Below are 57374 nucleotides of genomic sequence, written 5' to 3'. Positions count from 1 at the left end.
CGCAGGCTCCGTGGCCCGAAGCCTGGACAGCCGAACTGACGGCACGCGGCCCGCACCCTGCGAAGGTTCTGGCCGGCGTGGACCTGGATAAGCTTGCCGGCTGACCCGCAGACCCCCGCGTCCCAGGTGTCCCAGGCGTCCCAGGCTACGCCCTAAACCTGCTTCGGCGGCTGCTCCTCAGTAACAACGTCCGGCGTGATGGCGTCCGGCACAAATGGCTCGGCGAACCAGAGCCGGGTTTCGCCGTACTTCTTCTCGGCAAACCGTTCCAGGCCGGCGGGCCAGAACGGCTCCGGTGAACGCGAGGACCGCTCCACCACCACCACGGCCGCCGGAACCAGATGATCGGCGAGTTTGCCCAGCACCGCCGACAGGGCAGGGTCATCCAGCGGATACGGCGGGTCCAGGAACACCAGGTCCCAGCTGGCTGTCTCCGCCGCGCGCTCCAGGAAGGACTCCACCTTGGACCGGTGGACAGTCACCGCCTTGCGGCCCAGCACGCCGTTGATCAGGTCCGCGTTGCGTTGGCACACGGAACTGGCCTTGGCATCGAATTCCACGAGGTCAACGGCCTCAGCACCCCTGCTGCCGCTCTCCACGCCCAACGATCCGGACCCTGCGTACAGGTCCAGGACCCGGGCACCGGCAATGATCCCAAAGGCGTCGAGCCTGGAGAACAGTGCTTCCTTAACGCGGTCGGTGGTGGGCCTGGTCAGGGAACCGGGGACGCTGACCAGGGGGGTCCCGCCTGCGGCGCCCGCGATGATGCGGCTCATGGCCGCCTCCTATCCGCGCTCAAGGAACGCCTCCTTCTCGGGGTTCAAGTACTCGTCAATGGCCTCCGCCAGCCGCGGATGCCGGGCCAGGGCCGGATCCGAGCCCACAATTTCCTGGGCGTCCTGCCGCGCCTGCGCAATGATGTCCTCGTGTTCCAGCACGCGCAGCAGTTTCAGGGTGGAGCGGCCGCCGGACTGTGACGCGCCCAGGATGTCGCCCTCGCGGCGCAGCTTCAAGTCCTCCTGCGACAGCTCGAAACCGTCGGTGGTTGCCGCCACGGCATCGAGCCGGCGCCGGCTCGGGTGCCCGCGTTCGAGGTTGGTGACCAGCAGGCACGTTCCGGGAAGCCCGCCACGGCCCACCCGGCCGCGCAGCTGGTGCAGCTGGGAAATGCCGAAGCGGTCGGCGTCGAGGATCACCATCATGGTGGCGTTATGGACGTCGACGCCGACTTCGATAACGGTGGTGGAGACCAGGAGCTTGGTCCGGTTGGCGGTGAAGTCGGCCATCGCGGCGGTCTTCACTGCGGTGTCCAAACGGCCGTGCATTGGCCCAAGGGGCACACCGGCCAGGGCCGGCTCCTGCTGGAGATGTTCGACGACGGCGGTCACTGACGCGAGCTCCCGCGCACCGCCGTCGCCCGCCAGGTCAGCCGCGGAAGGCTCCGCTTCCCCCGGGCTGAAGTCGCCGTCGTCGTCTGTTCCGACCCTGGGGCACACCACGTACACCTGGTGCCCCGCGTCGATCTCCTCACGGGAACGGGACCAGATGCGGTCTGCCCAGCCGGGGTTCTCGGCGAGGCCCACCACATGCGTGGAAATCGGCGCCCGGCCGGCCGGGAGCTCGTCCAGTACGGACGTTTCGAGGTCGCCGAAGACCGTCATGGCCACAGTGCGTGGAATGGGCGTGGCCGTCATAACCAGCAGGTGCGGCGGTTTGTTGGCCTTTGACCTGAGGACGTCCCGCTGCTCCACACCGAACCGGTGCTGTTCGTCCACCACGATCAGGCCAAGGTCGTAGAACGCGACGTTGTCGCTGAGCAGCGCGTGCGTGCCGATCACAATCCCGGCGGCGCCGGATGCGGCGTCCAGCATGGCCCGTTTCCGGGCGCCGGTGGGCATGGAGCCGGTGAGGAGCGTGACCTGCACCGCCCCCTCGGCCAGGCTGCCCAGCAGCCCGTCCGCGGACAGCATCGGGTCGCGGGACAGGGAACCCAGGGTCCGCCGGATGGAATCGAAGTGCTGGGCGGCGAGGACCTCAGTGGGCGCCAGGAGGGCGGCCTGCCCGCCGGCATCCACTACCTGCAGCATGGCCCGCAGCGCGACGATGGTTTTGCCCGAGCCGACCTCACCCTGCAGCAGCCGGTTCATGGGGCTGTCCTGCGCCAGCTCCGTGGCCAGTGTTTTTCCGACGGCGGCCTGGCCGCCGGTGAGCGTAAAGGGCAGCTGCCTGTCGAACGCCGCCAGCAGCCCGTCGGAGGCCGGGCGCCGTGCCGTGGCTTCCTCGGCCGCAAGCTGGGCACGGCGCCGCGCCAAGGCCGCCTGCAGGACCAGGGCCTCCTGGTAGCGCAATCGCTCCTGGGCCTTCATCCAGTCAGCCTGCGATTCCGGCCTATGGATGAGCCGGTAGGCCTCGGCCACGGGAAGGAATTTCTCCCTACGGGCCACCGCCTCCGGCAGCGGATCCGGCAGGGCGTCCAGATCCACGGTTTCCAGGAGCGTGGCGATGACTTTCTGAATCGACCAGCTGGTGAGCTTTGCGGTGGCCGGGTACACCGGGATGGGCATCGCGGCAAGCTTTTCAGGGTCCATGGCCGGCATGTCCGGGTCCTCGTCGAGGAGGTGAAAATCCGGGTTGGTCAGGCCCAGGGACGCTCCGTAGCGCGTCACCTTTCCGGAAAACATCACCCGCCTGCCCGGCAGGAGTTGGGCCTGTGCCCGGTGTCCGCTGAAAAAGGTGATCTTGAGCGTGCCGTGCCCGCTGCCGGGGCCCACCGCCGAAAGGCGTGGACGGCCGTGGGAGGCGGCGTCGTCGGTGATCACGACGTCGGTGATGGAACCACGCCGCGTATGCATCTTGCGCGTGTTGTTGGAGAGCACCCTCGCAAAAAGCGTGACCTCTTCATCCAGCGGCAACTCGCTGATGGGCGTCAGTTCGCCGCGGTTCAGGTAGCGGCGTGGAAAGTAATTCAGGAGGCCGCCGACTGTGGCGATGCCCAGGTGCTTCTCAATAGCCGACGCTGACCGTTTTCCGATCAGGCGTTCCAGGCCCAGGTCCAGTTCAGCGCTCATGCCCACTGGAGTTCACCGGAGCTGGTTCGGGTTCGCGGGCCAGGGCGAGTTCGCTGACCGAAATGTCGCTGGGTTCGCCGAGGGAACGGATCAGGGCGACCGCGGGTGCGGCGTCGGGGACGTGGACGTGGACGCGCCACCGGTAGCTGCCCTCAGCATCGGCCATACTGTCCACCTGGCTCATGATGACGGACTCGCCGACCTCGTCGAGCCGCTGGCGAAGCGTGGCCGCGCTGAGCGGCGAAAGGCTGATGGTGCACATGACCTCAACGCCGTCGTCAGCCGGCATATCGGCGTGGATGTGGGGGTCCTGGACGTCGAAGCCATGCAGCCCGTCGAGGAGTTCGCCCTGCAGTTCTTCGCCCAGGACGGCGGAGCGGAGGCAGTCAAGGATGAGCAGCATGCCAACGCCCCCGGCATCGACCACATGCGCGGCTTCAAGGGCCGCCAACTGGCTCTCGGTGCTGACTACTGCTCTGAGCGCCCCGTTGACGGCAGCGTCGAGGGCTTTGCCCAGGGCCTGGTTGCTGTCGTCGCCGTTGTGGCCGGCGTCCACTGCCGCGGCGGCCCGGGCCGCGGCTTCCATTACCGAAAGCATGGTGCCTGGCACGGGGTCGCTCAACGCGGACCAGGCCCGGATCTGGGCACGGTTCAGCGCGGCGGCCAGGAGGGTTGACGTCAGGCGGGTGTGACCGGCCAGGGGTTCAGCCGCGGCGCAGAGAAAGACTGAGAAGAGGGTTCCGGAATTGCCACGGGCCTGCTCCATGGCGGCCCTTCCGGCACGCGCCAGCACCGCTCCGACATCCGTCTGGCCTGCGTCAGCCGGGACTGCCGCGCCCCGGACCGCAGGGCCGCTGTGCAGGGCACGGGCGGCCGCCCGAACGGTCAGGTAAAGGTTGGTGCCGGTGTCACCGTCCGCCACGGGGAAGATGTTGATGGCATTGATGCGGTCGCTGTGGTTGGCAATGGCGGTTTCAGCCTTGTCCAACCACCGCTTCATCGCTTGCGCGTTGGCGGCAACCTTAGTCTGCAAAGTGATCCCATCCCCCGGTGCCAACGGCGTGGCCCGCAATTGTGACGCCCGGAAGTGTGGCGCTTCCCAAGGCTTGTACTGAGCCTATCGCAGTGAATCCGGCAGGCAGCTGAACGCCGGCCGGGAATGTGGCCAGCAGCCCGTGGTCCTCTCCCCCGCCCAGCACCCAGGCCATGGGGTCAGCTCTGAGAAGGTCCGACGCCGGACGCAGGACTTCCGCGAGAGGCTTCAATGCCGTGGGGTCAAGGTCAAGGACGACGCCGCTGGCGGCGGCGAGGCGGCCGCCGTCGCGCACCAGGCCGTCCGATATATCCAGCATGGCAGTGGCTCCGGCTGACCTGGCCAGCGGCCCCGCGGACAGTGGCGGCCGTGGCCTGCACTGCACTGCCACGAGCGCCCATTGCGCGGGCACCAGGGATTGCACAGCAGCCTCTGCTTCCAGGAGCGCAAGCCCGGCCGCGGCCCTGCCCACCGTACCGGCCAGGGCCACAACGTCGCCGGCACGGGCCCCCGACCGCAGGACCGCGTTGCCGCCAGCCAATGTGCCCAGCACGGCGACCGTCACGGAGATTTCCCTGCCGCGGCCCAAATCGCCCCCCGCCACCGAACAGTCTGTTGCCCCGAGTTCCCGGATTCCCGCAGTCAGGCCGTCGGCCAGGTCCGCCACCCAGCTGACAGGGGTGTTGGACGGCAACGTCAGGCTCACCACCAGCGACGTGGCCACGCCGCCCATGGCGTTGATATCGCTGAGGTTCTGGGCCGCCGCCTTCCAGCCGACGTCGAAGCCCGGGGTGCGGTACCCGCTGGGCCATTGGAGCCGGAAGTCCTGGTCCTGCACCTGGGTATCGATGCTGATTACTGTCCTGCCATCCGGAACGGCGATAATGGCGGCATCGTCTCCCGGGCCAAGCAGGGTTGCCGAACTGTACGTTCCGGCCATTTCCAGCCGCGGAAGGATCCGGGCCAGCAGTTCGGCTTCGGACAGCGCGGCGACAGTCAGCGTTTCTTCAGTCAACGGAATTTCAGGCACGCCCCTACGCTACAGCGCGGCACCGACATTGCTGGTCCGCCCGTTGTTGTGGAGGTCCTCGCGACCGGCCTCCGGTCCTTCCTGCGTCCCGCTCCATGCGGGCGACGCTAGGCTGGATGGATGCACAATCCCCGTTTTCCGTTGCCTGTCCGCGTGTCCGGAATCCTGCTGACCGCTGCCCTCACTGGAGCCGCTTTGTCCGCCTGTGCCCCGACTGTGGATGTCACCGCCGCAGGCGACGCGGCGAACCCGGCCTGCGCTCCGATGATGGTGGCCCTTCCTGACGCCATCGGCGACGCTGCCCTGCGGAAAACCAACAGCCAGGCCACCGCCGCCTGGGGGGACCCGTCTCAGGTGATCCTGCGCTGCGGCGTCAACGTTCCAGGCCCGACGACGGACCGGTGCGTGAGTGTCAACGGCATCGACTGGGTTATCAAGGAGGGCGATCCGGTGTGGACGCTGACTACCTTCGGCCGCGAACCCGCCACGGAAATCCTGATGGATCCGGAGAAGATCAGCTCCGCAACTGTCCTGGCGGATCTTGCCGCCTCAGCCGGAAAGATCCCGGCCAGCCGGAACTGCGTGGGTCAGGAAGACCTGCAGAACCTGCCGTCCAGTCAGTAGGGTCCCGGTGGTGGGCCCACGCCGGTAGGGTTCCCTGGCCGAAGCGGAGCGAGGTTAGGGGACCGGTGGGGACGGGTCAGCGCAGGCCGGTTTTCCGGTTCAGGGCCAGGTAGATCAGCTCATCGATCAGGTCCGCATAGTCCAGGCCCGAAGCTGCCCACATCTGCGGGTACATGCTCTTAGGCGTAAACCCGGGCATGGTGTTGATCTCGTTGATGATCAGTTCGCCGTCGGGCGTGTAGAAGAAGTCCACGCGGCTCAGGCCTTCGGCACCCACAGCGTCGAAGGCAGCTGCCGCGAGTTCCCGGACCCGCACGATGGCTTCCTCGGGAATGTCGGCGGGGCAGCTCAGCGCGGCGGCGTCGTCCTCAACATACTTCGCGTTGAAATCGTAGAATTCGTGCGTTCCGGCGGCGACGGAAATTTCGCCCGGCATGGACGTCCGGGGGGAATCGGTCCCGCGTCCTTCCAGGACCGCGCACTCAATCTCTCGCCCGACGATGCCGGCCTCGATGACCAGTTTGAGGTCGTGGCGCCGGGCATCCTCGACGGCGGCGTCGAGTCCCTCGAGCGAGTCCACTTTGGAGATCCCCATGGACGAACCCGCCCGCGCCGGCTTGACGAACACGGGAAAGCCGAGCTGGTCCACCTGTTTGCGGACGGCCTCCGCGTCCTTGACCCACTGACGGTCCGTGACGGCAATGTAGGGCCCCACGTGCAGCCCGGCGGCCTCGAACACAACTTTCATGTAGTGCTTGTCCATGCCCACAGCCGACGCAAGCACGCCGGCGCCGACGTAGCGGGTGTCGGACAGTTCCAGGAGTCCTTGGATGGTGCCGTCCTCGCCAAAGGGACCGTGAAGCAGCGGAAACACAACGTCCACCGTGCCGAGTTCCAGCGGGACCTGGTTCGGTGAGGTGACGATCAGCTGGTGCTCGCCGCTGACCTCAGCCAGTGTCACCGTTTCCGACGACGGTGCGACCTCCGGCAGAGACGACGCGGACAGCGACCACTGGGCGGTATCCCCCGCGACCAGCACCCACTGCCCCGATTTGGCGATGCCGATGGGGATGACATCGTACTTGTCTTTGTTGATGGCGCCCAGGACGCCAGCGGCGGTCACGCAGCTCACGGCATGTTCACTGGACCGGCCACCAAAGAGGACCGCGACGCGGGGTTTGGCCCGGGGGGCGGAGTCCGCTGCGGTCAGGTTTTCATCAGACATCGTCAGTAATCGCCTTCGGGTTTCAGGTCCCGGGCCAGCAGCAGCGGCCCCAGTTGGTCAACGGACAGTTTGCCGGCCAGGACGGCAACGACGGCGGCGGTGATGGGCATCTCGACGCCCAGTTTCCCCGCTAGCTCGTGCACGGCCTGGCCGGATTTGATGCCTTCGGCTGTTTGGGTCATCTTCAGTGCCAGCTCGTCCAGGGTGAGTCCCTGGCCCAGCAACCGGCCGGCCGTATGGTTTCGCGACAGAGGCGAGGAACACGTCGCCACCAGATCCCCCAGGCCCGCCAGCCCGGCCATGGTCCGTGCCTCGCCACCAAGGGCAAGGGCGAGCCTGGATGTTTCGGCCAAGCCTCGGGTGATCACGGAGGCCTTGGTGTTGTCCCCCATCTGTTTACCTTCACAGATGCCCACGGCCAGCGCTATGACGTTCTTGACGATGCCGCCAATTTCCACGCCGACGACATCCGCCGTGGTGTACGGACGGAAGTACGGTGCGGTGCAGCTCCTCGCGATCCAGCCCGCGGCCGCCGCATCGGAACAGGCCACCACAGAAGCAGTCGGTTCCTCCCGGGCGATCTCCATGGCCAGGTTGGGACCGGAAACCACGGCAATGCGGTCCTTGGGAATCCCCAGTTCGTCGCTGATCACCTCACTCATCCGGGAGTCCGTGCCGAGCTCCAGGCCCTTCATCAGGGACACCACCATGGCGTCAGCGGCGATCAGCGGCTTCCATTCACGGAGCTGGAGTCGCAGTGACTGTGCAGGAACGGCCAGGACCACCAGGTCCGCGCCCGCGAGCACTGCGCTGACGTCTGTGGACGCTGTGATGCTGGGCGGCAGCTCGGTGTCCTTCAGGTACTGGACGTTGCGGTGGGAGCTGTTGATCTGTTCCACCACTTCGCTGCGCCGGCCCCAGATCCGGATGCTCCGCTGTTCCCCCGCTGCCCGAGCCGCATCGGCGAGGATCTTGGCGAACGTGGTACCCCAGGAACCGGCGCCCAGGACGGCGACAGACCGGGCGGAACCCTGACGGCTTCCGTCAGCCATCAGGTGGCATCCGCAGCGTCGTCAGGATTTTCCCGCACAACGAAGCGACCGTGCGTGGCTTGATTGTGCTTGGAAGGGTCCCAGCGTTCAGCGGGCGGCTCCTCCCCGCGGATTTCGGCCAGCAAACCGGTCACGGCATCCATGATCTTCTCGGTGGCCGCGGTCAGCGTTGCTTTGTCCAGTGGCAGGCCTGTGAACTGGCTGAGGTCAACGGGCTTGCCCACCATCACCCGGGACGTCCTGCGCGGGAAAAGATGGAACCGCTTCGCATAACGCGGGAGCACCTCATGAGCGCCCCAGTGAGCGATCGGTACCACGGGAATGCCGCCTTCCAGGGCAAGGCGGGCAGCGCCGGTGTGGCCCTTCATCGGCCACAGCCCGGGATCGCGGGTGAGTGTGCCTTCGGGGTAGATGATGATGGCCCCGCCGTCCGCCACAATCTCCTGGGCGAGCTGCAGCGAGCGGTTCGCCCCCGCCGTCGAGCGTTCCACCGGGATCTGCCGGGTGGCCCGCAGGACCGCGCCCAGGACCGGAACCTTGAACAGGCCGGCCTTCGCCAGGAAGTGCGGGGCGCGCTTCTGGTTGTAGAGAATGTGCCCCACGATCAGCGGATCGATTTCCGTGCAATGGTTGGGCGCGGCAATAAACCCGCCGGCGGGGAGGTTTTCGAGGCCTTCCCACTTCTTGTTCATCATTGCGTTCAGCACCGTGCGCACTATGGCCGCGACCACAACGAAAGTGGCCCGGCTCTTGGCCGTTTCCTTCACGTACCCACCGCTACTTTGTCGAGTTGATGTCGAAGTCGGCGCCGAGGCCGGACAGCTTTTCGGTGAAACGTTCGTAGCCGCGGTTGATGATGTCGATCCCGGTCACGCGCGACGTGCCTGAAGCGGCCAGCGCCGCGATCAGGTGGCTGAAGCCGCCGCGCAGGTCCGGTACGTCGATGTCGGCGCCCTTGAGCTGGGTGGGACCGGAGATGACAGCGGAGTGGAGGAAGTTGCGCTGGCCGAAGCGGCACGGCACGCTGCCCAGGCACTCGCGGTGCACCTGGATGCTGGCTCCCATCCGGATAAGCGCATCGGTGAAGCCGAACCTGTTTTCGTAGACGGTCTCGTGGACGATCGACACGCCTTCGGCCTGGGTCAGGGCCACCACCAGCGGCTGCTGCCAGTCGGTCATAAAGCCGGGGTGCACATCCGTTTCCAGGACCAGCGGGTTGAGCTTGCCGCCGCGGTGGTAGAAGCGGATGCCGTCCTCGCCGATGTCCATGCCGCCGCCCACCTTCCGGTAGGTGTTCAGGAACGTCATCATGTCCCGCTGCGAGGCGCCTTCGACGAAGATGTCACCGCGGGTCACCAGTGCTGCCGAAGCCCACGACGCCGATTCGTTGCGGTCCGAAAGGGCACGGTGGTTGTAGCCGCCCAGGTCCCGGACGCCTTCAATGCGGATGGTCCGGTCGGTCTGGACGCTGATGATGGCGCCCATCTTCTGCAGCACGGCAATGAGGTCGATGATCTCAGGCTCGGTGGCGGCGCCGGAAAGCTCGGTGATCCCTTCGGCGCGGGTGGCGCTGAGCAGCACCTGCTCCGTGGCACCCACCGAGGGGTAGGGCAGATTGATCTTGGCGCCATGCAGGCCCTTGGGAGCCGAGATGTGAATGCCGCCCGGGCGCTTTTCCACCACGGCGCCGAACTGGCGGAGCACGTTCAGGTGGTAGTCGATGGGCCGGTCACCGATCTTGCAGCCGCCAAGGTCCGGAATGAAGGCCTCACCGATCGCATGGATCAGGGGTCCGCAGAGCAGGATGGGGATCCGCGAATCACCGGCGTGGGCATCGATCGCCGTGCTCGGAGCGGTTTTGGCCGCCTTCGGATCCAGGGTGAGGTCACCGCTGACGGGATCCTTGACCACCGTCACTCCGTGCAGCTGCAGGAGCGAGGTGACAACCTCGACGTCCTTGATCTCCGGAACGTTCCGCAACACCGACGGCTCGTTGCCCAATAATGCTGCCACCATGGCCTTGGGAACAAGGTTTTTGGCCCCCCGGACGCTGACGCGGCCTGTAAGCGGGACTCCGCCGCGGATTGTCAGAACACTACTCATATACCGGTTTCCTTACGATTACTCGCCCCAAAATCCTTGCAAAGGCTCCAGCTAAGCATAGGAGGTTGCGTTACCGAACCGAAATACGGGCGCCGAAAGCCTCCGGCGCGGCGCCGTACAGGCGGCTCCGTCCGGGGCGGGAAATTCCCCGCTCCCGCTCAGGAAAGGCGGGCCGGAAGCGTTGTGGGCATAAAGTCCGGACGGGTGGCCTCGAAGGCGGTGATGTCCTCTTCGTGCTGGAGTGTCAGGCCAATGTCGTCCAGGCCCTCCAGGAGGCGCCAGCGCGTGTAATCGTCGATTTCAAAGGGTGCCACGATAGTGCCGCAGATGACAGTCTTGGAGACGAGATCAACAGTGACTTCCGTGCCGGGAGCGTTCTCGAGCTCTTTCCAGATCAGCTCGATGTCGTCCTGGGCGAGCTCGGCGGCCAGCAGACCCTGCTTGCCGGAGTTGCCGCGGAAAATATCAGCGAACCGGGACGACAGGACGGTTTTGAAGCCGTAGTCCTTCAGAGCCCAGACGGCGTGTTCACGGGACGAACCGGTGCCGAAATCCGGGCCCGCCACCAGGACGGAGCCAGCGTTGAACGGCGCCTGGTTCAGGATGAAGGCCGGGTCCTTGCGCCAGGCGGAGAACAGTGCGTCCTCGAAGCCGGTGCGGGTGATCCGCTTGAGGTAGACCGCGGGGATGATCTGGTCCGTGTCAACGTTGCTCTGGCGCAGCGGCACGCCGATGCCGGTGTGGGTAGTGAACTTTTCCATGGCGGCCTCCTAGGCTGCGTCGGTGCGGATGGCGGCGGATTCGGGAGCCGGATCGAGGTCCGACGGCGAACTCAGGGTGCCACGGATGGCCGTGGCCGCTGCCACCACCGGAGATACCAGGTGAGTGCGGCCACCCTTGCCCTGACGGCCTTCGAAGTTTCGGTTGGACGTCGAGGCGCAACGCTCCCCCACCTCCAGCTGGTCCGGGTTCATGCCCAGGCACATCGAGCAGCCGGCGAAGCGCCACTCGGCGCCGAAGTCCTTGAAGACCTTGTCCAGGCCTTCGGCCTCTGCTTCCAGCCGCACGCGGGCCGAACCGGGCACCACCAGCATCCGGATGTTGGGGTCCTTCTGGCGTCCGCGGATGATGTCCGCAGCGGCCCGGAGGTCCTCCATGCGCGAGTTGGTGCAGGAGCCCAGGAAGACCGTGTCCACCCGGATGTCCTTCATCGGCGTACCGGCGGTCAGTCCCATGTACTGCAGGGCGCGTTCGGCGGCAGCCTTGGCGTTTTCGTCGCCGAAGTCCTCCGGGGACGGCACCTTGGCGGAAAGTGAAACACCCTGCCCTGGGTTGGTGCCCCAGGTGACGAACGGCTCCAGCGTGTCGGCGTCCAGGGCCACCTCGACGTCGAACGTGGCGTCGTCGTCGGTTCTCAGCGTGTTCCAGTACTCGACGGCGGCATCCCAGTCGGCGCCCTGTGGCGCGTGCGGGCGGCCATTCATGTAGTCGTAGGTGATCTGGTCCGGGGCCACCAGGCCGGCGCGGGCACCGGCCTCGATGGACATGTTGCAAATGGTCATGCGGGCTTCCATGGACAGCGCGCGGATGGCGGAACCGCGGTATTCCAGGACGTAGCCCTGGCCTCCGCCGGTGCCGATCTTGGCAATCACGGCCAGGATGATGTCCTTGGCGGTAACGCCCGGGCGCAGCGTGCCTTCGACGTTGATGGCCATGGTTTTGAACGGCTTCAGGGACAGCGTCTGGGTGGCCATGACGTGCTCCACTTCGGACGTGCCAATGCCCATGGCCAGGGCACCGAACGCGCCGTGGGTGGAGGTATGGGAGTCGCCGCAGACTACGGTCATGCCAGGCTGCGTGAGGCCAAGCTGCGGGCCAACCACGTGCACGATGCCCTGTTCCGCGTCGCCGAGCGAGTGCAGGCGAACGCCGAACTCCGCGCAGTTGTTGCGCAGCGTCTGGATCTGGGTGCGGCTGGTGAGATCGGCAATGGGCTTGTGGATGTCCAGCGTGGGAGTGTTGTGGTCCTCCGTAGCGATGGTGAGGTCAGGGCGGCGCAGCTTGCGGCCGGCCAGGCGCAGACCCTCGAATGCCTGCGGAGATGTCACCTCATGGACAAGGTGAAGGTCAATGAAGAGGAGGTCGGGCTGGGCATTGGCTCCTTCGCCGTCGCCTTTGCGCACCACATGCGCGTCCCAGACTTTCTCGGCCAGTGTCTTTGCCACGGCCATCTCCCTTCACTGCTGTTTGGCTGTTTGGTTCCACTGAACCAGCAGGGCTGCATTTTGTGCCAGCCCAAAGATTTGCATCTCAGATAATGAGACGTCAATATCATTACATGGACAATTCTAGTGGAGTCGGTGTCATTGATAAAGCGGCCCATGTGCTTGATGCATTGGAGGCCGGACCCACCACGCTGGCACAGCTGGTGGCCGCCACGGGCCTGGCACGGCCCACCGTGCACAGGCTCGCCCTGGCCCTGATCCATCACCGGCTGGTGAGCCGCGACATCCAGGGCCGGTTTGTCCTCGGCAGCCGCCTGGTGGAGCTCGCCTCCGCCGCCGGCGAGGACCGCCTCATCGCTTCCGCAGGCCCGGTCCTGATGCAGCTGCGCGACGCCACCGGCGAAAGCTCCCAGATCTTCCGCCGCCAGGGCGAATGGCGTATTTGTGTCGCCTCCGCGGAACGCCCCATCGGCCTGCGCGACACCATCCCCGTCGGCACCAAGCTTTCCATGAAGGCCGGCTCCGCCGCCCAGGTGCTGCTCGCCTGGGAAGACCACGACCGGCTTCTCGAGGGCCTGCAGGCCGCCCGTTTTACCCCCACCGTGCTGGCAGGCGTACGACGGCGGGGCTGGGGCCAGAGCCTCGGCGAACGCGAGCCAGGGGTCGCCTCCGTCTCGGCCCCCGTCCGGGGACCGTCCGGACGTGTCATCGCCGCCGTCTCGATCTCCGGCCCCATCGAGCGGCTCACCCGCCAGCCGGGCCGCCTCCACGCCGAGGTGGTCTGCAACGCGGCGCGGCTCCTCACCGAGGCCCTGCGCAAGAGCAACGACTGAGGTCCCGCCTCCGTCCAGGCGTGGCCGCCCACAGCTAGGCTGTCGGCATGAACAGCTACGCAGTCTTCCTCCGCGGGATAAATGTCGGCGGGATCAACATCAAGATGGCGGACCTCAAGACTGCGCTTGCATCGCAGGGGTTCGCGGACGTCAAGACCCTGCTGGCCAGCGGCAATGTGGTGCTTGCCAGCGACGAGGGTTCTGCCGTGGTCAAGCGGACGTTTGAGAAGTGCCTGCGTGACGCGTTTGGCTACGACGCCTGGGTGGTGGTGTTGACGGCCCAGCGGGTCTCCGAACTCGTGGCGGCCTGCCCGTACCCGGCGGACGACAGGGCAACCCACACCTATATCACGCTGGCCTCGGACACCGCCATGCTCGATGAACTGGACGCGGCCGGCGCAGCCCTAGACGGGACCGAGCAGAAACGCCTCGGCCCGGAGGCCTTGGCCTGGCTGGCTCCGGCCGGCGGGACGCTGGACAGCCCGTTCAGCAAGATTTCGTCCAAGGCCAGGTTCAAGGCAACAACCACCACCCGGAACCTGCGGACGCTGATCAAGGTCAGGGACGCCGCAACCGCACTGGCCTATCTGCCTTAGTTTCCGCCCGCAACCTTCAGTGCGGCGTTGAAGGACGCGAGCCTGCTGACCTCAATTTCCACCGGCTCCACAACGAAGTCCCGGGCAACCTCGCCCACCGCTGCCCGCAGCCGTTTCCTGGCCCGGGCTGCGCGCGCCCTCGCGGCTCCTGAGCCAATGAATTTTCCAGTCAGCGCCAGGAAGATCCCCAGCACCATACCGCCGCCAATCAACAGCGTCGGCACCGGCCAGCCCTCCACCTTGGGAACCTCCGGCACGGGCAGCTGGAGATAGCCGAGCCCGGCCAGCACACCCAGCCAGCCGAGGCCGCCCAGGACTGTCAGCAGCGCGAGCCACTGGACCACGTTGAACACGCCCCACCACCAGGACTTCCGGGACGCCATCAGGTCCGTGCCTGCGATGGCCTGGTCCAGGGCATCCGGCAACGCCTCCCGCCCTTTCCGGGCGGCACCCCTGATCGCGGCACGCCACGGTCCGGGTGCGCCCGCACTCGCCGCGTCCGCAAACTCACGGACAGCAGCATCCGTCCGGGCGCGTTCCGGGGCGCCCGCGGCCGGGAGCGAGGTCCGGTTAAGCTGGGACGGGGAAGAACTTCGCAGATTGAGCCGGCGGAGCGGATCAGGCCGGAACCGCACCAGCCACCGCGTCACCGGCCACCCCGTGCGGCGCGTCGACTCGATGCGGTAGGACCGCGCAACTGCGTCCACCACCACGGGCACGTTGGCGGCCGTTGCCAGCTCATCGGTGAGCCGGGATTTCGACGCCGGCCTGACACCGGCGGCTTCCCCGGCGCCGGCGGCTTCCCGGAGGTGCCCCGAGGCCCGCGAAACGTCGGCGGCCAGCCGCTGTGAAAGTGCCTGGCGCTGTACCACAACATGTCGGATGGCGCTCCGGACCTTGTCCACGCCGGTGCCCTTCAGGGCGGATGCGCCCAGGACCTGAACCTTGCCCAGCCCGTCGCGGGCAAGGATCCCTTTCAAGGACTCCAGCACAGGCTGCACGTCCCGTTCGGGCAAGCGGTCCACCTGGTTGAGGACCACCAGGGTCACGGCGCCATGCGCGGACAGGGGCGCCAGGAAATCGTTGTGGACCGCCGCATCGGCGTACTTTTGCGGATCCAGGACCCAGACCAGCACATCAACCAGGCCAACCATGCGCTCCACGATCGCGCGGTTCGCGGCCCTGGTGGAGTCGAAGTCCGGCAGGTCCAGCAGGATCAGCCCCGTGCGCTCGTCCGCGAAACCTGCCACGGGCTCCGCATGGTGGCGGTTGCCCACCTCAAGCCAGTCCAGCAACGGCTCGCTGCCGTCCGCTCCCCAGACACCGGCCAAAGGTTCCGACGTTGTGGGCCGGCGGGCGGCCGCCGTCGCGATTTCAGCGCCGCTGACCGCGTTGAAGAGTGACGATTTTCCGCTGCCGGTGGCACCGAAGAACCCAACAACGGTGTGATCAGCCGACAGTGACCGCCGGGAGCTCGCGCGTTCGAGGAGCTGGAACACCTCCTCGAGTGCAGCATCCGGCAAGACGCCTTCGGCGAGTTCGCGGGCATCGTTGAGGGCTTCGAGCCTGCGGTCCAGCTGCGACGCCTCACGGGCTACGCTGTGGCGGCTCATGCCTTGTCCGCCAGCCGGGCCAGGGCAGCGGCGTGGCCCGTCAGGATCCGGCCGGTGTCCGCGCCGCCCTCTGGCAGGCGTCGGAGGAATTTCTGCTGCTCTGCCTGCAGCAGCCGCTGGCAACGGGCATGGAGGTCATCCCGCGCAGTCTTCGCAAGTCGGCGGACCGCGTCTTCGCCGAACACTGCCTCGAGCAGTTTCTGCCCGACGACGGCGGTACCGCCCGCCACGCCGATCTCCAGCCCGGTGAGGCCGGCGGTCATGGAAAACACCACGATCATCAGCGCGGCACCCAGGCCGTTGATCCCGAAGGAAAGCCATCTCGCCTGCGTGCGCTTGCCTTGCCCTTCCGTGCGGATCAGTTCCATCAGGCCGGTCTGCCAGGCCCGGATCTCCGCCGCAGCCACCTCGGCAAAGCCTGGGCTGGTGCCGGACAGATCCTCCGTCCCCAGGAGCCCGCGGCCGGCCGGGTCCGAGCGCCACCGCCGGTCAGTCTCTTCGCCGGCGTTGGCGGCCTCGTCCAGGATGACGGCCTGCAACCCCGTTTCGATGGCGGCCTCAACCCGGACGGCCGGCGTCGGCTCGCCCCGGAAGAACGCTCCCACGCGGTCCCGCAGCCGTCCGATGTTCTGCTCCAGCGCCCGGAAGAATTCCCCTGTTCCGACGAAGTCCTGCCAGCGCGCCAGTACTTCGCCACGGAGGAGGGCGCCGTCCTTTGTTGCGTCCAGGATCCGGGCCCCGGCATCGCGGTAGGCGGCCTCAGCGCCTGCACGGAGCGCGTCCGCGGCACGCTCCTGCCCCTGGACCGCGTGCGCCACCGCACCGACCCGCCCGGACAGCGCCTTCACCGTCCCGTTGAGGGTCCGGCGGGCAATGTCGGACCGCCCCGCGGCGTCGGCTGCAAGTTCCTGCAGCCAGCGCCGCAGCGGCTCCACTGCGCTCGATGGCAGCATGCCAAGATGGTCCAGGTCCGTCTCCGGCACAATGAACAGTCCGGCATCGCCGAGGCCTTCCTGCCGCAGCAGCGCGCGGAGATCTGCACTGACTTCGGCTTCCGCCTCCGCCGGCACACGGTCCAGGACCACGGCCACCATGATGTCCCGCGAGGACGCGTCCAGGAGAAGCTTCCACGGGACCGCGTCCGCGTAGCGGTTGGCGGTGGTCACAAAAACCCAGAGGTCCGCGGCGGCCAGCAATTGACCGGCGAGCCTGCGGTTGTCGTCGGAAATGGAGTCGACGTCGGGGGCGTCAAGCAGTGCGATCCCCTGCGGAACAGCCTGGTCCGCTACCAGTACCAGGGACGAAGTGGCTTCTGCATCGGGTGTTGCGCCGGCCCGGCTGGCCGGAACGGGTTCCCTGGAGACGGTGCCCCGGATCCGGTTGAGGGTGGGCAGCACACGGTGGCCTTCGAACCAGCCGGCATCGGCCGGGTGGTGCAGCAGAATTGGCTGCCGGGTGGTGGGCCTGATGGCCCCGGAGCGTGTGACCGGGTGCCCCACCAGGGCGTTGACCAGCGTTGACTTGCCGGCGCCCGTGGAACCCCCGACGACGGCAAGGAGCGGTGCGTCCAGGCTGCGGTACCGCGGCAGGATGTAGTCGTCCAGCTGGGCGACGGCGTTCCGAGTGTCCTGGCGCGCCTGCTCCACGTCAGCAAGGGCGAGCGGCAACGACACTGCGGACAGATCCCCACGCACGGCCTCAAGCAAGGCCACGGCTGGCTCCGACGCCGCGTCGGGCCGGCCCGGTTGCGTTCTCGGTGCGCGCTTAGGCGACGGAGGCTGCGTGGGACGAAGCCCGTCTGAGGAGGTCACAGGATCATCATGCCAGCTGCGCCGGCTTTTCCACCGGGCCCCGGTTTTGTCCTATAACCCGCAGCGCAGCCTCCACAACGAAAAAACGGTCCCGGGCTGATGCCCGGGACCGTTCGTTGGTGACCCCAGCGGGATTCGAACCCGCGTTACCGCCGTGAGAGGGCAGCGTACTAGGCCGCTATACGATGGGGCCGCGTACTTCCAGGAAGTTTTCACTTCCAACCGGCGCCAGGCCGGTTTGCTAAGTGAGTATTTCATACACTCAGCGCGTGTTTCAAATCGGCGAACCGATCTGAAACCACTGATTTGCCGCGGTTAGCCTGCGACCAAACAGAGCTGGGATACCAGGACTCGAACCTAGAATGACGGTACCAGAAACCGTAGTGTTGCCAATTACACCATATCCCAATGATACTTTCGGGCCGGAGTTTCGGGCTTTAAGCCGTGCTCCGTGCGCCTCAGCACGAGAAATTACTTTACCCGAGACTTTGGGCTGGCACAAATCGGCACCGAAGACCCAAGGGCCTGAACCTCTTGCCAGATCACCCGGAATAAGTTTACTCTCGGTAAGTTACCCGAGAGTAACCACCCACTGCCTTTGCTGCAGGCCCTTCGGAATGTCGTTTTGCGTCCGGACTGCCACCCTGGTCCAGGTGGGTGGCCGGCAGATTTCACACTGCCGGCAAACCGTCGAGAGGACCCACCGTGACACAAAGTCGTGCCGCCGCGCCCACCAAGACCCGAACCCGGGCACAGCAGCTTGCTGTCGCCGTCCTGGCCCTGATGCTGATTGCTTTGCTTGGGTTTTACACCCTGGTCACCGGCAGGATCACCGACGGATCGGCCAAGCTGATGGACGGTGCGGGCCAGGCCTCGGCCGGCGCTGAGCAGCTCAAGGACGGCGCCGGCCAGCTGGCGGCCGGCGCGGGCCTGGCCGACACCGGTGCCGGCAAGCTCTCCTCCGGCGCCGACAAAGTCCTCCTGGGTGTCAGCGAGACGCTGGCCCCGGGCGCTGAAAGACTGCAGTCCGGTGCAGACCAGCTCGCCGCCGGAGCCGTCAAGATCGAAACTGACGTCAACAACAAGCTCGCGCCCGGCGTGTACAAAGCGGACGACGGCGCCCGAAAGCTCGCCGCCGGAGCCACCCAGCTCGCCGCGGCGCTGACGCCTACGGCCGCCGGAAATGCCGAGAACAATCTGGCGGACGGCGCGACTGCGCTGGATGCAGGTGCGGCCCGCCTGGCCTCGGGAACCGGCGAACTGGCCGCCGGAACGGCCGAGCTGAAAGGCTACCGGGGAGCAAACAACTCCCCCGAGGCAGGTACCGGAACGGCAGCCTTGGCGCAGGCCCTTGAGCTGCTGGAGGCGGCAGCCTCGGACCCGCTTCAGGGTCTGGTGCCGCTGGCCGTAGTCAAGGACAAGATCGCCAAGATCACCGCTGGAGCCCATAGGCTCGACGCCGGGGCGCAGCAACTGCAGGCTGGCGCGGGGAAGCTCAATGACGGAGCGGCACAGTTGCACACTGGAACAGGGCGCCTCACCGCCGGCTTCGCCACCCTGGGTGAAAAGCTCAACAGTCGCGATCCCAACAACCCTGGTGTTGTGCTCGGTACCGAACTGCTGGCCGCCGGAACTGCCCAGATCCGCACCGGCATGGACGGCGTGCCCGGCAATGCCGACCGCCCGGGCCTGATCAACGCCGTCGCCACTATTACTGAGGGCACCTCACGGCTGGCGGACGGCACGTTGGCGTTGAATGCCGGGATCAAGGGCGATCCGGCCGATCCCTCAAACCCCGGCCTGCTCCACGGCTCCCAGGCACTGGCTGCGGGCGCTTCGGAGCTTGCCACAGGCAACACCAAGCTGGCCACGGGATCGACAGAGCTGGCCACGGGTGCCGAGAAACTTGCTGATGGCAATGCCCGGATTGCGGATGGCACGGACACCCTGTACAGCAGCGCAGCGGCCGTCTCGCCCACCAGTATGGTGGGGAAGTCCGATACCGCCGTTGCCCTCTGCCTGGTTGCTGTGCTTGTGCTCGGATCCGTGGGCATCTACCTGGTGCTGTGGAACAGGCGAAGGCTGCAGTCTGCGGAGTAAGCGGCCGGTCAGCCCAGCAACTGCTCCAGTGAGGTGATCTTGTGACCGGTGAAATCCGGCGCGGGCTCCCCCACCCTGTCGAGCCAGACGCCTATCAGGCCCGCCGCCGTCGAACCTTCAGCGTCCAGCATCCTGTTGTCACCCACGTAGAGCGTCTCCTCCGGGGCAGTCCCCAGCAGGCGGACTCCTTCGAGGTAGATGGCCGGCTCGGGCTTGGCAACGCCTACCGTGTCCGTACCAACCAGGCGGCGGACGCGTTCCAGTCCAGCGCCGTCGAGCTTGGCCCGCTGGTAGTCGTGCACGTTGTTACTGACGGCACCGTAGGGGATGCCGGCAGCATCCAGCAGGTCCAGGAGCGGCAGAACGTCCTCAAAGGCACGTACATACGTGGGCTGCAGCCGGCCGTAGGCCGAGAGCCACCCGTGCGCTTCTTCACCGTCGGCAAGATCCACACCGAAGTGCCCCAGGGCGGCGCGTCCCCGCAGGAGGCGCTGGTCGTTGAAGGTCAGCTCCCCCGCCAGGTACCGGTCGTAGTAGTGCGTGGTCTCGTGCGTGAAGATCCTGCCGAAACGCTCCCACCCGGTCTGGTCCAGACCGGGCAGAAGGTGCTCGCTGACCTCACGCAGGGCGGTGGTCATGGCGTATTCGAGGTCCACCAGGGTGTCGTCGATGTCGAAGAGGACGCCCCGGATGGACCCGAAACGTGTGCTCAGGACTCCGTCAGCCGTCGTGCCGGTGGTAGACATCAGCCGCGGAAGGTACGGAGCCGGCTCAGGGACGAGCCCTTGCCCAGGATCACCATGGATTCGAAGAGCGGCGGCGAGATCCGGCGCCCGGAGATGGCCGTGCGGACAGGACCGAAGGCCAGCCGCGGCTTCAGCCCGAGGTCCTCCACGAGTGCCTGCTTCAGGGCCGTCTGAATCTCCTCCGGGTTCCAGTCCTGAATGGGCTCAAGGGCAGCAAGGGCGGCGTCGAGGACTTCGGTCAGGTTGGCGGGCAGGCCCTTAAGGGCATCGTCCGCGACGTCGATGGCGTCGTCGGCCTTGAACAGGAAGGCGAGCATCTCCGGGGCTTCCCCGAGCAGGGTGATCCGCTCCTGGACGAGGGGTGCAGCCTCGGTGAGGATCTCTTCCTCCCGGTCCGTGAGGATTTCCCCGACCAGGCCCGCGGCCCGGAGGTACGGCACCAGGCGCGCACGGAAGTCAGCCGCTTCGAGCAGCCGGACGTGCGTGCCGTTGATGGCCTCGGCCTTCTTCAGGTCAAAGCGGGCCGGGTTGGCGAGCACATCGTGGATGTCGAAGTGCTCCACGAGCTGCTTGACGGTGAAGATGTCCTCGTCGGCGCTCAGGGACCAGCCCAGGAGGGACAGGTAGTTCAGCAGGCCCTCGGGAATGAAGCCGCGTTCGCGGTGCAGGAACAGGCTGGATTCGGGGTCGCGCTTGGAGAGCTTCTTGTTGCCCTGGCCCATGACGTAGGGAAGGTGGCCGAACTCGGGCATGTACTCGGCCACGCCAATGGCGTAGAGGGCACGGTACAGGGCGATCTGGCGGGGCGTGGAGCTCAGCAGGTCTTCGCCGCGCAGCACGTGGGTGATTCCCATCAGGGCATCGTCCACCGGGTTCACCAGCGTGTACAACGGCGCGCCGTTGGCACGGACCACCGCGAAGTCCGGCACGGAGCCTGCCTTGAACGTGATCTCGCCGCGGACGAGGTCCTTGAACGTGAGGTCCTCGTCCGGCATCCGGAGGCGCAGCACGGCCTGGCGGCCCTCTGCCTTGTACTGGGCCAGCTGTTCCTCGGTGATGTGCCGGTCAAACCCGTCATAACCCAGCTTGGGGTCCCGGGAGGCCGCACGGTGGCGGGCTTCGATTTCAGCCGGGGTGGAGTAGGACTCGTAAATGTGGCCGCCGGCCTTCAGCCGCGCGATGACGTCCTGGTAGATGTCGCTGCGCTGCGACTGGCGGTACGGCTCGTGCGGGCCGCCCACTTCGACACCCTCGTCCCAGGTGATGCCCAGCCACTTCAGCGCGTCCAGCAGCTGGTGGTAGCTTTCCTCGCTGTCCCGCTCCGAGTCCGTGTCCTCGATGCGGAAGACCAGGGTGCCCTTGGTGTGCCGGGCATAGGCCCAGTTGAACAGCGCCGTGCGGATCAGGCCCACGTGCGGGGTGCCCGTGGGTGACGGGCAGAACCGCACCCGGACCGGGGTTTCGGCAGTGACGGACGGGATGGCGGCAGGGTTCAGCGCGGAGGCAGTAGTCATAGTGGTTCCAACTTTACCCGTCAGCGGCGGACCACCGGGTTGGACAGGCGACCGATGCCCTCGATCTCCACGTCATAGCGGTCCCCCGCGGTGACCAGGTCGACGCCGGCCGGGGTGCCGGTCATGATGACATCCCCGGGGAGCAGGGTGAAGGCCTGGGACACGATGGAGACGATTTCCCGAACGCCGCGGATCATCTGGCTGGTGCTGCCGTCCTGGCGCAGTTCGCCGTTGAGCCAGCCCTTGATGGCCAGGTCTTCGGTGTCCAGCTCGGTCTCAATCCAGGGTCCGAGGGGTGCCGAGGTGTCGAAGCCCTTGGCCCGGGCCCACTGCAGGTCCGTTTTCTGGACATCGCGGGCGGTGAGGTCGTTGCCGCAGGTGTAGCCGAAGATGACTTCGTCGACGCGGTCTTCCGGGACGTCCTTACAGATCCGGCCGATGACCACACACAGTTCGGCCTCGAACGAAACCTCGTCTGAGAATTCCGGCAGCACGATGGGGTCGCCGGGGCCGATGACAGAGGTGTTCGGCTTCAGGAACAGCAGCGGCTGCTGCGGGACCTCATTGCCCAGCTCGGCGGCGTGCTCGGCGAAGTTTCGGCCCACGCCGATCACCTTGCTGCGGGGAATGATCGGCGCCAGGAGCCGGACATCTTCAAGCTTGTGCTTAACGTGCGTGCGCTCCACGCCGTGGAAGAAGGGGTCACCGTTAATGACAGTGATTTCCTCACTGCCGGGCTCGCCTTCAACAACGCCGTAGAGGGGATCAGAATCGACTACAAACCTGGCAATACGCATGGTTGTTAGCCTACCGTCTTGAGCGGCGGCAGCTGCCCTGGGTCACGCCGTCCTGTCAGCCGCCGGGGACCCCCGCAGGTAGTCAAGCTGCGCGGCCACCGACATTTCGGCTGCCCGCCGGACGGAAGGTTCGACGTCGGCGTACACGTCGTCTGCCACGTCAACCACCGTCGCGTCCCCGCCATGCCGGACAAGTGCCGCGCGGATCTGCGCCAGCCGCTCGTGCCGGTGCTCGCGGTAGGCACGGGCAATGGCCGCTAGGGAGGGAAGTACCGGCCCGTGGGCCGGCAGGACGGTGGCCGGGCCAAGGGCTTCGAGCCGGTCCAGGGACCGCAGGTAATCCCCCAGCCTGCCGTCCGGGTAGTCCAGCATGGTGGTCCCGCGGCCCAGGATAGTGTCGCCGGTCAGCACTGAGCCGTGCGGGCCGTCGTCGGGAAGGTGGAAGCAGGCGGAATCCGAGGTGTGGCCCGGCGTGGCCAGGACCCGGACCGCCACTCCCGCTGCCTGGATGGTTTCGCCGTCCTGCAGTGGCTCGCCGCCGCCGTGGCAGTGGCGGGGATCGGCGGCGCGGACCGGGGCGCCGGTGAGCTCATGGAGCCGCTGGGAGCCTGCCGTGTGGTCGGCGTGCCGGTGCGTCACGAGAATGAGTTCCACGGGGCCCACATCCGCGAGGCGGCGAAGGTGGCCCTCGTCCGCCGGACCCGGATCCACCACCACGGATGTACTGGCGCCGGGGGCGGAGACGACGTACGAATTGGTGCCGTCCAGGCTCATCGGCCCGGGGTTGGGTGCCAGGAAGAAAGCCGTCAGTGGGCTGGCAGCGACTGGAATGCCGCTCGAGGTGGAGTTCACTGCACCATCTTCGCATCAGGACGGCACGGAATAACCGCACCCCCGGGGCGAGTTATGGCTGGTGAACCCACCGCCCAGAGAGAGCAGACAGGCACACCCATGAGCACTTCATCCACCATCTCGTTGTCCGACCTGTTGTCCGGCGCCGACGCCGCAGGACACGACCACGCGCTGACGGAGAAGAACAGCGGCCTGCAGCACATCCATAACCACGCGACCGGCGCCATCGTCTGGTTTCCCACGTGGCAGAAGTTCCGTGAGACCAACGACTGGCGCGAGGCGGTGGACGGTGTCGCCGAGGATTTCCGGTCACATATCGAAGACGTCGACGAATGGGCGGCCACGTTCCTGGCTGAAGATCTGGCCCTACTCCTGGAGCGCGCTGCTGCCTCCGGCGACGCGAACGTTTTTGTCCAGGACAATCTCACGCACCACCTGACGCGGACCTGGGCTATTGCCGACGCCGTCGCCGAGGCAACAGGGAAGGACCTGCCCACCGGAGGCACCAAACAGACCATCTTTGCTGACTATCCCTATGACGTTTACGCCCAGGACGGCGGTGCCTTCGCCACCGCACTCTGGAACGACATCATCGATGCCCGCCGCAACCGTGCCCTGGCCGACGAAGCGGCACGCAAGGCCCTGAAGCCGGTCTCGCGCAAGGCCCTGAAGAACGCTGCCCGGAAGGCCGCCCGCCGCTGAGGCCGCGGCTCCCTACAAACGGAAAACCAAGTTAACGGACGACGGCGGTTGCCCGGCATTGTGTTGAACTTCCCACAGTGCCGGCCAGCCGCCGTCGTTATTTCCTATGTGCGTTGCCTGCCTAGGCCGTGCTTAGGCCAGACGCGTCAGCCAGCCGTGGGTATCCGGCACGGTTCCGGTCTGGATGCCCAGGAGCTGTTCGCGGATGGCCATGGTGGTCTCCCCCGCCTTCGCGTCCTCGGAGCCGATGAATTCGGTGGCGTCCTTGAGGACACCGATCGGGGTGATCACCGCTGCGGTGCCGCAGGCGAAGACCTCGGCGATCTCACCGGAGGCCACGCCGTCGCGCCATTCATCAAGGGTGATCTTGCGCTCCGTCACCTCACGGCCCATGTCCTTGGCAACCTGGATAACGGACATCCTGGTGATTCCTTCCAGGATGGTTCCGGTGAGTGCAGGAGTCACGAGGGATCCGTCCTTCATCACAAAGAACACGTTCATGCCGCCGAGCTCTTCGACGGCGTTGTCGTTGAACTGGTCCAGGAAGAGGACCTGCTTGCAGCCGTTGGCCTCAGCCTCCTGCTGGGCGATGAGGGAGGCTGCGTAGTTGCCGCCGCATTTGGCGTCGCCTGTGCCACCGCGTCCGGCGCGGGCATACTCCCGCGAGATCCAGATGGACACGGGCTTGAGTTCGCCGCCGAAGTAGTTGCCGGCGGGCGATGCGATCACCCGGAAGGACACTTCCCGCGCTGCCCGGACACCCAGGAACGCCTCGGTGGCGATCATGAACGGGCGCAGGTACAGGGCCTCGCCGTCACCGGCGGGAACCCATTCCTTGTCCGCCTGCACCAGTTCCCGGATGGCGCCCAGGAAGTACTCCTGGGGCAGTTCCGGAAGCGCAAGGCGTCGTGCCGACTTGTTCAGGCGGGCCGCATTCGCCTCCGGACGGAAGGTCCAGATTGAGCCGTCAGCGTGGCGGTATGCCTTGAGGCCTTCGAAGATCTCCTGACCGTAGTGCAGCACCGCGGCAGACGGGTCCAGGGAGATGGGTCCGTAAGCCTCAACGCGGGCGTTGTGCCAGCCACCCTCGCCTTGCTCGTCCACGCTGTAGTCGACGACGGCGGTGTGGTCGGTGAAGTAGTTGCCAAATCCCGGGTTGGCCAGGATGGCTGCACGCTCTTCAGCTGACTTCGGGGTTGCCGAGAGCTGCTGGTTAAATTCGACGCCATGGGCGGTCTGAGTCATGGTTCCTCCACGATCGGCTGCCTTCTGAATGTGGTTCAGCACTGAACCGCAGGGCAGCATTTGGTGATTCGAAACTAGCTTACGCCGGTTAACCGAGTCTCAAGAGCAGGCCTAGAGCGCTGCGGCGATGGCGTCCCCGACGGCGCTCGTACTGCGGGCGCCGCCGTCGCGGGTTTCGACGTCGGCGATCACCGCAGCTTCGATCCTGCGGGCCGCGGCGGTGTAGCCGAGGTGGTCCAGCAGGAGCACCGCCGACAGGATGGCCGCGGTGGGATCTGCCTTCTGCTGTCCGGCGATGTCCGGGGCCGAACCGTGGACCGGTTCAAACATGGAGGGGGCGGTGCGGTCCATGTTGATGTTGCCCGACGCCGCCAGCCCGATGCCGCCGGTGATGGCTGCAGCGAGGTCAGTGAGGATGTCGCCGAAGAGGTTATCAGTGACAATGACATCGAACCGTGAGGGGTCGGTGACCATAAAGATGGTGGCCGCATCAACGTGCAGGTAATCGTGGGTGACCTCGGGGAATTCCTGGGCCACCGCCTCGACGGTGCGCTTCCACAGGTGGCCGGCGTAGACCAGGACGTTGTGCTTGTGCACCAGGGTCACATGCTTGCGTTCCCGGGCGCTGGCGCGGCGGAAGGCATCGCGGACAACGCGCTCCACGCCATACGCCGTGTTCAGTGAGACCTCGGTGGCCACCTCGTGGGGTGTGCCGGTGCGAAGCGAGCCGCCGTTGCCCACATATGGACCCTCGGTTCCCTCACGGACGACGATAAAATCGATGGTGCCGGGATTGGCCAGCGGGCTCCCGACTGTTCCGTACAACCGCGACGGCCGCAGGTTGACGTAGTGGTCCAGGCTGAAGCGGAGCTTGAGCAGCATCTCCCGCTCAATGATGCCGGACGGAATCCGGGTGTCGCCGGGGGCGGCACCGACAGCACCGAAGAGGATCGCGTCCCGTGTACGCAGGTCGGCGAGGACCTCATCCGGAAGGGTCTCGCCGGTGGCCAGCCAGTGCTCGGCACCGAGCTGGTAGTGGGTCTGCTCGAGGACAACGCCTTCAGCGGCGACAGCCTTTTCGAGGACTTTCAGTGCCTCGGCAATGACCTCCGGGCCAATGCCGTCACCGGGAATGACAGCGAGATTGATCGTGGATGCGCTCATGCTCCAAGAATATTAAGATGATCCGCATGCCGGACAATCTGTCTCATTTGCTGAGACGAAGGGTTGGGTCCTCCGGTGAGGCCACCACCACCACGTTGGTGCCCCAAGCATCACCTGTATAGCAGGAAATCAGGACCAGCCTGTTGGGTGCCACCTGCCAGATGGGGCTGTCTTTAAGGCCGGACTTGACGTAGGTCGTCACCGAGTCCACCAGGTAGGCCACTTCGCCCGTGGCCGTCGCCACGGTCAGCCTGTCACCTGCCGCCGCCTTGGTACTCAGCCGGTTGAACGGCGCATCCCGGTCCGTCCAGCTGTGCCCGGCGATATACGTGGTGTTGACCGAGCCCGCGCCGGGGGCGCCGTAAGGCGACAGCCAGTAGCCGTCCATGGTGGGGGGCGGCACGATGGTCTGGGTGGCCTGGTCCTCGCCGGTGGGCTCGAGCGGATGGACCACCACATCAATGTCTGCGGCCGGGTACACCAGCCGCTGCGGCGGCGACGCTGCCGGACCCGCCGGGACCGGAGCGCCGGTGTCCGTGGAGGCTGTGGGGGTGGACGGTGCTGGGGCCTGGGTGGTCGGCTGCACAGCAACCCCGGTCATGGTCGGTCCCGGCCCGGCCAGGAATGGCAGAAATGCGAACGCCAGATAGGCCAGCACGCCGCACAGCACCACAAAGACAATGCTTTTGGTGGTGAAGAGCCTTCGATCGCTGTCCATGGTTACCCCGCTTGTGAGTCGGATTTGCCTGGTTTGCCGGCAGGCGCCGTGCCCTTGCGGCCACGGCGCCTGCCGGTGATTCAAACAGTGCCCCTGCGGGCGCCAGTAGCCGGCGTCACTCCTCCCGGGGCCGGGATACGGTACCGCTGGCTGCCAGGGTCCTGCGGGCAGCCACTCCCGCTGCAGCGAGCATCATCACAACGATGCCAGCGGCCCAGGGGGCGATGGAAACGTCAGTCGAACCTGCCACTGCAGTCTGGACATTGAAGCCAGGGTTGTTGGCGGCTACGGCACCTTGACCCGCCGGCGCACCCACAACAGCACCTCTGGGAGTTTCGCCCGGCGTCACCGGAGTAACAGCAGGCGGGACCACCGGAGGAACAACAGGCGGCACTACTGGCGGCGCCGTTGTGGGAACGCAACCGTTGTTAAAGGTTGCCTGCCCGTTAGCCGTCCAGTTCTGGCCTGCAGGCAGCACCTTGCCGTTGTTCGGCGGGATGATGTCTTCAGTGTGCTGGTGGTTGGCGTTGGCGTGGCCATTGAGCCCCTGCAGGGCGATCGTAATCGGCACGTATGGGTTCTTGTCCGAGCCCGTGGCGTGGCAGATGCTGATCTTGTGATCGCCGTTGCCGTTACCGTGGCCGTTACCCTCGCCTGGTGCGGCGCAGCCTGCATTCCAGATACTAGCCTTGTCAAGGTTCTGGCCTCCGGGTAGGACTTTCCCGTCGTTGGCCGGAATGATGTCCTCATCGTGCTGGTGGCCCACGTGGGCGTTGAGCGCGTTGAGGCTGATGGTCACCGGCACGTAGGGATTGCTTTCCGAGCCGGTGGCGTGGCAAATGGTGATCTTTTTCTCGTCCTCAGAAGGCGACGCGGTGGCCGGCGCAGTGGCACCCAATAGCGCAAGACCCGCGACACCAAAAGCGGCAAGGATCCGTTTCATTTCCGTCTCCATCCATTGTCTGGTCCAAACTGATCAGACAGGTGGAAGAACGGCGCCATCCCCGACACGGAGGGCTAAAGGCAAACGGACAGCATCGGGGCGACGGTTCTCCCAGATGCGAATCATCAGTTTGCTAACCAGATAAGGCTAGACAGACGGACACCAGGATGTCTCCAGTACTCAGTACGCGCCTTACAAGGCGGGCCCTACTGACCGGCCCCGGAACCGTACTCAGTCCGCGTACCGGCAAGTAGCCAGCAGGGACATACCTAGGCTTCGGCCGGTTCCTCATACTTGGGGAAGACCGGCGCCGGAGCCGGCAGCGGAGTTCCGGCGACAATAGGTGTGGTGAGCGCGGAGAAATCGCGGGATCCGCCGTCGGGCTGTCCCAAGGTGTCCAACAGCGCGGCCGTGGCTGTGGGCATCACTGGCTGGGCCAGGATAGCCACGATGCGCAGTACTTCCAGCGTCACGTACAGCACGGTGTTCATGCGTTCGACGTCGGTCTTCCGCAGTACCCAGGGAGCCTGCTCGGCAAAGTAGGCGTTGGTGTCCCCCAGGACGCCCCAGATGGCCTCGAGTGCGCGGCTGAATTCCTGCTTTTCGAAGGCAGCCCGGGCCGTCTCCAGAAGCCCGTTGGCCTGTGCCAGGATCGCGGTGTCTTCAGCCGTGAAGGCACCCGGAACCGGGACCCTGCCCTCGCAGTTCTTGGCCACCATGGACAGCGAACGCTGCGCCAGGTTGCCGAAGTTGTTGGCCAGGTCCGAGTTCATGCGGCCCACGATGGCCTCATGGTTGTAGCTGCCGTCGGCGCCAAACGGGACCTCTCGGAGGAAGAAGAACCGTACCTGGTCCAGCCCGTACTGCGCCACGAAGTCTGCCGGTGCCACCACGTTGCCGAGCGACTTGGACATCTTCACACCGTTGTTGTGCAGGAAGCCGTGGATCATGACGCGCTTGGGCAACTCAAGGCCGGCACTCATCAGGAACGCCGGCCAGTAGATGGCGTGGAACCGTGAGATGTCCTTGCCGATCACATGCACATCGGCGGGCCAGAACTTCTTGAAGGATTCCGAATCGACGTCCGGGTAGCCGACGCCGGTCAGGTAGTTGGTGAGCGCGTCCACCCAGACGTACATCACATGCTTGTCGTTGCCGGGGACGGGGACACCCCAGTCGAACGTGGTGCGGCTGATCGACAGGTCTTCGAGGCCGCGCTTGACGAAGCTGATGACCTCGTTGAAGCGGGACTGCGGTGCCCCGAACTCCGGCTGGGCCTCGTACAGCGCCAGCAGGCGGTCCTGGTAGGAGGACAGCCGGAAGAAGTAGCTCTCCTCAGCGGTCCACGTCACCTCGGTGTCCGTCTCCTTCGAGTACCGCACGCCGTCGTCTTTGACCAGGGTGTCGTCCTCCACGTAGAAGGCCTCGTCCCGGACGGAGTACCAGCCCTCGTACTTGGACAGGTAGATATCGCCGTTGGCTTCCATCTTCTTCCAGATGGCCTGCGACGCGGCGTAGTGGTCAGCGTCCGTGGTCCGGATGAAACGGTCGTAGGTAATCCCCAGCGCGGCGTGGGCAGACTTGTAGACTTCCGCGTTGCGGTCCACCAGCTCCTTGGGCGTGACGCCTTCCTTCTCGGCCGCCTGCGCAATCTTCATGCCGTGCTCATCCGTGCCCGTCAGGAACATCACGTCAAAGCCGTCAAGCCGCTTGAAGCGCGCCATGGCGTCGGTGGCGATGTACTCGTAGGCATGCCCGATGTGCGGAACACCGTTCGGGTAGGTGATAGCCGTGGTGATGTAGAACGGGGTTTTGGCTGTTGCGCTCACGTGCGGACGTTACCTTTGGTGCGAAGGGGCGGGGCTAGATCAGTTCAGTCAGCGTATCGCTCAGGCGGACCAGTTCGTGGTCGTGTGAAGCGACCAGTACTGCGATGCCGTCCGAGGTGGTGTCCTTGAGGATGCTGATGATGCGGTTGGCGGAGGCCCTGTCCAGGCTGGCCGTGGGCTCATCAACCACCAGGACGCGCGTACCCAGGATCAGGGCGCGGGCGATCGCCACACGCTGGCGTTCACCACCGGACAGCTGGGCCGGACGGTGCCGCATCCGGCGGCCCAGGCCCACCAGGTCCAGGAGGTCCTTGGCCATGTCGCGGCGCTGGTCCACCTCGCCGTCGGGCACGGCCGGCAGGAGGACGTTCTCGAGGGCGCTCATGCCGTCGATCAGGGCGCCGCCCTGGTCAACGTAACCGATCAGGGCCCGACGGCGGTCGGCGATTTCGTCATCGCCCATGCTTTCGAGGGAATCCCCTTCCCAGAAGACACGGCCCGACGTCGGCAGGGTCAGTCCCGCCCCCACTGTCAGGATGCTGGTCTTGCCGGATCCGCTTCGGCCGGCCACGCAGTGCATCTCGCCGGCGTGCAGCGTGAGGTCGAAGTTCTCCACAACACTGACGGCTTCGGCACCGCTTTTACCGCCGCCATAGCGGATGGTGATGTCGCTCAGTTCCAGCGGGGTCCCGTGGTCCGCGGCCTTGACGATGGTGTTGGCACGGGTCTGCAGGGGCGACTCAGCCGAGCCGGACCTCCGGCTCCGGTAAACGTTCGTCTCGTTTGTCATTGGACCACTTTCGTTGCAATCGGAATCCAGCAAAGTACAGCCACGAGGCCGGCGACGCCGGCCCATAGCGCGGCATATGGGGCAAGGAGGAGCCCGATGCCCAGCGCGCCCAGGACGCCCAGCGGCAGGGCCACCGTGCCCACCAGCGCGTTTTCGAAAAGACGGACCTGGCGGAGCATGTCCGGGTTCCAGCCCATGGCCTCAAGGATGCCCAGGTACTGGCGTTTGGCGTTCAGCTCAAACCGGCCGGTGACCAGTGTCAGGACCAGCCCCACGGCGACGCCGGCGAGTGCCAGGAGCATACTGGGCATCGCCACGCTTGCCGCGGCCAGGCCGCTGAGGGCGCTCGCTCCGGCAGCACGGGGGATGTCGATGAGCAAGGCAACCAGCCCGCCCACCGCGGCTCCGAAGACGCCGACTGCGACGGCCAGGGACAGGGTGTTGAACTTGTTCGTGCTGAGCTGCCGGTTGGCAAACGTCAGCGGGGAGTCCACCGGGATCAGCCGCTCGTCGTGCTGCGGTTCCTGGTCCACCTCATCACGGTGGCGCAGCTGTTGGGCGGCGAAGAAGGCCGCTGCCGCATACAGGACCAGGACGGAAGCTGAGACGATGGCTGTGGTCAGGCTCCAGCTCACCAGGCTCAGGATGATCCCGGCTACCGCGAGCAGCGCAGCGCCGACACCGAATTCCTCAAGCACCCAGTTCCTGATGCGTACCTGGGTCCAGCCCATGGCGCGGAGGGTCCCGGCTTCACGTTTGCGTTTGCGGATGTAGCTGACGGTGGAGGCGCCGGTCAACAGCGCGGCTCCGCACAGCGTCAGGAAGAGCAGTGTCACGTTGGTCCCGGTGAGGGAGCCGGAGACTGCGTCCGCTGCATTCTGCCGGACCCAGGACTGCTGGACAGTGCCCAGCGCTGACTCCTTGCCGGCGTCGTCCTTGGAGTATCCGGGGACAAAAATGCTGGCGTCCTCACGGGCGGAACCGGCCACAACAGTAGCCTCAAGACCCATTTCGCGGATCTCGCTGGCGAGCTTTTCGACGTCAGGCTGGGCTTCCTTCCAGCTTCCGGGGGCCTTGGCCCGGACACGTACGGCATCGATCACGGCGGCGTTGTCCTTGTAGCCGCGTGCTGCGGCCAGGCCGTAGAAGTCGGTGATGGCACCGGCCGACTGGCTCGCCAGTCCGGTGGCACTGAGTGAAGGCTTGAGTTCGGTACCGGTGACCGTCTTGCCTTCGGCGTCCTTGGTGAGGGTAAGCGGAGTGGGGTCGTAGCCACCCAGCGGAAGGCGGTTGACGTCGCCGGCGGCCTTCTCGACAGCCGCGGGATCGAAGGTCCCATAGACCATGGCCAGCGGAGCCGCGAGCTTTTCCCCTGTTGCCAGGTCTTCCCGGTAGGAACGTTCATCCACGGGCTCACGCTGGGTCTGGTCCACCGGGGCGCCGTTGGCACCCTTCTCCGGCAGGCGGTTTACGGTGACCCAGTCGCTCGGAACGGCGGTCTTCTGGACCGCACCATTGGCCGCGGTGTCGCCGTCCGTGTACTTCGGAGCGGCAGCGAAGTCGGTGCTCCACGTAGCCGGGGTGTAGAGGCCCTGGTTGAAGTTGCCGGCGCTGCCGAGGAGACCGGAGTGGTCGGTGGAGCCGGGCCAGGACAGAGCGAACGGGTCCTTGGACACAAACGGCAGGTAGTCCTTGCCGAGGGAACGCGTGGCGGTGCCGACGTCCTTGACAACCTTGCCCGCGGCGTCGATCTCCTCGATCTTCACGTTGTACTTAAGGTCCAGGGACGTGCCGGAACGGACAACCAGGGGAATGGCCTGCGAGTCCGCGGTCAGCTGTCCGCTGCGCTTCGCCTGCTGGTACTGCGTCATCAGCGGTGCCCAGTATTTGAGTTTGACGCCGAGGAAGTCAGGGCCTTCCTTGAGCTCTTCCTGGCTGATGCCGTTGGTGAAGAGGCTTTCGAAGTGCCGGCCGATCGCTCCGGCGTTCCGCGCGTCAGCGGGCGGAGCCTTCTCCAGCGGAGCCAGGAAGTCGCCGGCCGTGCCAAGCAGCGCGCGCTCGGAGACGGGGTCGACGGCGACCACGGACTCGGTCACTTCGGGAGACAGCGGCAGGGACACCGAAAGGTTGAACAGGTTGTGTTCGGAGCCGCCCGCGGGAGCGGGGAACTTGATGCCCGTCTCGCCTGCGGGTGGTGCGATCCGGATGCTGGGGCCCCCGGCCGTCTGCTCTTCGATCAGGCGGGCCTTGCCCAGGCTGCCCTCCGCGGTGGACTTGAACAGGGTCTGCTCGGAGACGCCGTCGGAGCTGACGGCGCTGGCGGTCAGGCGGTACTTCTTGGCGGTGTCGCCCAGGACGGACTCGGCAGCAGGCCATTTGCTGGGATCTGTGGCGCCGGCGGCCTGGTCCGTGGTCGCTGTGCCTGCCAGCCCGGAGTTGTAGCCAAGGTAGTCCATGGCGTCGAGCCGTGGCGCTTCCAAGTTCTGCGTCACGCGGGAAACCAGGCTGATGGGGGCCGCCACGGACGTTCCGGAAAGCTTCCGGAGCTTCTCGAGCTGGTCAAAACTGATGCCGCCGCCACCGTTGGCGATCTCCGGCTGCATCAGCGCCCCGGAGCCTGCCTTGGCCTGGACCAGGACGTCGTAGAGACCCCGCGAGTTCTCATCCACCGTTCGGTTGAGTGCGGCCTGCGACTGGCCTTGGACGAGGACCGACAAGCACATGGCTGCGATCAAGATGGCCGCGGTCAGCAGCAGCACTTTGCTTCTGATGAACCTCTGGACGGCGTTCATTGGGCTCCCTGAAACCTGGATTGCGTGCGCACACCGGGATCCGCAGGCGGCGGATATATAGGATTTCCTGCCTGGTGTGCAAAAGTATTGGCCGGTCTGCCGGCGTGGTCCCGAAACGGGACCTAGCCATTGTAAGCAGACCGGCCAATCATACGTGGCCGACGCTAAGGTTCGGTCACGCGTAGTTGATGGCGGTGCAGTTCTTAGTCCTCGAGGTCCACCTCGCGGACCATTTCGGCGCCGATGCCTGCCTTTATGGCGTCAAGCACCTGCTGCGGAACGGAACTGTCGATGGTCAGCAGTGCCAGAACCTGGCCGCCTTCCGCCTGCCGTGCCACCTGCATGCCGGCAATGTTGATGTTGTTCATGCCCAGGATGTGTCCGATGGTTCCGATCACACCCGGCCGGTCGGCGTAGGCCACCACTACAAGGTGCTCGCTGATGGGGATCTCAACGTCGTAGCCGTTGACGCCGACGAGCTTCTGGATCTGCTTCGGGCCCGTGAGCGTGCCTGCCACTGAGATCTGGCTGCCGTCGCTCAAAGCACCCCGGATGGTGAGGACGTTGCGGTAGTCCTCCGCTTCCGCCGTCGTGATGAGGCGGACGTTGATGCCGCGCTGTTCGGCGATAACCGGGGCGTTGACGTAGGAAACCTGCTCGGTCACCACATCGGCGAAGATGCCCTTGAGCGCGGCCAGTTCCAGGACCTTGACGTCCAGCGCCGCGATCTCGCCGGCAACCTCGACGTCGATCTGGGTCAGGGAGGCGTGGGTCAGCGCGGTGAAGATCCGGCCCAGCTTTTCGATCAGCGGGATGCCGGGACGGACATCGGAGGCGATCACGCCGCCGGCCACGTTCACGGCATCCGGTACCAGTTCGCCGGCCAGCGCCAAACGCACGGACTTGGCAACCGAGACGCCTGCCTTCTCCTGGGCTTCATCGGTGGATGCACCCAGGTGCGGGGTGACCACCACGTTGTCCAGGGCGAAGAACGGCAGGTCCGTGCTGGGTTCCTTGACGAAGACGTCCACGGCCGCGCCGGCGATCTGGCGGTCCTGCAGGGCTGCATAGAGCGCCTCTTCGTCCACGAGGCCGCCACGGGCCACGTTGACCACGTAGGCGGTGGACTTCATCTTGGTGAACGCGTCGGCGCCGAGCATGCCGACGGTTTCCGGCGTCTTGGGCATGTGGATGGTGACGAAGTCCGACTGGCTGAGCAGTTCATCGAGGGTGACGAGCTTGACGCCGAGCTGCGCGGCGCGGGCCGAGGTGATGTACGGATCGTAGGCGAGGATTTCGGTGTCGAAGCCCTGGAGGCGTGCGGCAACGAGGGCGCCGATGCGGCCCAGGCCGATGATGCCGACCTTCTTCTCGAAGAGTTCGATGCCGGTGTACTTGGAGCGCTTCCATTCACCGTTCTTCAGCGCGGAGCTGGCCTGCGGGATGTGGCGCGCGAGGCTCAGGATGTGGCCCACGGTCAGTTCCGCTGCCGAGATGATGTTCGACGTCGGGGCGTTGACCACCATCACGCCGGCCTGTGTGGCGGCTTTAATGTCAACGTTGTCCAGGCCAACGCCGGCGCGGGCGATGACCTTGAGGTTCTTCGCGGCGGCAATGGCTTCGGCGTCCAGGTGGGTGGCGGAGCGGACCAGGATGGCGTCCACGTCCGCGATGGCGGCGAGCAGCTGGGACCGGTCGGAGCCGTCAGTCTGGCGGATTTCGAAGTCCGGGCCGAGGGCCTCGATGGTGGCGGGCGAAAGTTCTTCGGCGAGCAGTACTACGGGTTTTGACACGAGTGATCCTCTGCGTTGCAGTCCTTGGGATGGAACAAGTCTAGGCGGACGGAAAGGCCGGGCTCACATTGTTAAGTGAACCCGGCCTCATGATGGCACCCTGAGGGGAACCGGCACAGCAGACTTAGCGGGCCGCGGAGCCCTCTACGTAGTCTTCGTCCGTCTGCTGCCAGGCGAACAGGGAGCGCAACTCGCGGCCAACAGCCTCGATGGGGTGCTGCTCGGCCTTGGCGCGCAGTTCCTTGAACTCGACGCCGCCGTTGTCCTGGTCTTCGATGAAGCGCTTGGCGAAAGCACCGGACTGGATGTCAGCGAGGACCGCCTTCATGTTTTCCTTCACCTCGGGGGTGATGACGCGCGGGCCGGAGACGTAGTCGCCGTACTCGGCGGTGTCGGAAACGCTCCAGCGCTGCTTGGCAATGCCGCCTTCCCACATGAGGTCAACGATGAGCTTGAGCTCGTGGAGCACCTCGAAGTAGGCGATCTGCGGCTGGTAGCCGGCTTCGGTCAGGGTTTCGAAGCCGTACTGGACCAGCTGGGACACGCCGCCGCAGAGGACAGCCTGCTCGCCGAAGAGGTCGGTTTCGGTCTCTTCGGTGAAGGTGGTCTTGATGACGCCGGCGCGGGTGCCGCCGATGGCCTTGGCGTAGGACTTGGCCAGCTCCCAGGCTGCGCCGGTGGCGTCCTGCTCCACGGCGATGATGTCCGGGATGCCTCGGCCGGCTTCGAATTCGCGGCGCACGGTGTGTCCCGGAGCCTTCGGGGCGATCAGGATGACGTCAACGCCCTCCGGTGCCTCGATGTAGCCGAAGCGGATGTTGAAGCCGTGGGCGAAGGCCAGGGCCTTGCCCGGGGTCAGCTTGTCCTTGATGGAGTCGTTGTAGATCGAGCGCTGGTACTGGTCCGGCGCCAGGATCATGATGACGTCGGCCCATTCGGCGGCGTCGGCAACGGTCAGGGCCTTGAAGCCGGCTTCTTCGGCCTTGGCGATCGACTTCGAGCCTTCCTTGAGGGCGATGACAACCTCGACGCCGGAGTCGCGCAGGTTCAGCGCGTGGGCGTGGCCCTGGGATCCATAGCCAACAATGGCGACCTTGCGACCCTGGATGATCGACAGGTCGGCGTCGTCGTCGTAGAACATTTCAGTCACTTGGGTAACTCCTCTTGAGTGATTCACTGGGTAATTAGTCTGGGGTGTTGCGGTACTGCACGGGCATTGCGCCGCAGGTGGGGCCGTGGCCCGGCCTTAACTAAGCGCTGCGCAAAGCCCTGTCACTCATGGAGCGGGATCCCCGTCCAACGGCCAGGGTGCCGGACTGCACAATTTCGCGGATGCCGAAGGGCTCAAGCACTGAGAGCAGCGCCGTGAGCTTTTCGGGGTGGCCTGTTGCTTCAATGACCACGGAGTCTGTGGAGACGTCAACCACTGAAGCACGGAACAGGTCTGCAGCCTGGGTCACCTGCAGACGAGTCGCGGCATCCGCACGTACCTTGACCAGGATGTGGTCTCGCTGCACGGAAGATTCGGAGGTGAGCTCAACAATCTTGATCACGTTGACCAGCTTATTGAGCTGCTTGGTGACCTGTTCAATCAGGTCACCGTCGGCGTCGACGACGACGGTCATCCGGGACATGCCCGGAACTTCAGTCGGGCCCACGGCCAGGGAGTTGATGTTAAAGGCGCGTCGGGCGAACAGGCTCGCGACGCGGGTCAGCACACCGGGCTTGTCTTCAACCAGAACGGACAATGTGTGGCGGGTCATGTTCAGTCCTCCTCTTCCCATTCCGGGGTCATGTTGCGGGCAACCTGGATCTGGTCGTTGCTCACGCCGGCGGGCACCATCGGCCACACCATGGAGTCGGGGCTCACGACGAAGTCGATAACCACGGGGCGGTCATTGATTTCGAGGGCCTTCTGGATGGTGGCATCAATATCCTCGTCCCGCTCGCAGCGGAAGGAAGCGCAGCCGTAGGCCTCTCCCAGCTTGACGAAGTCCGGGATCCGCACGGTTTCGTGGCCGGTGTTGAGGTCCGTGTTGGAGTAGCGGCCCTCGTAGAACAGGGTCTGCCACTGGCGGACCATGCCCAGCGAGGAGTTGTTGATGATGGCAACCTTGATGGGGATCTTGTTGATGGCGCAGGTGGCCAGTTCCTGGTTGGTCATCTGGAAGCAGCCGTCGCCGTCGATGGCCCAGACCACACGGTCCGGCTCCCCCACCTTGGCGCCCATGGCAGCCGGTACGGCATAGCCCATGGTGCCGGCGCCGCCTGAGTTCAGCCAGGCGTGCGGACGCTCGTACTTGATGAACTGCGCGGCCCACATCTGGTGCTGGCCAACGCCGGCAACGTAGATGCCTTCGGGGCCGGTCAGCGCGCCGATGCGTTCGATGACGCGCTGCGGGGCGCTGAGCCCGTCCTCCGGCTCGGTCCAGCCCAGCGGGTAGGTTTCCTTAAGGTTGTTAAGGAACGCCCACCAGGTGGTGAGGTCCGGCGTGCCGGCGGATTCGAACTGTGAACGGACAGCCTCGGTGAGCTCGGGGATGATTTCCTTGACGGATCCCACGATCGGCACGTCGGCGGTGCGGTTCTTGGAGATTTCGGCGGGGTCAATATCCGCGTGGATCACCTTGGCGTTCGGCGCGAAGGACTTCAGGATGCCGGTAACCCGGTCATCGAAGCGTGCTCCAAGCGTGATGAGCAGGTCGGACTGCTGCAGCGCCGTGACAGCGGAAACGGTCCCGTGCATACCCGGCATGCCCACGTGCTGCGGGTGGGAATCGGGGAACACACCGCGCGCCATCAGGGTAGTGACAACGGGCGCGCCCGTGAGTTCCGCGAGTTCGCGGAGTTCCTTGGAGGCGTGTGCCTTGACCACGCCGCCGCCCACGTACAGCACCGGCTTGGTGGCTGCAGCGATCAGCTTGGCTGCTTCGCGGACCTGCTTGTTATGGCCGCGCGTCACCGGGCGGTAGCCGGGGAGGTCGATCTTCGGCGGCCACGAGAAGGTCATCTGACCCTGCTGGGCGTCCTTTGCGACGTCCACGAGGACCGGGCCGGGACGTCCGGACGAGGCCAGGTGGAAAGCCTCCGCCATAACGTGCGGGATGTCGTTGGGGTCGGTCACCAGGAACGAATGCTTGGTGATCGGCATGGTGATGCCAACAATGTCGGCTTCCTGGAACGCGTCGGTGCCGATCACACCGCTGGATACCTGGCCGGTTATGGCCACCATCGGCACCGAATCCATGTGGGCATCCATGATGGCCGTAACGAGGTTGGTGGCACCGGGTCCCGAGGTGGCGATACAGACGCCCACCCGGCCGGTAACCATGGCATAGCCTTGCGCGGCGTGGCCGGCTCCCTGTTCGTGACGGACCAGTATGTGATTCATGCTGGAGGCCATCAAGGGGTCATAGGTAGGCAGGATCGCGCCACCAGGCAAACCAAAAATATCGTCGACGCCGAGTTCTTCGAGCGATCGGACAATAGCTTGCGAGCCGGTCATCACCGTTGGGGGTACAACGTTGTTCGGCCCAAGGACAGGAGAGACAGCGGCAAGATCAGCGACGACGGCGGCCTGGTCAGCCGTTCGGTCGGCGCGTTCCGGAGCCTTGGGGGCTCCAGCGGACTTATTAGCCATCAGCGAGGGGCTGATCGGCGATCCTTTGCTCATCGGACTCTTCCTTGTGGATCATCTGTGTACTCGGAAATGCGGAAATAAAAAAACCCCTCAGCCTTGCGGCTTTTCGAGGGGTTGCGCGTGACGGTTCGTTACCAGTCGGGCTAGTGGGCCACGCGCTTGGTAAGGACGACGGCTGCATCGGCAGCGGCGCAGCTGGTAACGAATGCGATCATGCGTTCAGTTTTCCCTCTGTGTGAGATACATGTCAACGAGGACTGTGCGCATCTCACAGTGTGGACACCATTGTCCACTGGTTGGCCACATTCCCCAACTGGGTCGCAGTAACTGTCGTTTATGAGCGCTCATAAACGACAGTTACTGCTACCTAGTTGGGCTCAACCAGCGGCCGGAGGTTGAGGAACGAAACCGTGCTACCCGCAGTATGCGCCCGTGGAGGCGCTGTGGACCAGCTTGGCGTACTTGGCGAGCACGCCCTTGGTGAACTTGGCCGGGAGGGGCTCCCAGCCGATCTTGCGGGATTCGAGCTCGGCCTCATCAACCAGCAGGTCGAAGCTGCGGGCCGCGATGTCCACGCGGATCCGGTCCCCGTCCTTGACGAAGGCGATGGGGCCGCCGTCGACAGCTTCAGGGGCGACGTGGCCGATGCACAGGCCCGTGGTGCCACCCGAGAAGCGCCCGTCCGTGAGAAGAAGGACGTCCTTGCCGAGGCCTGCGCCCTTGATGGCGCCCGTGATGGCGAGCATCTCGCGCATGCCGGGGCCGCCCTTGGGGCCTTCGTAGCGGATGACCACAACGTCGCCGGCCTTGATCAGGCCCTCATCCAGGGCGGCCAGGGCACCCTGCTCACGCTCGAAGACGCGGGCGGTGCCCTCGAAGACGTCGGCGTCGAAGCCGGCGCTCTTCACCACAGCACCCTCGGGCGCCATGGTGCCGTGCAGGATGGTGATGCCGCCGGTCTTGTGGATCGGGTTGTCCATGGCACGGAGGATCTTGCCGTCCAGGTCCGGCGGGTTGATCGCGGCGAGGTTCTCGGCCACGGTCTTGCCCGTGACGGTGAGGCAGTCGCCGTGCAGCAGGCCGGCGTCGAGCAGTGCGCGCATGATGACCGGCACGCCGCCGATCTTGTCAACGTCCGTCATGACGTAGCGGCCGAACGGCTTCAGGTCACCCAGGTGCGGGATCTTGTCGCCGATGCGGTTGAAGTCCTCCAGGTTCAGCTCGACTTCAGCTTCGCGGGCGATGGCCAGGAGGTGCAGGACGGCGTTGGTGGAGCCACCGAATGCCATGGTGACGGCGATGGCGTTTTCGAACGCCTTCTTGGTCATGATGTCCCGGGCGGTGATGCCAAGGCGGAGCAGGTTGACCACTGCCTCGCCGGACTTGCGGGCAAATTCATCACGACGGCGGTCGGCCGAGGGCGGGGCGGCGGAGCCGGGAAGGGACATGCCCAGGGCTTCGCCGATGCAGGCCATGGTGTTGGCGGTGTACATCCCACCGCAGGCGCCTTCGCCGGGGCAGATGGCCTTTTCAATACGCGTCAGGTCTTCGAGGCTCATCTTGCCGGCGGCACAGGCCCCGACGGCTTCGAAGGCGTCAATGAGGGTGACTTCCTTTTCGGAGCCGTCCTCAAGCTTGACCCAGCCCGGCATGATGGAGCCGGCGTACAGGAACACACTGGCCAGGTCCAGGCGGGCGGCAGCCATCAGCATGCCGGGGAGGGACTTGTCGCAGCCGGCCAGGAGGACCGAGCCGTCAATGCGCTCGGCCTGCATGACGGTTTCGACGGAGTCGGCGATGACCTCACGGGAAACGAGGGAGAAGTGCATGCCTTCGTGGCCCATGGAGATGCCGTCGGAGACGGAGATGGTGCCGAACTGCATGGGGAAACCGCCGCCTGCGTGGACACCTTCCTTGGCGCCCTGGGCCAGCCGGTTCAGGGAGAGGTTGCAGGGAGTGATTTCATTCCAGGAACTCGCAACGCCGATCTGTGGCTTCGCGAAGTCGTCATCGCCCATGCCGACGGCGCGGAACATACCGCGCGCGGGGGCGGCGTGGATCCCGTCGGTGACAACCCGGCTGCGGGGTTTGATGTCGATCTTGTTCTCGGTTGCTGTTTGGGTGTCCTCACTCATGGGTCAAAGTCTATGACTCGGATCGGGACGCCAACGACCCGAACGGCCCGATTAGCCCATTTTCAAGAATATTTCGATCAAATAGTGGACGCTCGTCTCAAATTCTGAGACGGACCCTTACTCGCCTACCGGAACCTAGACAGTCCCGTTCGCACCGACGTACCGTCAGGGAACGGCAACCATGCCATCCGGACTGAAGGGCCCTGCTATGGATTTTGTCTTCTGGATTATCCTCATTGTGCTGATCGTGGGCGTTGTGTGGTGGCTGCTGAACCGCAGCAGCTCCTCGAGCACCGGCGACTCCACGCCGATCCGGACGGACGGCGGCCTCGCCGGCGGAAGTGCAGCCGCCTCGGCGGAAGCTGCGGGCACGGCGGGCATCCCCGGCGCTGCGGGCTTCGGCGCTTCTGAGCCGACACCACCGACGACGGCGGACGAGGCGCCCGATCGGTCCAGCACGGCAGAATCCCAAGAAGCCGGCGGTGGGCACAAGGCCGGCGGTGAAGAAGCCAGCGTTGAAAAAGGCACCAGCGTCGGGCAGAACGTCGTTGCTGAACCCGATGTTGCCGGTTCCGCTGTTACGGCTGGTGCCGCAGATACCGCTGGTGCGGCGGACACTACTGGTCCCGCAGAAACCGCTGCAGCTGATGCACCGGAACGCCCGTCCGCCGAAGAACTGTTATCCCCCGAGCCGGCTGGCTCGGGGGAAGCCGGCCGACCTGAGCAGCCGGCTGGGCAAGAGGAGCCGGCTCGCCCGGAGTCGCTAGCAGCCCAGGAACCTGGCAGCAAGGAGAGTGTGAACCGGCAGGCGGACGAAGCCGAGTGGGAAACCCAGTGGTCAGAGGCAAGCGCACCAGCCCAACCCGCCGCCAGCCACCGGCCGGCAGGCGAAGCGTCCACCATAATTGCCGACACCCCAACGTCCGAAGCACCACCGGCCCAGGGCGCCGTATTTGTGCATCACCCGGAATACACGGAGCCCCATGCACCCACGCTGCCAGGCGCAGAAACGGCCGCTGCGGAAGGCGAAGCCGCTGATACACAACCCGAAGTGGCCGCCGCCGATTCAGCCCCCCACGCGGCAAGCGCGGCTACCGTGCAGACTGCAGGATCCATGGAGGCCGCAGTAGCCACAGAGGCTGCTGAAGCCCGGACCATGGAGCCGGCAGCCGTGGCGGACTACGAAGCTGCACCGGAACCGACGGGGCATCTGGCCGCGGACCAGCCCTACGGCGCAGGTTCTGCGTCGCCCGGCCCGGATGGAAGCGGTCCGGCGGATTTCGAGGTCAAGGCCGACGCCGGAACAATGGTCTATTACGAGGAGGGGCATCCGGACTATGAGCAGACGAAAGCCGACGTCTGGTTTGAGTCGGCGGCCCATGCGGAAGCTGCTGGCTTCCGCGCCCCCCGGCGGACGCGTATCTGACCGGACGCAGGCGCACTTTCGGGCCTTCGCGGCGGCCAAGCCCACTGCGGGCGCCTTCGCAGTTTGCCTGGCCGTGCTGCTGTCGGGCTGCACGGGGGACGCCAACGATGCCCCCACCGGCAGTATCAGAGAAACCGGGACAAGCACAGGAAACGGGATCGGGACGGGCCCGGGTAACGCCACGCCACCGGAGGTTGTGGCACGGCTCGATCTTCAGCTCGACATTCCCTGGGCCGCCGTATTCCTGCCGAACGGAACCGCCGTCGTCTCCGAGCGTGACTCTGCGCTGCTAAAAGCTGTCCGTGATGGCAGGGCGACCACCATCGGCCAGGTCCCCGGCGTGGCTCCTGGTGGTGAGGGAGGCTTGCTGGGACTAGCCCTCTCCCCCGGCTTTCCGTCCGACAACTACCTTTATCTGTACTTCACCTCTGCACTGGACAACCGCATCGCCCGGCTGAAGCTGACGGAACAGCCTGACGGATCCCTGGACCTTGGCGACCCCGAGGTGGTCTTTTCCGGAATCCCGAAGGCATCAACCCACAATGGCGGCCGGATCCGCTTCGGCCCGGACGGGTTCCTGTACGTGGGCACAGGCGACTCCCAGCGCCGCGAACAGCCACAGGACCGCAACGCCCTGGGCGGGAAGATCCTGCGGCTGACTCTGGAGGGTGACCCCGCACCTGACAACCCTTTCGGCAATGCCGTGTACAGCCTGGGGCACCGAAACGTCCAAGGACTGGCGTGGGACAGTGCCGGCCGGCTCTGGTCCAGCGAGTTCGGCCCGGACGTCAACGACGAGCTCAACCTCATCGAGCCGGGAGCCAACTACGGCTGGCCCGCAGTAACCGGCGCACCGCACCGGGAGGCATACCGCGACGCGAAGGTGGTGTGGCCTTCGACGGCGGACTCCTCACCCAGCGGCCTGGAAATTTCCGGGTCGACCGCCTACCTCGGCGCCCTGCGCGGCCAACGCCTCTGGACGGTGTCCCTGTCCGGTGAGGAGGCAAGCGCTCCTGTGGCCTATTTCACACGGGAATACGGCAGGATCCGGGACGTCATCCGGACTCCCGACGGCGGCTTCTGGCTGCTCACCAACAACAAAAACCCTGATTTTGTGCTGGTTCTGGCCCCTCCCGGCTGAACCTGGGGAGCAGCGGGGCCTCGATTTCACATGGGTCGGAAGTTCGTGTAGAGTTTCATGTCGTTGCGGAGATCAACCGGGAAAGAAAAAGCCCGGAAGGTCACCACATAAGAGATGCACCTCTAGCTCAATTGGCAGAGCAATTGACTCTTAATCAATGGGTTCCGGGTTCAAGTCCCGGGGGGTGCACCAAAGAAACCCCGTCTTCACTGGCCGCAAGCTGTGAAGGCGGGGTTTCGTTTTGTCCCTCGATCGCTGTGGGGCATTTGCGGTGATCGGAACCGAGGTATTAGCCAGGGCTTCGAGACCCGCTGTCCGTCTGCATACCGCCAGAAACGGGACGGAATTCCCACGTATAAGAGCCGTCAACCTTGAGGCTCATCCGTAGGTGACCCCATGTGTCGCTAAACTTCCGCTGCACATAAGAGGGGCTGCTGGTGAACGCCCGGAGGCCGATTCCCCCCGTGGACACCTGGAATTGTTGCATCCCGTCCGCAACGCACTGGTCCTCATTGTTTATCGGGCAGGTCCGCTCATAATTATGCTGTGAGCCGGACAGCAACACACGAACGCGGTTCGCCCAGAACATGTCAATCCACGGCTTCGCCTTGGAGAAGCGGGTATGGCTCGATGTGTTACTGGTGAAATACGGATCATGGTAGACAACCGCCAGATGTCTTCCAGCGGCCTTCGCCGCTTTCAGGTTGGCATCCATCTCCGAGGTCATCGCTTGCGCCCGCGTAGCGTTATAACGCCATGTGGCCGTAGGCGCTACAAGAATGTGCCAGCTGCCCTTGTCGAACGAATACCAATCAAGAGCGTCTTGGAACCGTACAACATCGGAGCTGGTCGCGCTCTTCACCGTGGACACGCACTGCCCATCCATGTACCGGTCAACGTCGTCATTCTTCCCGGGTTCAACATCATGATTCGGGCCAGCGGTCCAGTACGTCTTGGCCTTAGCCGGACCCCACAACTGGTCATAAGCCGCGAGCGCGGTACAGGTGCCATCGTCGTACTGGAAATCGCCCAGCGCAAGGAAGTTGTCCAGCGAACCGTCGTTGAGACCGGCGATGATACTGGCTGCGTTCTTACCGCTGTGCGACGTGGCCGACGTGTTACCCGCAGGGTTTATGTCCCCGGTGGCGGCGAACTCAAACGACTCATCGGATGGCGGCGGCAGGGCAGCGGGAGTTGGATCGCCAGCCGCATAGACGCGAACCCAATCCACTCGCATCTCGCCAGCGCCGTTAGCAGTGCTGTCTGGGAACCAGTCCAGTTGTAGCGTCTGGTGCATCGAACCGGGAGGCTGGTGCGCGGAGTTGTTGTCCTCAAACCACTTCTCCCCGTCGACGTAGCCGACGATCCCATTCGGAGACCAGTCAACCGCGTAGTTGTGGAACTGACTAACGTCCAGAGCCTTGGCCGCCGATGTCAACAAGTTCGAACATCCATCGTGGTGGAGGAAGAACTTGATGACGTTCCAGTCACCCATCGTCTCCGCGTAGTTAACTTCGCCGTCACACGGCCAATTCCCACTATCCGGCCACAGGAGCGACACCATGTGGTACTCATTGTCACCCGAACCCGCCGCGCGGACCTCCCACCGGCCGTACTTCTGGCGCCCAAACTTCGCGCTCATTCCAGCGGTGGTGCCGTCCGGTGTTCCAGTCATGACCATTTTGGAACCGTCTACCGTGACCTGCTGGGGACTCCGAATGCCATTCCCGTCGTGCCCGGCACTGTTGTACACGGACCACTTCGCGGCGTCCGGTGCGCCCGTATAGTTGAACTCGTCGCCAGCCGTCGGCGTGCCCCAGTTCAGATCTGTCGCAGCCGAGCCTGTCGTTGGCGTAGTCGGCGTCGGCGTGGCTGATGCTGATGTGACGGCCGGCGCCGCCGGCGTTACCGCCGGTTGAGTTGAAGGGCCCGAGCAACCGGCCACGAAGATTGCCACCACCCCAAGCGCGACCAAGTGTTTCCGCATACGTCAGATGATAAGGGCATCGCGCGGCGAGACCTACGGCCAGATGCCGCTGGTGATGTTGAAGAGTTCACTTTGTAAAGCGACCATTCTGAAAGTGCGCCCTGAACCGCTGCAAAACGCACGCGGCCAAGCCGCCCACTTCTGGACGATTCCCTCTCAGGGCACAACCAAAAAAGGCACCACCACCGCGGAATTTTGCAGTAATGGTGCCAGTCAGATTTACCGGATACCCGGGATGTCCTAGCCGAGCGGAGCGCCATCCACCAAGGCCCGGGTTGACGGCGATGCGAACTGGCTGGCCAGCTCACGGACCACGGCCTGGAGCTCCTGCCGCAGGGCGTCAGGGTCACTGGTTGCCGCGGCGAGCACCGAACGTTCCATCTCTACGGCTGCGGCTGCGGCTTCCCGGCCGCTGTCGGTGAGGGACACGACCTGGCTGCGGCGGTCCGAGGTGCTGCGGACGCGGGCAATGTGGCCGTGGGACTCCAACCGGCTCAGGGTCTTACCCATGGTCTGGGCCTGAACGCGCACATATTGGGCGAGTTGGGCTTGTGTCATAGGCCCTTGCGCTGAGAGGACTTCGATAGCGATCACGCCGGCGTGCGTCAGTCCGATGGCGCTTAGCTTTTCGTTCCAAGAGTGTTCAACGAGGCGTGCCGCAGTGGACAATAGGCGCCCAGTGGGCCAGCGATCCATGTCAGGCATACCAGCAAGTATAGCTAAGGCTGGTTAGCGCCGGTCCTGGATGCTTACTAAAATGGTGTGTTCCGCCTGCAACGAGGAGATTAACAGTGGCTGACAGACTCTTGACCGGTGACGTAGCGCCCGGCTTCATCCTGAAGGACTCGTCGGGTAAGGACGTCAGCCTTGCTTCCCGTCACGGCGGCAGCACCATCGTTTATTTCTACCCGGCCGCCGCCACCCCCGGCTGCACCAAACAGGCGTGCGATTTCCGTGACAGCCTGGCGTCCTTCACGTCGGCCGGCTATCGGGTCCTGGGCGTCTCCCCCGATTCCGTGGACAAACTGGCTGCCTTTGCCGCCAACGAGGACCTTAGCTTTCCGTTGCTTTCGGACGAGGACCATGCCGTGGCCGAAGCCTATGGCGCCTGGGGCGAAAAGAAGAATTACGGACGGACCTATGAGGGACTGATCCGCAGCACCGTGGTGATCGATCCCGACGGAAAAGTGGCGCTTGCCCAGTACAACGTCCGGGCCACCGGCCACGTGGCAAAACTCCGGCGCGACCTCAAAGTGGACGCGTAACGCATTACGCGGGAAGTGGCGCCGGTACGGGCGGCAGGAACCGGCTGACCGGAACCCCGCCGGCCCGAGGCTACAATGGAAACTGGCATCCGCCGTCGTAGGTTTTTATCCGCAGGCCATCTGGCCAAGGTTGAAGACAACGGCAGCAACTGCCAAGCGCGAGTGGTGAAATTGGCAGACACGCAGGATTTAGGTTCCTGTGCCTTCGGGCGTGGGGGTTCAAGTCCCCCCTTGCGCACACTTACACAGAGATCCCGGGCCCACAGGCCCGGGATCTCTGTCATTTAACTGTCCCCGCCGCGGCATTCTCCCCCGGTTTGGCGCGAAATTAAAAACTTTTGGCGATCCACCCATCCGCTTCCGTGCTCCGGCCGAATACCCATTGAGACACCAGCCAAGGGCAGGTGCCCAACAGTCGGAAAAGGCCACGCGGCAGGCATCAGGTCAGCCGCAGGCAAGAAATCGGCAGAAACCAAAAAACAAGGAGAAACGAAATGCAGTCATTCAAGCGCACATCCTTCACCGTCGCAGGCGTTGCAGCTGCAGCCCTGCTGAGCCTTACCGCCTGCGGTGGAACGGCGACCACAACCCCGAGCTCCTCCGCTCCGGCCGCCGCACCGTCAGCCACGAAGATGGCCCCGTCACCGTCCGCCAGTGCTTCTGCCATGGATCCGGCCGCAAACCTCGTTGGCGCAGGCTGCGCCGGCTACGCAGAGAAGGTCCCCACCGGGGCAGGCTCGGTTGCCGGGATGGCCCTTGACCCGGTAGCGGTCGCGGCATCCAACAACCCCATCCTGACCACCCTCACGGCAGCTGTCTCCGGCAAGCTGAACCCGAAGGTTGACCTGGTTGACACCCTTAACGGCGGTGAGTTCACGGTCTTCGCCCCGGTGGATGACGCCTTCGCCAAGATCGATGCCGCCACCATCGAAACGCTCAAGACGGACGACGCCCTGCTGAGCAAGATCCTGACCTACCACGTGGTCCCCGGCCAGATCACCCCGGACAAGATCGCCGGCACACACGCCACGGTCCAGGGCGGATCGGTCACCGTGACCGGCAGCAAGGATGCACTCATGGTTGATGGCGCCAGCGTGATCTGCGGCGGCGTCCAGACGAAGAACGCCACCGTTTACCTGATCGACTCGGTGCTGATGCCCCAGTAGTCCGGCTTTCAAGCCCAGAGGCCTGTTCCCCAACCGGTACAGGCCTCTGGGGTGTTTCCAGGGAGCACCGGGGTGTGTCAACTAGACTGTGTCTCTGGCCCGCAGTCCGCGGCGCCGGCCAGAAGCAGCCAGAGGTGATAGACGAGTGCCCAGCAGTACTTCGCGGCGAACGGTCATCAGGACCGGCGCCGTTTTTATGGCGTTAGGCCTGACCTCCTGCACAGGCAACCCACAGCCTTCGCCCTCGGCAACGTCTCCTTCGACGGCGCCCGCCGGCGCTGAACCCACCGAAACGTTCACGTTCGGCACGGCGTCCCAGCCCCTCGGCCTGGACCCCGCGCTCTCGAACGATGTGGAAAGCTACCGGATCACCCGGCAGATCCTCGAAGGCCTGGTGGGTGTGGACCAGACCACGGGCAAGCCCACGCCGCTGCTGGCAACGGAATGGTCCGAGGAAAACGAAGGCCGCTCGTACACGTTCAAACTCCGCAGCGGCGTCTCGTTCCAGGACGGCACGCCCTTCAACGCCGACGCAGTGTGTGCCAACTTCAACCGCTGGTTCGCCTTCTCGGCGGAACTGCGGCGTCAAGCGCCGGGAAGCTCGTTCAAGAGCGTGTTCAAGGCACATTCCGACGACGCTGCGCTCTCCATTTTCAAGGGCTGCACGGCCCTTTCCGCTGACACTGTCCGGATCGACCTGACCCAGCGCTTCACCGCGTTCCTCCAGTCGCTCACCCTGCCGGCGTTCGCCATCGCATCCCCGGCCGCCCTGACAGCGGGCACGGCGGATGTCCTGGATCAGACCCGTGGCGGAAACCCGGTCTCCCGGTTCGCCACCAACCCCGTCGGCACAGGACCGTTCAGCCTGGCCGCCTGGGACGAGGCGAGTGTCCGGCTCCTCAGCCACAAAAACTACTGGGGTGACCGCGGGCAGATCTCCACCATTAATTTCGTCACGTACGACCACCCCCAGACGCGGCTTCAGGCCCTCCTGGACGCCAAGATCGACGGCTACGACGCCGTCACGGTGGGCAACTTCGATCAGCTGGTCAAGCGGGGCATGCAGATCGTCCAGCGTGATCCTTTCTCGGTGATGTACCTGGGCATCAACCAGGAAATTCCGGTCCTGCAGAACGAAAAGGTCCGGCAGGCCATTGAGCTGGCCATCGATAAGGAAACCCTGATCCGCAAGTTCTTCATCGACAACACCGCCAAGGCCTCACAGTTCGTTCCTCCGAAGATCAGCGGTTTCAATAATGACGCTCCCGCGCTGGGCCACGACCCGGTCAAGGCCAAGGCCTATCTGACCGAAGCCGGCTACACCGGGGAAGAGCTCAGGTTCTACTATCCGCTCAACGCCACCCGCCCCTATCTGCCCACGCCGGAGAAAATCTACGCCGAAGTCAGCAGGCAACTGACCGCCGTCGGCTTTAATATCAAACCTGTCCCGGTGGACTGGTCCGAAGGCTACCTCCAGAAAGTGCAGTCACCCGGAGACCACGGGCTCCACCTGCTCGGCTGGAACGGCGCGTATGCCGATGCCGATAACTTTGTGGGCCCGCTGTTCGGCGAAAAGAACGGCGAATTCGGCTACCAGGACCCGCAGGTCTTTTCCAAGATCAACCGCGCCCGCGGCCTCCCCGCCGGCAAGGAACGCGACGAGCAGTACCACACCATCAACGCCCAGATCGCGGCCACTGTGCCGGCGGTTCCCATCGCCTTCCCAATCTCGGCCCTGGCGCTCTCGGACCGCGTCAGCAGCTACCCGGCGTCCCCGGTACTGAGTGAAGTTTTCACAAAGGTACAGCTAAAGCCTTGACGGTCCGGCCCAATTTCAGTATGCGGCATGCCCGGGGATATTCTTTGACAGCCAGAGCCGCTGCTATCGGAGACTGATTGTGACCTTCATATCCAAGACCCAACATGCCGACGTCGTACTGATTGGCGGCGGCATCATGAGCGCCACGCTCGGGGCATTCATCAAGCAGCTTGAACCGAACTGGACCATCTCCCTGTTCGAACGCCTGGATCAGCCCGGGCTGGAAAGCTCCGACCCCTGGAACAACGCCGGAACGGGCCATGCCGCCCTGTGCGAGCTCAATTACTCCCCCGCAGCCAAAGACGGCTCCGTGGACCCTGCCAAGGCACTGCTCATCAACGAACAGTTCCAGCTGTCCCGCCAGTTCTGGTCCCATCTTGTGGACGAATCCCTGATCGGCTCGCCGAAGGGCTTCATCAACACCGTCCCGCACATGAGTTTTGTGATCGGCGAGAACAACACCAAGTTCCTCAAGACCCGCTACGAAGCGCTCAAGCCCCACACGCTCTTCCGCAGCATGGAGTACTCCGAGGACCACGCGCAGATCGCCAAGTGGGCGCCGCTGATCGTAAAGGGCCGCGACCCCAAGCAGCGCATCGCCGCCACGCGGGCGACCGAGGGGACCGACGTCGACTTCGGGGCACTCACCCGTGAGCTCACCACCTACCTCGGGAACAACGGCGTCGAGATCAATTACGGCCATGACGTCAGCGGCATCTCCAAGGCGTCCGACGGCGGCTGGGACCTTTCGATCAAGCACCCGGCTTCCGGGGAACACGGCAAGATCCACGCCAAGTTTGTGTTTGTAGGCGCCGGCGGCGGCGCACTGCACCTCCTTCAGGCCTCCGGCATCCCGGAGAGCAAGGGCTTCGGCGGATTCCCCGTGTCCGGCCAGTTCTTCCGCTGCACCGACGAGAAACTTGCCGCCCAGCACAGCGCCAAGGTCTATGGCCAGGCTTCGGTGGGCGCGCCGCCCATGTCGGTCCCGCACCTTGACACCCGGTACGTCGACGGGAAGCGTTCGCTCCTGTTCGGCCCCTATGCCGGCTTCTCCACCAATTTCCTGAAGAATGGCTCGTACCTTGACCTGCCGTTGTCCATCAGGCCCAGCAACATCATCCCGATGCTTGCAGTCGCCAAGGACAACATGGACCTCACCGCGTACCTCGTCAAGGAAGTCGCCAAGCGCCACGGCGACAAGGTGGAAGCGCTGCGCGAGTACTACCCCGAAGCCAAGGACGGCGACTGGGAGCTGATCACCGCCGGCCAGCGTGTACAGATCATCAAGAAGGACCCGAAGAGGGGCGGCGTGCTGCAGTTCGGCACGGAAGTCATCGCCGGCCGCGACGGCACCATCGGTGCGCTGCTGGGTGCCTCGCCCGGCGCATCCACAGCTGTGCCCATCATGATTGAGCTGCTGCAAAAGTCCTTCCCCAAAAACTTCAAGGGCTGGCAGGGCAAGCTCAAGGCCATGATGCCGGGCTACGGCGTGAAGCTGGATGAGAATCCGGAACTGGCTGCCGAACTCGAGACGGCAACGGCCAAGGCATTGCAGCTGGAGAGCATTTCCGCCAACCACTGACGCCCGGCATTCCGGCCGGCAGGCCCGGCAGCACGGTCCGGTCCGCAGGAGTCCGTCAACCCCACAGGAGAGACCCGCGATGTTCCGGCTGGCACAACTTTCATTGGCAAACCGGGCGCTGATCGCGCTGATCACCGTCTTCGCGACGGTGTTCGGCGTGATCACCATGTCATCGCTGAAACAGGAACTCATCCCCTCCATTGAGTTCCCGCAGATCACCGTCCTCTCCGCCATGCCCGGCGCGTCGCCCGAGGTGGTGGACAAGCAGGTCAGCGCACCGCTCGAAACCGCCCTGAACGGCGTCGAAGGCCTGGAGTCCACCTCCTCGACGTCACGCAACGGCGTCTCGCAGATCTCCATGGTGTTCACCTACGGGACAAACCTCGACCGCGCCCGGAACCAGATCGACCGCGCCATCTCCAACGCCAAGCGCTCCCTGCCGGAGGACGTGCAGCCGCAGGCCATCGCGGGCAGCATCAGCGACTTCCCCATCGTGTTCCTGGCAGTGTCCTCGGACAAGCCCCTCAGCGAACTGAACGCCGACCTGGCACGCCTCTCCGTTCCCCGGCTCCAGAAGATCGACGGCGTCCGGGGAGCCGACGTGACCGGCGGCGCGACCCAGCACATCGAGATCCTCCCCCGGCCCGAGGCCATGGCCGCCAAGGGCACCACGATCGAGTCCATCCGGAACGCCCTCTCCAACAACGGCGCGCTGATCCCGGCCGGGACCATCCAGGAGCAGGGCAAGACGCTATCCCTCCAGATCGGCAGCCCGGTGGATTCCCTGGACGCCATCAAGGCGCTACCCGTGGGCGGAGCCAAGGATGCCGCGACGATCGGCACGGTGGCCGACGTTAGCCTGCGGGATGACGAACGGACCTCCATCACCCGGACCAACGGCCAGGAAACACTGGCCGTGTCCGTGACCAAGAAGCCCGAGGGCGACACGGTGGGAATCTCCCACGCCGTGAACGACTCGTTGGCGGCCCTTGAGGCCGAGCTGGGGTCCAACGCAAAGTTCACCGCCGTGTTCGACCAGGCCCCGTTCATCGAGAAGTCCATCAAGGACCTCACCACCGAGGGCCTGCTCGGGCTGGGCTTCGCCGTCGCCGTCATCCTTGTCTTCCTGATGTCAGCCCGCTCCACCCTTGTTACCGCGGTGTCCATTCCGCTGTCGCTGCTGATCACGTTCATTGGCCTGTCCGCGACCGGATATTCCCTGAACATCCTGACCCTGGGCGCGCTGACCATTGCGATCGGCCGGGTGGTGGACGACTCGATTGTGGTGATCGAAAACATCAAACGCCACCTCAGCTACGGCGAAGAGAAAGTCCCCGCGATCCTCACCGCAATCCGGGAGGTGGCCGGCGCCATCACCGCCTCCACCCTGACCACCGTCGCGGTCTTCCTGCCCATTGCCTTCGTGGGTGAGCTCGCCGGCGAACTCTTCAGGCCCTTCGCCCTGACAGTCACCATGGCGCTGCTGGCATCCCTGCTGGTATCGCTGACCATCGTTCCGGTCCTGGCCTACTGGTTCCTCAAAAGCCCCGCCGGCTCCGCCGCCGCCGGTTCCGCCGCCGCCGGTTCTCCCGCCGCTGGTCCTCCCGCTGCCCGAGAAACTGCCGCCCGGCTTGCTGCCGCCGCCCGCGCCCAGGCCCAGGAGGCCGAACAGAAGAGCCGGCTACAGCGTGCCTACCTGCCCGTCCTCAGCAAGACCCAGAAGCACCCGGTGCTGACCCTGGTGGCCGCCGTTCTGGTGCTCGGCGCCACGGCCGCCATGACGCCGCTGCTGTCCACCAACCTCCTCGGCGATTCCGGTCAAAACAGCCTGACTGTCCGCCAACTGATGCCCGCTGGCACAAGCCTGGCCGACACCAGCGCCGCCGCCGTCAAGGTCGAGGACGTCCTCCGCGGCATCGAGGGTGTCAAGAATGTCCAGCTCACCTCCGGCAACGCGCAGGCAGGTTTTGCCGCCCTGACGTCCTCCGGCGCCGCCAACTCCACGTTCACGGTGGTGACGGATGAAAAGGCGAATCAGGCGAAGCTCCAGGAAACCGTCCGGACCGAAGTGGGCAAGGTGGCCGGTTCCGGGAAGATTACTGTCGGCACGCAGCAGGGTGGCTTCGGGACATCCTCCACGGTGGACATCACCATCAAGGCGGCAACGTCCGAGGACCTCCGCACAGCCAGCGAGGCCATGGTGGAAGCCATGACCGGCGTGCCGGAGACCAGCGAGGTGGCGACGAACCTCGCGGCCAGCCAGCCGGTGGTCCAGGTCAAGGTTGACCGGGCCAAGACCGCTGCGGCCGGGCTGAACGAGGAACAGGTCGCCGGCGTCCTGGCTGCCACCATCAGCCCCATTCCGGCCGGGACGGTCCGGATCGACACCAACGACTTTCCGGTCCAGATCGGCAAGGGCACCCGGTTCACCAGCATTGATGCAGTGCGCAACATCGCACTCCCTGCATCCGGCGCCCCCGTCACGCTGGGCAGCATCGCGTCCGTGGAACAGGTGGACGTGCCGGTCTCCATTACCGCCAGCAACGGCCAGCGGACCGCCAAAGTGGCAGTCACGCCGTCGGGCTCCAACCTCGGTGCGGTGAACGCGGAGGTGCAGAAGCGCCTCACGGCCGTCAGCCTTCCCGCGGGGGTCACCGCCGAACTCGGCGGCGCCACCACCCAGCAGGCCGAGTCCTTCCAGCAGCTGGGCCTGGCGCTCCTCGCCGCGATCGCGATTGTCTATGTCATTATGGTGGCCACGTTCAAGTCGCTGATCCAGCCCCTGATCCTGCTGGTGTCCGTTCCCTTTGCCGCCACCGGCGCCGTGGCCCTGCTGCTGGCCACGGGCGTTCCCCTGGGCCTGCCGTCGCTGATCGGCATGCTGATGCTTGTAGGCATCGTGGTTACCAACGCCATTGTGCTCATCGACCTCATCAACCAGTACAGGCAGCCACGGGACGGCCTCGGCGGGATGAGCGTGGCGGACGCAATCACCCATGGCGCTAGGCAGCGGCTCCGCCCCATCCTAATGACCGCGCTGGCCACCGTTTTCGCCCTGACACCCATGGCGCTTGGCCTGACCGGGGGCGGCGGCTTCATTTCCCAGCCGCTGGCCGTGGTGGTGATCGGCGGCCTGGTTTCTTCCACGGCGCTGACCCTGGTGCTGGTTCCCGTGCTGTACCGGCTCGTCGAAGGACGGCGGGAAACAAAAGCACTGCTCCGTGCCATGCAGCAGCGCCCGGAGTTTGCGGAAGCCGACGACGTCGATGCCGAGTTCCGCGACTGGACCACCGGCATGGTGCCCCGCGTCACTGGCCGCCGTGCCGCTCCGGGCGACCCCCTGTAAAACCTGGAATATTCTCGCCGGGGAGGCGTTATATCCGTCGATACATGCAAATGCATGAAAATCGGGTATAGTGGAAGCAAGCCCAGAGAAGCCCAGAGAAGCCCAGGAAACGGAAGGCACACCATGCAGATCGGCGTATTCAGCGTCAGTGACATCACCACTGACCCCACCACCGGCCGGACCCCCACGGAGAACGAACGCATCAAGGCGGCCGTGGCGATCGCCAAAAAAGTCGAAGAAATCGGCATGGATGTCTTCGCCCTCGGCGAGCACCACAACCGCCCGTTCTTCTCCTCCTCGCCCACCACCACGCTCGCGTACATTGCAGCGCAGACCGAGCGGATCACGCTCTCCACTGCCACCACGCTGATCACCACCAACGATCCGGTCAAGATCGCCGAAGACTTCGCCATGCTGCAGCACCTGGCCGACGGCCGCGTGGATCTGGTCCTGGGCCGCGGCAACACCGCTCCGGTGTACCCATGGTTCGGCAAGAACATCCAGGACGGCGTGGAACTGGCCATCGAGAACTACAGCCTGCTGCGCCGGCTGTGGGACGAGGACACAGTGAACTGGTCCGGCAAGTTCCGGACCCCGCTGCAGAACTTCACCTCCACCCCGCGCCCGCTCGACGGCGTGGCCCCCTTTGTGTGGCACGGCTCCATCCGCACGCCGCAGATCGCCGAAGTGGCCGCCTACTACGGCGACGGCTTCTTCGCGAACAACATCTTCTGGCCGAAGGAGCACTACCAGCAGCTTATCGGCATGTACCGAGAGCGCTACGAGCACTACGGCCACGGCAAGGCGGACCAGGCCATCGTGGGCCTCGGCGGCCAGTTCTTTATGCGGAAGAACTCCCAGGACGCCGTCAAGGAATTCCGGCCCTACTTCGATAACGCGCCCGTCTACGGCCACGGCCCGTCGCTGGAGGACTTCACCTCCCAGACACCGCTGACGGTGGGCAGCCCGCAGGAAGTCATCGAAAAGACCCTGACGTTCCGTGAGTACTTCGGCGACTACCAGCGCCAGCTGTTCCTGATCGACCACGCAGGCCTGCCCCTGAAGACAGTGCTGGAGCAGCTTGACCTGTTCGGCGAGGAAGTCCTTCCGGTCCTCCGCAAGGAATACGCGGCCCTCAAGCCCGCACACGTCCCGGATCCGCCCACGCACGCCGGCCGCGTGGCCGCGCTGATGGCTGCACCGGCGCCTGAAACTACCCCTTCGGAGGCATGATGGCTGCCGACGGAAACGAATCACCCATCCGCTTGGCCGCGGAAACCTGGGAGTCCCTGTTCCGGGCGCAGGTTGCCGTCATGCGCAGGCTGCAGGCCGGAGCTGCCTTCCGAAAGGTGGCCATCAACGAGTACGACGTCCTGTTCACGCTGTCCCGGTGTCCGTCCGGATGGCTCCGGCTCAACGAACTCAATGACCACGTCCTGCTGAGCCAGTCGAGCCTCAGCAGGCTGGTTGAGAGGCTGGAAAAGCGCGGCCTTGTGGTCCGGATGGCGGCCCCCGACGACGGCCGCGGCGTGCTGCTGAAGCTCACCGAGGAAGGGTCTGTCCTCCAGAAGGAGATCGGCCGGGAGCACGTGCGGGACATCTCCAGCCTGGTGGGGCCGGCCCTGACGGCTGCCGAGCAGAAGGAACTCCAGCGGCTGACCGAGAAACTCCGGCATTCCGTGGGGGCACGGCCGGCAAAGTAACTGCCTGGGAATATCTGGCCGGGACGTAACTGCCCGGCCGTGGCCGGGCCCCACGGGAACTATCCCAGCATGGCCAGCTTGGCCGGATCTTCCGGCGGCAGCTGGCCGTTGACCACTGCGCTGACGCGCAGCTCGTTCAGCGTGAGGCGCCCGCCCACCGTGGACAGGAATGCGGTGTCCGAGGAGTCCCGGCCGGCGGTGATTCGCAGCATCGACTCCCGCGGGGCCAGCCCCGTGGGGTCGATGACGTGCCAGGCGCCATTGACATGTGCCTCGGCTACCGCGTGGAAATCCATGGGGCTCAGGCCCGGCGCGTACACGGCGGTGAGCCGGGCCGGGACGTCCTTGGAGCGCAGCAGGGCGATGGCCAGGTGCGCGAAGTCCCGGCACACTCCCCTGCGGTGCAGGAGGGTTTCCACGGCGCCGTCAGTTCCCCTGGAGGACCCGCTGATGTACCGCAATTCCCCGAAGACCCAGCTCCGCACGGCCTGGAGCAGTTCGGCGCCGTGCAGGCCGCCGAATTCGGCATATGCCGTGGGCAGGAGCCGGTCCGACTCCGCGTAGCGGCTTGGCCGCACGTAGCGGATGAGCTCAGCCAGGGTGGCTTCTTCCGGGACGGCCTGCCCGGCCACCGTCGCTGAGTACTCAACGGTGACCTCGGCGGGTTCAGTGAGCTCCATGTAGTGCAGGCGGCCGCCATGATGGTCCGCGAGTTCCTGCAACGGAACCGGCTGACCGTCGGCCGTGACAGCCAGGGATTCATCAAACGAGGTGTAGCCGGGATTCCTGGCCACGGCGATGGCCAGGGCTGCCTTCGTGTCGGCGATGGTCCTGAAAACCATACGTGCTGAAACGGTGCGTTCCATGTATCTCCGGGGTGTGAGGTAGTGGCAGAACTTCCCGCGCTGGCCCGGGGTTGAGGGGCAAGGGGCAGGACTAGTTTTTGATCTCCAGAGACATTAGCAT

47 protein-coding genes and 4 tRNA genes (2 of these 51 running past the window's edge) are annotated in these 57374 nt (G+C 65.3%); 17 read left to right on the top strand and 34 right to left on the bottom strand.

Translation table 11 applies throughout. The features are described 5' to 3' along the window. On the top strand, window positions 1-104 hold the end of the coding sequence (locus CXR02_RS06610; RefSeq protein ID WP_181037142.1) for a spermidine synthase. The gene continues 685 nt to the left of window position 1, outside the view; 104 of the gene's 789 nt are visible here — the last part of the coding sequence; its start codon lies off the left edge, out of view; the stop codon is at window positions 102-104. A gap of 48 nt (window positions 105-152) precedes the next feature. Here the strand turns inward: CXR02_RS06610 and rsmD are convergent, their stop codons facing one another. The 4 genes from rsmD to thiL are packed head-to-tail and all read right to left on the bottom strand — an operon-like array spanning window position 153 to window position 5041. Further along, window positions 153-776, bottom strand: a complete 624-nt coding sequence (gene rsmD / locus CXR02_RS06605; protein ID WP_104061244.1) for a 16S rRNA (guanine(966)-N(2))-methyltransferase RsmD — start codon at window positions 774-776, stop codon at window positions 153-155. Between the two features lie 9 nt (window positions 777-785). After that, window positions 786-3068, bottom strand: coding sequence for an ATP-dependent DNA helicase RecG (locus tag CXR02_RS06600; RefSeq protein ID WP_104061243.1), 2283 nt, complete (start codon window positions 3066-3068; stop codon window positions 786-788). Beyond that, the gene (locus tag CXR02_RS06595; RefSeq protein WP_104061242.1) at window positions 3058-4068 is read right to left on the bottom strand and encodes a DAK2 domain-containing protein; all 1011 of its coding nucleotides are present in this window, start codon (window positions 4066-4068) and stop codon (window positions 3058-3060) included. Before CXR02_RS06595 ends, CXR02_RS06600 begins: the two co-directional genes overlap by 11 nt. A gap of 22 nt (window positions 4069-4090) precedes the next feature. Next, window positions 4091-5041 carry a thiamine-phosphate kinase gene (gene thiL / locus CXR02_RS06590; RefSeq protein WP_104061299.1) on the bottom strand — a complete coding sequence of 317 codons (951 nt, stop codon included), beginning with the start codon at window positions 5039-5041 and terminating at the stop codon, window positions 4091-4093. Window positions 5042-5251: 210 nt separating this feature from the next. Here thiL and CXR02_RS06585 point away from each other — a divergent pair, with 210 nt between their 5' ends. Beyond that, complete coding sequence (locus tag CXR02_RS06585) at window positions 5252-5755, top strand: DUF3515 domain-containing protein (RefSeq protein WP_104061241.1); 504 nt, start codon at window positions 5252-5254, stop codon at window positions 5753-5755. A 76-nt stretch (window positions 5756-5831) separates the two neighbouring features. Here the strand turns inward: CXR02_RS06585 and CXR02_RS06580 are convergent, their stop codons facing one another. The 6 genes from CXR02_RS06580 to leuC all read right to left on the bottom strand — a co-directional run bounded on the left by CXR02_RS06580 (window position 5832) and on the right by leuC (window position 12360). Further along, entirely contained in the window at window positions 5832-6980 is a 1149-nt protein-coding gene (locus tag CXR02_RS06580) for a D-alanine--D-alanine ligase family protein (protein WP_104061240.1), read from the bottom strand. A gap of 2 nt (window positions 6981-6982) precedes the next feature. After that, window positions 6983-8032, bottom strand: a complete 1050-nt coding sequence (locus CXR02_RS06575; RefSeq protein ID WP_104061239.1) for an NAD(P)H-dependent glycerol-3-phosphate dehydrogenase — start codon at window positions 8030-8032, stop codon at window positions 6983-6985. Beyond that, the gene (locus CXR02_RS06570; RefSeq protein WP_104061238.1) at window positions 8032-8799 is read right to left on the bottom strand and encodes a 1-acyl-sn-glycerol-3-phosphate acyltransferase; all 768 of its coding nucleotides are present in this window, start codon (window positions 8797-8799) and stop codon (window positions 8032-8034) included. The genes CXR02_RS06575 and CXR02_RS06570 overlap by 1 nt, the downstream gene beginning before the upstream one ends. Before the next feature lie 10 nt (window positions 8800-8809). Next, window positions 8810-10135: a UDP-N-acetylglucosamine 1-carboxyvinyltransferase gene (gene murA / locus CXR02_RS06565; RefSeq protein WP_104061237.1), complete on the bottom strand. Its 1326-nt coding sequence runs from the start codon at window positions 10133-10135 to the stop codon at window positions 8810-8812. Between the two features lie 158 nt (window positions 10136-10293). Further along, window positions 10294-10896: a 3-isopropylmalate dehydratase small subunit gene (gene leuD, locus CXR02_RS06560; protein ID WP_104061236.1), complete on the bottom strand. Its 603-nt coding sequence runs from the start codon at window positions 10894-10896 to the stop codon at window positions 10294-10296. 9 nt (window positions 10897-10905) lie between these two features. Then, window positions 10906-12360: a 3-isopropylmalate dehydratase large subunit gene (gene leuC, locus CXR02_RS06555; protein WP_104061298.1), complete on the bottom strand. Its 1455-nt coding sequence runs from the start codon at window positions 12358-12360 to the stop codon at window positions 10906-10908. Between the two features lie 113 nt (window positions 12361-12473). Here leuC and CXR02_RS06550 point away from each other — a divergent pair, with 113 nt between their 5' ends. Together CXR02_RS06550 and CXR02_RS06545 are read left to right on the top strand one after the other, a co-directional pair. Next, entirely contained in the window at window positions 12474-13193 is a 720-nt protein-coding gene (locus tag CXR02_RS06550) for an IclR family transcriptional regulator (protein ID WP_104061235.1), read from the top strand. 47 nt (window positions 13194-13240) lie between these two features. Beyond that, window positions 13241-13789, top strand: coding sequence for a DUF1697 domain-containing protein (locus CXR02_RS06545; protein WP_104061234.1), 549 nt, complete (start codon window positions 13241-13243; stop codon window positions 13787-13789). Here the strand turns inward: CXR02_RS06545 and CXR02_RS06540 are convergent. The 4 genes from CXR02_RS06540 to CXR02_RS06525 form a co-directional block, all read right to left on the bottom strand. Further along, entirely contained in the window at window positions 13786-15402 is a 1617-nt protein-coding gene (locus CXR02_RS06540) for a GTPase (RefSeq protein WP_104061233.1), read from the bottom strand. The genes CXR02_RS06545 and CXR02_RS06540 overlap by 4 nt on opposite strands. Next, complete coding sequence (locus CXR02_RS06535) at window positions 15399-17114, bottom strand: dynamin family protein (RefSeq protein WP_258060837.1); 1716 nt, start codon at window positions 17112-17114, stop codon at window positions 15399-15401. The genes CXR02_RS06540 and CXR02_RS06535 overlap by 4 nt, the downstream gene beginning before the upstream one ends. A gap of 216 nt (window positions 17115-17330) precedes the next feature. Beyond that, a tRNA-Glu gene (locus tag CXR02_RS06530) sits at window positions 17331-17406 on the bottom strand. Between the two features lie 143 nt (window positions 17407-17549). Next, window positions 17550-17621 (bottom strand) — tRNA-Gln (locus CXR02_RS06525). Between the two features lie 297 nt (window positions 17622-17918). On the opposite strand from CXR02_RS06525, the gene CXR02_RS06520 reads away from it, so the two are divergent. Continuing rightward, complete coding sequence (locus CXR02_RS06520; RefSeq protein WP_104061231.1) at window positions 17919-19313, top strand: hypothetical protein; 1395 nt, start codon at window positions 17919-17921, stop codon at window positions 19311-19313. Between the two features lie 8 nt (window positions 19314-19321). On the opposite strand, the gene CXR02_RS06515 is transcribed toward CXR02_RS06520, so the two are convergent. The 4 genes from CXR02_RS06515 to CXR02_RS06500 are packed head-to-tail and all read right to left on the bottom strand — an operon-like array spanning window position 19322 to window position 23222. Next, a complete protein-coding gene (locus CXR02_RS06515; protein ID WP_056349198.1) occupies window positions 19322-20059 on the bottom strand; it encodes an HAD family hydrolase in 738 nt (245 codons plus the stop codon). Next, the gene (gltX, locus tag CXR02_RS06510; RefSeq protein WP_056349200.1) at window positions 20059-21573 is read right to left on the bottom strand and encodes a glutamate--tRNA ligase; all 1515 of its coding nucleotides are present in this window, start codon (window positions 21571-21573) and stop codon (window positions 20059-20061) included. Before gltX ends, CXR02_RS06515 begins: the two co-directional genes overlap by 1 nt. Window positions 21574-21593: 20 nt before the next feature. After that, the gene (locus tag CXR02_RS06505; protein WP_056349204.1) at window positions 21594-22370 is read right to left on the bottom strand and encodes a fumarylacetoacetate hydrolase family protein; all 777 of its coding nucleotides are present in this window, start codon (window positions 22368-22370) and stop codon (window positions 21594-21596) included. 42 nt (window positions 22371-22412) lie between these two features. Next, window positions 22413-23222, bottom strand: a complete 810-nt coding sequence (locus CXR02_RS06500; protein WP_258060836.1) for an MBL fold metallo-hydrolase — start codon at window positions 23220-23222, stop codon at window positions 22413-22415. A gap of 99 nt (window positions 23223-23321) precedes the next feature. Here CXR02_RS06500 and CXR02_RS06495 point away from each other — a divergent pair, with 99 nt between their 5' ends. After that, complete coding sequence (locus CXR02_RS06495; RefSeq protein WP_258060835.1) at window positions 23322-23924, top strand: hypothetical protein; 603 nt, start codon at window positions 23322-23324, stop codon at window positions 23922-23924. A gap of 132 nt (window positions 23925-24056) precedes the next feature. Here CXR02_RS06495 and CXR02_RS06490 read toward each other — a convergent pair whose 3' ends face one another. From CXR02_RS06490 to ilvD, 12 genes are all read right to left on the bottom strand, one after another. Further along, on the bottom strand, window positions 24057-25169 hold the full coding sequence (locus tag CXR02_RS06490; RefSeq protein ID WP_104061296.1) for a branched-chain amino acid aminotransferase: 1113 nt from the start codon (window positions 25167-25169) through the stop codon (window positions 24057-24059). 111 nt (window positions 25170-25280) lie between these two features. After that, the gene (locus CXR02_RS06485; RefSeq protein ID WP_056349215.1) at window positions 25281-26333 is read right to left on the bottom strand and encodes a 3-isopropylmalate dehydrogenase; all 1053 of its coding nucleotides are present in this window, start codon (window positions 26331-26333) and stop codon (window positions 25281-25283) included. A 43-nt stretch (window positions 26334-26376) separates the two neighbouring features. Continuing rightward, a complete protein-coding gene (locus tag CXR02_RS06480; protein ID WP_104061229.1) occupies window positions 26377-27051 on the bottom strand; it encodes a class F sortase in 675 nt (224 codons plus the stop codon). Window positions 27052-27166: 115 nt separating this feature from the next. Further along, window positions 27167-27994 (bottom strand): hypothetical protein, encoded by an 828-nt coding sequence (locus tag CXR02_RS06475; protein ID WP_104061228.1) that lies wholly within the window; start codon window positions 27992-27994, stop codon window positions 27167-27169. Between the two features lie 269 nt (window positions 27995-28263). After that, complete coding sequence (metG, locus tag CXR02_RS06470) at window positions 28264-29823, bottom strand: methionine--tRNA ligase (protein WP_104061227.1); 1560 nt, start codon at window positions 29821-29823, stop codon at window positions 28264-28266. Window positions 29824-29857: 34 nt separating this feature from the next. Then, window positions 29858-30613, bottom strand: coding sequence for an ABC transporter ATP-binding protein (locus CXR02_RS06465; RefSeq protein WP_056349225.1), 756 nt, complete (start codon window positions 30611-30613; stop codon window positions 29858-29860). Further along, complete coding sequence (locus CXR02_RS06460; RefSeq protein ID WP_056349228.1) at window positions 30610-33405, bottom strand: ABC transporter permease; 2796 nt, start codon at window positions 33403-33405, stop codon at window positions 30610-30612. Before CXR02_RS06460 ends, CXR02_RS06465 begins: the two co-directional genes overlap by 4 nt. A gap of 203 nt (window positions 33406-33608) precedes the next feature. Further along, the gene (serA, locus tag CXR02_RS06455) at window positions 33609-35198 is read right to left on the bottom strand and encodes a phosphoglycerate dehydrogenase (protein WP_104061226.1); all 1590 of its coding nucleotides are present in this window, start codon (window positions 35196-35198) and stop codon (window positions 33609-33611) included. 124 nt (window positions 35199-35322) lie between these two features. Beyond that, window positions 35323-36348, bottom strand: coding sequence for a ketol-acid reductoisomerase (ilvC, locus tag CXR02_RS06450; RefSeq protein ID WP_104061225.1), 1026 nt, complete (start codon window positions 36346-36348; stop codon window positions 35323-35325). Window positions 36349-36448: 100 nt separating this feature from the next. Beyond that, window positions 36449-36961: an acetolactate synthase small subunit gene (gene ilvN / locus CXR02_RS06445; RefSeq protein ID WP_028271611.1), complete on the bottom strand. Its 513-nt coding sequence runs from the start codon at window positions 36959-36961 to the stop codon at window positions 36449-36451. Between the two features lie 2 nt (window positions 36962-36963). Then, window positions 36964-38871 (bottom strand): acetolactate synthase large subunit, encoded by a 1908-nt coding sequence (locus tag CXR02_RS06440; protein ID WP_104061224.1) that lies wholly within the window; start codon window positions 38869-38871, stop codon window positions 36964-36966. A 380-nt stretch (window positions 38872-39251) separates the two neighbouring features. Further along, on the bottom strand, window positions 39252-40973 hold the full coding sequence (gene ilvD / locus CXR02_RS06435) for a dihydroxy-acid dehydratase (protein WP_058932073.1): 1722 nt from the start codon (window positions 40971-40973) through the stop codon (window positions 39252-39254). 208 nt (window positions 40974-41181) lie between these two features. Here ilvD and CXR02_RS06430 point away from each other — a divergent pair, with 208 nt between their 5' ends. From CXR02_RS06430 to CXR02_RS06420, 3 genes are all read left to right on the top strand, one after another. Then, the gene (locus CXR02_RS06430; protein ID WP_104061223.1) at window positions 41182-42399 is read left to right on the top strand and encodes a hypothetical protein; all 1218 of its coding nucleotides are present in this window, start codon (window positions 41182-41184) and stop codon (window positions 42397-42399) included. After that, window positions 42353-43540 carry a PQQ-dependent sugar dehydrogenase gene (locus CXR02_RS06425; protein WP_104061222.1) on the top strand — a complete coding sequence of 396 codons (1188 nt, stop codon included), beginning with the start codon at window positions 42353-42355 and terminating at the stop codon, window positions 43538-43540. Before CXR02_RS06430 ends, CXR02_RS06425 begins: the two co-directional genes overlap by 47 nt. Before the next feature lie 116 nt (window positions 43541-43656). Continuing rightward, window positions 43657-43732: transfer RNA gene (locus CXR02_RS06420), tRNA-Lys, on the top strand. 97 nt (window positions 43733-43829) lie between these two features. On the opposite strand, the gene CXR02_RS06415 is transcribed toward CXR02_RS06420, so the two are convergent. Next, window positions 43830-45527 carry a family 16 glycosylhydrolase gene (locus CXR02_RS06415; protein WP_104061221.1) on the bottom strand — a complete coding sequence of 566 codons (1698 nt, stop codon included), beginning with the start codon at window positions 45525-45527 and terminating at the stop codon, window positions 43830-43832. Between the two features lie 240 nt (window positions 45528-45767). Next, a complete protein-coding gene (locus tag CXR02_RS06410) occupies window positions 45768-46223 on the bottom strand; it encodes a MarR family winged helix-turn-helix transcriptional regulator (protein ID WP_104061295.1) in 456 nt (151 codons plus the stop codon). 95 nt (window positions 46224-46318) lie between these two features. Here CXR02_RS06410 and bcp point away from each other — a divergent pair, with 95 nt between their 5' ends. The 8 genes from bcp to CXR02_RS06370 all read left to right on the top strand — a co-directional run bounded on the left by bcp (window position 46319) and on the right by CXR02_RS06370 (window position 56408). Beyond that, a complete protein-coding gene (gene bcp / locus CXR02_RS06405) occupies window positions 46319-46792 on the top strand; it encodes a thioredoxin-dependent thiol peroxidase (RefSeq protein WP_104061220.1) in 474 nt (157 codons plus the stop codon). Between the two features lie 156 nt (window positions 46793-46948). Beyond that, window positions 46949-47030 (top strand) — tRNA-Leu (locus CXR02_RS06400). 256 nt (window positions 47031-47286) lie between these two features. Then, window positions 47287-47958, top strand: a complete 672-nt coding sequence (locus CXR02_RS06395) for a fasciclin domain-containing protein (RefSeq protein WP_104061219.1) — start codon at window positions 47287-47289, stop codon at window positions 47956-47958. A gap of 145 nt (window positions 47959-48103) precedes the next feature. Beyond that, window positions 48104-49777 (top strand): ABC transporter substrate-binding protein, encoded by a 1674-nt coding sequence (locus CXR02_RS06390; protein ID WP_258060834.1) that lies wholly within the window; start codon window positions 48104-48106, stop codon window positions 49775-49777. 79 nt (window positions 49778-49856) lie between these two features. Further along, the gene (locus CXR02_RS06385) at window positions 49857-51359 is read left to right on the top strand and encodes a malate:quinone oxidoreductase (RefSeq protein ID WP_104061218.1); all 1503 of its coding nucleotides are present in this window, start codon (window positions 49857-49859) and stop codon (window positions 51357-51359) included. 79 nt (window positions 51360-51438) lie between these two features. Beyond that, the gene (locus CXR02_RS06380) at window positions 51439-54705 is read left to right on the top strand and encodes an efflux RND transporter permease subunit (protein WP_104061217.1); all 3267 of its coding nucleotides are present in this window, start codon (window positions 51439-51441) and stop codon (window positions 54703-54705) included. 123 nt (window positions 54706-54828) lie between these two features. Beyond that, window positions 54829-55938 (top strand): LLM class flavin-dependent oxidoreductase, encoded by a 1110-nt coding sequence (locus tag CXR02_RS06375; RefSeq protein ID WP_104061216.1) that lies wholly within the window; start codon window positions 54829-54831, stop codon window positions 55936-55938. After that, window positions 55938-56408, top strand: coding sequence for a MarR family winged helix-turn-helix transcriptional regulator (locus tag CXR02_RS06370; protein WP_104061215.1), 471 nt, complete (start codon window positions 55938-55940; stop codon window positions 56406-56408). The genes CXR02_RS06375 and CXR02_RS06370 overlap by 1 nt, the downstream gene beginning before the upstream one ends. A gap of 59 nt (window positions 56409-56467) precedes the next feature. Here the strand turns inward: CXR02_RS06370 and CXR02_RS06365 are convergent, their stop codons facing one another. Next, window positions 56468-57274, bottom strand: a complete 807-nt coding sequence (locus tag CXR02_RS06365) for a transglutaminase family protein (RefSeq protein ID WP_104061214.1) — start codon at window positions 57272-57274, stop codon at window positions 56468-56470. 70 nt (window positions 57275-57344) lie between these two features. After that, window positions 57345-57374, bottom strand: the end of a protein-coding gene (locus tag CXR02_RS06360) for a hypothetical protein (RefSeq protein WP_258060833.1). It continues 786 nt past the right edge of the window; only the last 30 of its 816 coding nucleotides appear in the window; the start codon falls outside the window, past its right edge; it ends in the stop codon at window positions 57345-57347.

The sequence above is a fragment of the Arthrobacter sp. 4R501 genome (assembly GCF_002929755.1).
Lineage (GTDB): Bacteria > Actinomycetota > Actinomycetes > Actinomycetales > Micrococcaceae > Arthrobacter.
This window is presented reverse-complemented; position numbering and strand designations above follow the sequence as displayed.

Excerpts from the sequence above, each read along its gene's own strand:
- rsmD (WP_104061244.1), bottom strand. The coding sequence starts at position 776 with ATGAGCCGCATCATCGCGGGCGCCGCAGGCGGGACCCCCCTGGTCAGC.
- CXR02_RS06600 (WP_104061243.1), bottom strand. The coding sequence starts at position 3,068 with ATGAGCGCTGAACTGGACCTGGGCCTGGAACGCCTGATCGGAAAACGG.
- CXR02_RS06595 (WP_104061242.1), bottom strand. The coding sequence starts at position 4,068 with ATGAAGCGGTGGTTGGACAAGGCTGAAACCGCCATTGCCAACCACAGC.
- thiL (WP_104061299.1), bottom strand. The coding sequence starts at position 5,041 with ATGGCCGGAACGTACAGTTCGGCAACCCTGCTTGGCCCGGGAGACGAT.
- CXR02_RS06585 (WP_104061241.1), top strand. The coding sequence starts at position 5,252 with ATGCACAATCCCCGTTTTCCGTTGCCTGTCCGCGTGTCCGGAATCCTG.
- CXR02_RS06580 (WP_104061240.1), bottom strand. The coding sequence starts at position 6,980 with ATGTCTGATGAAAACCTGACCGCAGCGGACTCCGCCCCCCGGGCCAAA.
- CXR02_RS06575 (WP_104061239.1), bottom strand. The coding sequence starts at position 8,032 with ATGGCTGACGGAAGCCGTCAGGGTTCCGCCCGGTCTGTCGCCGTCCTG.
- murA (WP_104061237.1), bottom strand. The coding sequence starts at position 10,135 with ATGAGTAGTGTTCTGACAATCCGCGGCGGAGTCCCGCTTACAGGCCGC.
- leuD (WP_104061236.1), bottom strand. The coding sequence starts at position 10,896 with ATGGAAAAGTTCACTACCCACACCGGCATCGGCGTGCCGCTGCGCCAG.
- CXR02_RS06550 (WP_104061235.1), top strand. The coding sequence starts at position 12,474 with ATGGACAATTCTAGTGGAGTCGGTGTCATTGATAAAGCGGCCCATGTG.
- CXR02_RS06545 (WP_104061234.1), top strand. The coding sequence starts at position 13,241 with ATGAACAGCTACGCAGTCTTCCTCCGCGGGATAAATGTCGGCGGGATC.
- CXR02_RS06540 (WP_104061233.1), bottom strand. The coding sequence starts at position 15,402 with ATGAGCCGCCACAGCGTAGCCCGTGAGGCGTCGCAGCTGGACCGCAGG.
- CXR02_RS06515 (WP_056349198.1), bottom strand. The coding sequence starts at position 20,059 with ATGTCTACCACCGGCACGACGGCTGACGGAGTCCTGAGCACACGTTTC.
- gltX (WP_056349200.1), bottom strand. The coding sequence starts at position 21,573 with ATGACTACTGCCTCCGCGCTGAACCCTGCCGCCATCCCGTCCGTCACT.
- CXR02_RS06505 (WP_056349204.1), bottom strand. The coding sequence starts at position 22,370 with ATGCGTATTGCCAGGTTTGTAGTCGATTCTGATCCCCTCTACGGCGTT.
- CXR02_RS06495 (WP_258060835.1), top strand. The coding sequence starts at position 23,322 with ATGAGCACTTCATCCACCATCTCGTTGTCCGACCTGTTGTCCGGCGCC.
- CXR02_RS06490 (WP_104061296.1), bottom strand. The coding sequence starts at position 25,169 with ATGACTCAGACCGCCCATGGCGTCGAATTTAACCAGCAGCTCTCGGCA.
- CXR02_RS06485 (WP_056349215.1), bottom strand. The coding sequence starts at position 26,333 with ATGAGCGCATCCACGATCAATCTCGCTGTCATTCCCGGTGACGGCATT.
- CXR02_RS06480 (WP_104061229.1), bottom strand. The coding sequence starts at position 27,051 with ATGGACAGCGATCGAAGGCTCTTCACCACCAAAAGCATTGTCTTTGTG.
- CXR02_RS06475 (WP_104061228.1), bottom strand. The coding sequence starts at position 27,994 with ATGAAACGGATCCTTGCCGCTTTTGGTGTCGCGGGTCTTGCGCTATTG.
- CXR02_RS06465 (WP_056349225.1), bottom strand. The coding sequence starts at position 30,613 with ATGACAAACGAGACGAACGTTTACCGGAGCCGGAGGTCCGGCTCGGCT.
- CXR02_RS06460 (WP_056349228.1), bottom strand. The coding sequence starts at position 33,405 with ATGAACGCCGTCCAGAGGTTCATCAGAAGCAAAGTGCTGCTGCTGACC.
- ilvN (WP_028271611.1), bottom strand. The coding sequence starts at position 36,961 with ATGACCCGCCACACATTGTCCGTTCTGGTTGAAGACAAGCCCGGTGTG.
- CXR02_RS06440 (WP_104061224.1), bottom strand. The coding sequence starts at position 38,871 with ATGAGCAAAGGATCGCCGATCAGCCCCTCGCTGATGGCTAATAAGTCC.
- ilvD (WP_058932073.1), bottom strand. The coding sequence starts at position 40,973 with ATGAGTGAGGACACCCAAACAGCAACCGAGAACAAGATCGACATCAAA.
- CXR02_RS06430 (WP_104061223.1), top strand. The coding sequence starts at position 41,182 with ATGGATTTTGTCTTCTGGATTATCCTCATTGTGCTGATCGTGGGCGTT.
- CXR02_RS06425 (WP_104061222.1), top strand. The coding sequence starts at position 42,353 with ATGCGGAAGCTGCTGGCTTCCGCGCCCCCCGGCGGACGCGTATCTGAC.
- CXR02_RS06415 (WP_104061221.1), bottom strand. The coding sequence starts at position 45,527 with ATGCGGAAACACTTGGTCGCGCTTGGGGTGGTGGCAATCTTCGTGGCC.
- CXR02_RS06410 (WP_104061295.1), bottom strand. The coding sequence starts at position 46,223 with ATGGATCGCTGGCCCACTGGGCGCCTATTGTCCACTGCGGCACGCCTC.
- CXR02_RS06395 (WP_104061219.1), top strand. The coding sequence starts at position 47,287 with ATGCAGTCATTCAAGCGCACATCCTTCACCGTCGCAGGCGTTGCAGCT.
- CXR02_RS06380 (WP_104061217.1), top strand. The coding sequence starts at position 51,439 with ATGTTCCGGCTGGCACAACTTTCATTGGCAAACCGGGCGCTGATCGCG.
- CXR02_RS06375 (WP_104061216.1), top strand. The coding sequence starts at position 54,829 with ATGCAGATCGGCGTATTCAGCGTCAGTGACATCACCACTGACCCCACC.
- CXR02_RS06370 (WP_104061215.1), top strand. The coding sequence starts at position 55,938 with ATGGCTGCCGACGGAAACGAATCACCCATCCGCTTGGCCGCGGAAACC.
- CXR02_RS06365 (WP_104061214.1), bottom strand. The coding sequence starts at position 57,274 with ATGGAACGCACCGTTTCAGCACGTATGGTTTTCAGGACCATCGCCGAC.